Annotated in this window: 47 protein-coding genes, 1 tRNA gene and 2 pseudogenes (2 of these 50 cut by a window edge); 15 read left to right on the forward strand and 35 right to left on the reverse strand. The window is 55.3% G+C overall.

Annotation, left to right across the window (positions count from 1 at the left end):
* On the forward strand, positions 1-657 hold the 3' portion of the coding sequence (locus ACIPF8_RS12075) for a LysR substrate-binding domain-containing protein (RefSeq protein WP_400421187.1). Its footprint begins 225 nt before the window's first position; the window shows 657 of its 882 coding nt (coding positions 226-882); the start codon falls outside the window, past its left edge; its stop codon occupies positions 655-657.
* Positions 658-973: 316 nt separating this feature from the next.
* Positions 974-2,155 carry an alginate lyase family protein gene (locus ACIPF8_RS12080; protein WP_400421188.1) on the forward strand — a complete coding sequence of 394 codons (1,182 nt, stop codon included), beginning with the start codon at positions 974-976 and terminating at the stop codon, positions 2,153-2,155.
* A gap of 86 nt (positions 2,156-2,241) precedes the next feature.
* Here ACIPF8_RS12080 and ACIPF8_RS12085 read toward each other — a convergent pair whose 3' ends face one another.
* The 21 genes from ACIPF8_RS12085 to ACIPF8_RS12185 form a co-directional block, all read right to left on the reverse strand.
* Entirely contained in the window at positions 2,242-3,993 is a 1,752-nt protein-coding gene (locus tag ACIPF8_RS12085) for a DUF885 domain-containing protein (protein WP_400421190.1), read from the reverse strand.
* A gap of 125 nt (positions 3,994-4,118) precedes the next feature.
* Positions 4,119-5,870, reverse strand: a complete 1,752-nt coding sequence (locus ACIPF8_RS12090; RefSeq protein WP_400421192.1) for a GGDEF domain-containing protein — start codon at positions 5,868-5,870, stop codon at positions 4,119-4,121.
* A 174-nt stretch (positions 5,871-6,044) separates the two neighbouring features.
* The gene (locus ACIPF8_RS12095; RefSeq protein WP_400421193.1) at positions 6,045-7,196 is read right to left on the reverse strand and encodes a glycosyltransferase family 4 protein; all 1,152 of its coding nucleotides are present in this window, start codon (positions 7,194-7,196) and stop codon (positions 6,045-6,047) included.
* Positions 7,197-7,317: 121 nt separating this feature from the next.
* Positions 7,318-8,460, reverse strand: coding sequence for a glycosyltransferase family 4 protein (locus ACIPF8_RS12100; RefSeq protein WP_400421195.1), 1,143 nt, complete (start codon positions 8,458-8,460; stop codon positions 7,318-7,320).
* A complete protein-coding gene (locus ACIPF8_RS12105; protein ID WP_400421196.1) occupies positions 8,435-9,895 on the reverse strand; it encodes a glycosyltransferase family 4 protein in 1,461 nt (486 codons plus the stop codon). Before ACIPF8_RS12105 ends, ACIPF8_RS12100 begins: the two co-directional genes overlap by 26 nt.
* Positions 9,892-11,154 carry an ABC transporter ATP-binding protein gene (locus ACIPF8_RS12110; protein WP_400421198.1) on the reverse strand — a complete coding sequence of 421 codons (1,263 nt, stop codon included), beginning with the start codon at positions 11,152-11,154 and terminating at the stop codon, positions 9,892-9,894. Before ACIPF8_RS12110 ends, ACIPF8_RS12105 begins: the two co-directional genes overlap by 4 nt.
* Positions 11,154-11,975 carry an ABC transporter permease gene (locus tag ACIPF8_RS12115; RefSeq protein ID WP_400421200.1) on the reverse strand — a complete coding sequence of 274 codons (822 nt, stop codon included), beginning with the start codon at positions 11,973-11,975 and terminating at the stop codon, positions 11,154-11,156. Before ACIPF8_RS12115 ends, ACIPF8_RS12110 begins: the two co-directional genes overlap by 1 nt.
* Positions 11,975-13,456 carry a mannose-1-phosphate guanylyltransferase/mannose-6-phosphate isomerase gene (locus ACIPF8_RS12120; RefSeq protein ID WP_400421201.1) on the reverse strand — a complete coding sequence of 494 codons (1,482 nt, stop codon included), beginning with the start codon at positions 13,454-13,456 and terminating at the stop codon, positions 11,975-11,977. Before ACIPF8_RS12120 ends, ACIPF8_RS12115 begins: the two co-directional genes overlap by 1 nt.
* 12 nt (positions 13,457-13,468) lie before the next feature.
* Entirely contained in the window at positions 13,469-14,440 is a 972-nt protein-coding gene (locus ACIPF8_RS12125; protein ID WP_400421203.1) for a GDP-mannose 4,6-dehydratase, read from the reverse strand.
* A gap of 53 nt (positions 14,441-14,493) precedes the next feature.
* Positions 14,494-15,426, reverse strand: a complete 933-nt coding sequence (locus ACIPF8_RS12130) for a GDP-mannose 4,6-dehydratase (RefSeq protein WP_400421204.1) — start codon at positions 15,424-15,426, stop codon at positions 14,494-14,496.
* A gap of 67 nt (positions 15,427-15,493) precedes the next feature.
* Entirely contained in the window at positions 15,494-16,351 is an 858-nt protein-coding gene (locus ACIPF8_RS12135) for a class I SAM-dependent methyltransferase (protein WP_400421206.1), read from the reverse strand.
* A 1-nt stretch (position 16,352) separates the two neighbouring features.
* Complete coding sequence (locus tag ACIPF8_RS12140) at positions 16,353-17,543, reverse strand: acyltransferase family protein (RefSeq protein ID WP_400421208.1); 1,191 nt, start codon at positions 17,541-17,543, stop codon at positions 16,353-16,355.
* Positions 17,544-17,587: 44 nt separating this feature from the next.
* Entirely contained in the window at positions 17,588-18,454 is an 867-nt protein-coding gene (locus tag ACIPF8_RS12145) for a class I SAM-dependent methyltransferase (RefSeq protein WP_400421209.1), read from the reverse strand.
* A complete protein-coding gene (locus ACIPF8_RS12150) occupies positions 18,448-19,767 on the reverse strand; it encodes a glycosyltransferase (RefSeq protein WP_400421211.1) in 1,320 nt (439 codons plus the stop codon). The genes ACIPF8_RS12145 and ACIPF8_RS12150 overlap by 7 nt, the downstream gene beginning before the upstream one ends.
* A gap of 17 nt (positions 19,768-19,784) precedes the next feature.
* Positions 19,785-21,356: a glycosyltransferase gene (locus ACIPF8_RS12155; protein ID WP_400421213.1), complete on the reverse strand. Its 1,572-nt coding sequence runs from the start codon at positions 21,354-21,356 to the stop codon at positions 19,785-19,787.
* Positions 21,357-21,812: 456 nt separating this feature from the next.
* Entirely contained in the window at positions 21,813-22,289 is a 477-nt protein-coding gene (locus tag ACIPF8_RS12160) for a transposase (RefSeq protein WP_400421214.1), read from the reverse strand.
* Positions 22,290-22,759: 470 nt separating this feature from the next.
* Positions 22,760-23,665, reverse strand: coding sequence for a metal ABC transporter substrate-binding protein (locus ACIPF8_RS12165; protein WP_400421216.1), 906 nt, complete (start codon positions 23,663-23,665; stop codon positions 22,760-22,762).
* 42 nt (positions 23,666-23,707) lie between these two features.
* A complete protein-coding gene (locus tag ACIPF8_RS12170) occupies positions 23,708-24,598 on the reverse strand; it encodes a metal ABC transporter permease (RefSeq protein ID WP_400421217.1) in 891 nt (296 codons plus the stop codon).
* Positions 24,595-25,338: a metal ABC transporter ATP-binding protein gene (locus tag ACIPF8_RS12175; RefSeq protein ID WP_400421219.1), complete on the reverse strand. Its 744-nt coding sequence runs from the start codon at positions 25,336-25,338 to the stop codon at positions 24,595-24,597. The genes ACIPF8_RS12170 and ACIPF8_RS12175 overlap by 4 nt, the downstream gene beginning before the upstream one ends.
* A complete protein-coding gene (locus tag ACIPF8_RS12180) occupies positions 25,338-25,502 on the reverse strand; it encodes a hypothetical protein (protein WP_400421221.1) in 165 nt (54 codons plus the stop codon). Before ACIPF8_RS12180 ends, ACIPF8_RS12175 begins: the two co-directional genes overlap by 1 nt.
* A gap of 258 nt (positions 25,503-25,760) precedes the next feature.
* Positions 25,761-26,891, reverse strand: a complete 1,131-nt coding sequence (locus ACIPF8_RS12185; RefSeq protein ID WP_400421223.1) for an ABC transporter substrate-binding protein — start codon at positions 26,889-26,891, stop codon at positions 25,761-25,763.
* A 390-nt stretch (positions 26,892-27,281) separates the two neighbouring features.
* Here ACIPF8_RS12185 and ACIPF8_RS12190 point away from each other — a divergent pair, with 390 nt between their 5' ends.
* The 3 genes from ACIPF8_RS12190 to ACIPF8_RS12200 are packed head-to-tail and all read left to right on the forward strand — an operon-like array spanning position 27,282 to position 29,712.
* Positions 27,282-27,521, forward strand: a complete 240-nt coding sequence (locus tag ACIPF8_RS12190; protein WP_400421225.1) for a ferrous iron transport protein A — start codon at positions 27,282-27,284, stop codon at positions 27,519-27,521.
* A gap of 11 nt (positions 27,522-27,532) precedes the next feature.
* On the forward strand, positions 27,533-29,419 hold the full coding sequence (locus ACIPF8_RS12195) for a ferrous iron transporter B (protein ID WP_400421227.1): 1,887 nt from the start codon (positions 27,533-27,535) through the stop codon (positions 29,417-29,419).
* Positions 29,416-29,712 (forward strand): DUF6587 family protein, encoded by a 297-nt coding sequence (locus tag ACIPF8_RS12200; protein ID WP_400421229.1) that lies wholly within the window; start codon positions 29,416-29,418, stop codon positions 29,710-29,712. Before ACIPF8_RS12195 ends, ACIPF8_RS12200 begins: the two co-directional genes overlap by 4 nt.
* 1,025 nt (positions 29,713-30,737) lie before the next feature.
* Here the strand turns inward: ACIPF8_RS12200 and ACIPF8_RS12205 are convergent.
* On the reverse strand, positions 30,738-31,703 hold the full coding sequence (locus tag ACIPF8_RS12205; protein ID WP_400421231.1) for a sugar-binding transcriptional regulator: 966 nt from the start codon (positions 31,701-31,703) through the stop codon (positions 30,738-30,740).
* Between ACIPF8_RS12205 and ACIPF8_RS12210 the strand changes: the two genes are divergently transcribed.
* From ACIPF8_RS12210 to ACIPF8_RS12250, 9 genes are all read left to right on the forward strand, one after another.
* On the forward strand, positions 31,697-31,996 hold the full coding sequence (locus ACIPF8_RS12210) for a hypothetical protein (protein ID WP_400421233.1): 300 nt from the start codon (positions 31,697-31,699) through the stop codon (positions 31,994-31,996). The genes ACIPF8_RS12205 and ACIPF8_RS12210 overlap by 7 nt on opposite strands.
* Before the next feature lie 139 nt (positions 31,997-32,135).
* Positions 32,136-33,410 carry an ABC transporter substrate-binding protein gene (locus tag ACIPF8_RS12215; RefSeq protein ID WP_400421318.1) on the forward strand — a complete coding sequence of 425 codons (1,275 nt, stop codon included), beginning with the start codon at positions 32,136-32,138 and terminating at the stop codon, positions 33,408-33,410.
* A gap of 157 nt (positions 33,411-33,567) precedes the next feature.
* Complete coding sequence (locus ACIPF8_RS12220) at positions 33,568-34,497, forward strand: carbohydrate ABC transporter permease (RefSeq protein WP_400421235.1); 930 nt, start codon at positions 33,568-33,570, stop codon at positions 34,495-34,497.
* The gene (locus ACIPF8_RS12225) at positions 34,494-35,309 is read left to right on the forward strand and encodes a carbohydrate ABC transporter permease (protein ID WP_400421237.1); all 816 of its coding nucleotides are present in this window, start codon (positions 34,494-34,496) and stop codon (positions 35,307-35,309) included. The genes ACIPF8_RS12220 and ACIPF8_RS12225 overlap by 4 nt, the downstream gene beginning before the upstream one ends.
* Before the next feature lie 8 nt (positions 35,310-35,317).
* The gene (locus ACIPF8_RS12230) at positions 35,318-35,998 is read left to right on the forward strand and encodes an HAD-IA family hydrolase (RefSeq protein WP_400421239.1); all 681 of its coding nucleotides are present in this window, start codon (positions 35,318-35,320) and stop codon (positions 35,996-35,998) included.
* A 97-nt stretch (positions 35,999-36,095) separates the two neighbouring features.
* Positions 36,096-37,244: a sn-glycerol-3-phosphate ABC transporter ATP-binding protein UgpC gene (gene ugpC, locus ACIPF8_RS12235; RefSeq protein WP_400421241.1), complete on the forward strand. Its 1,149-nt coding sequence runs from the start codon at positions 36,096-36,098 to the stop codon at positions 37,242-37,244.
* Between the two features lie 47 nt (positions 37,245-37,291).
* Positions 37,292-38,695 carry a D-arabinitol 4-dehydrogenase gene (gene dalD / locus ACIPF8_RS12240; protein ID WP_400421242.1) on the forward strand — a complete coding sequence of 468 codons (1,404 nt, stop codon included), beginning with the start codon at positions 37,292-37,294 and terminating at the stop codon, positions 38,693-38,695.
* A 188-nt stretch (positions 38,696-38,883) separates the two neighbouring features.
* Positions 38,884-40,374 carry a xylulokinase gene (gene xylB / locus ACIPF8_RS12245; protein WP_400421244.1) on the forward strand — a complete coding sequence of 497 codons (1,491 nt, stop codon included), beginning with the start codon at positions 38,884-38,886 and terminating at the stop codon, positions 40,372-40,374.
* Positions 40,375-40,454: 80 nt separating this feature from the next.
* A tRNA-Thr gene (locus ACIPF8_RS12250) sits at positions 40,455-40,530 on the forward strand.
* A 369-nt stretch (positions 40,531-40,899) separates the two neighbouring features.
* On the opposite strand, the gene ACIPF8_RS12255 is transcribed toward ACIPF8_RS12250, so the two are convergent.
* The 9 genes and pseudogenes from ACIPF8_RS12255 to ACIPF8_RS12295 all read right to left on the reverse strand — a co-directional run bounded on the left by ACIPF8_RS12255 (position 40,900) and on the right by ACIPF8_RS12295 (position 53,846).
* Positions 40,900-41,319 carry a pentapeptide repeat-containing protein gene (locus ACIPF8_RS12255; RefSeq protein ID WP_400421246.1) on the reverse strand — a complete coding sequence of 140 codons (420 nt, stop codon included), beginning with the start codon at positions 41,317-41,319 and terminating at the stop codon, positions 40,900-40,902.
* A gap of 187 nt (positions 41,320-41,506) precedes the next feature.
* Complete coding sequence (locus ACIPF8_RS12260) at positions 41,507-42,046, reverse strand: hypothetical protein (protein WP_400421247.1); 540 nt, start codon at positions 42,044-42,046, stop codon at positions 41,507-41,509.
* A 39-nt stretch (positions 42,047-42,085) separates the two neighbouring features.
* A complete protein-coding gene (locus ACIPF8_RS12265; RefSeq protein ID WP_400421249.1) occupies positions 42,086-44,452 on the reverse strand; it encodes an RHS repeat-associated core domain-containing protein in 2,367 nt (788 codons plus the stop codon).
* An 11-nt stretch (positions 44,453-44,463) separates the two neighbouring features.
* Positions 44,464-45,654, reverse strand: coding sequence for an RHS repeat protein (locus tag ACIPF8_RS12270; RefSeq protein WP_400421320.1), 1,191 nt, complete (start codon positions 45,652-45,654; stop codon positions 44,464-44,466).
* A 420-nt stretch (positions 45,655-46,074) separates the two neighbouring features.
* Positions 46,075-46,395, reverse strand: a pseudogene (locus tag ACIPF8_RS12275) (DUF6531 domain-containing protein); the annotation flags it as partial.
* 248 nt (positions 46,396-46,643) lie between these two features.
* The gene (locus ACIPF8_RS12280; protein WP_400421322.1) at positions 46,644-48,113 is read right to left on the reverse strand and encodes an RHS repeat protein; all 1,470 of its coding nucleotides are present in this window, start codon (positions 48,111-48,113) and stop codon (positions 46,644-46,646) included.
* 303 nt (positions 48,114-48,416) lie between these two features.
* Positions 48,417-48,995: pseudogene (locus tag ACIPF8_RS12285) on the reverse strand (DUF6531 domain-containing protein); the annotation flags it as partial.
* Positions 48,996-49,272: 277 nt separating this feature from the next.
* On the reverse strand, positions 49,273-51,525 hold the full coding sequence (locus ACIPF8_RS12290; protein WP_400421251.1) for a DUF6531 domain-containing protein: 2,253 nt from the start codon (positions 51,523-51,525) through the stop codon (positions 49,273-49,275).
* Positions 51,522-53,846, reverse strand: coding sequence for a DUF6531 domain-containing protein (locus ACIPF8_RS12295; protein WP_400421252.1), 2,325 nt, complete (start codon positions 53,844-53,846; stop codon positions 51,522-51,524). Before ACIPF8_RS12295 ends, ACIPF8_RS12290 begins: the two co-directional genes overlap by 4 nt.
* A 399-nt stretch (positions 53,847-54,245) precedes the next feature.
* Here ACIPF8_RS12295 and ACIPF8_RS12300 point away from each other — a divergent pair, with 399 nt between their 5' ends.
* On the forward strand, positions 54,246-54,569 hold the full coding sequence (locus tag ACIPF8_RS12300) for a helix-turn-helix domain-containing protein (protein ID WP_400421254.1): 324 nt from the start codon (positions 54,246-54,248) through the stop codon (positions 54,567-54,569).
* Positions 54,570-54,984: 415 nt separating this feature from the next.
* Here the strand turns inward: ACIPF8_RS12300 and ACIPF8_RS12305 are convergent, their stop codons facing one another.
* From ACIPF8_RS12305 to ACIPF8_RS12320, 4 genes are all read right to left on the reverse strand, one after another.
* Positions 54,985-55,362, reverse strand: coding sequence for a hypothetical protein (locus ACIPF8_RS12305; protein WP_400421255.1), 378 nt, complete (start codon positions 55,360-55,362; stop codon positions 54,985-54,987).
* Positions 55,363-55,573: 211 nt separating this feature from the next.
* Positions 55,574-56,017 carry a hypothetical protein gene (locus tag ACIPF8_RS12310; protein WP_400421257.1) on the reverse strand — a complete coding sequence of 148 codons (444 nt, stop codon included), beginning with the start codon at positions 56,015-56,017 and terminating at the stop codon, positions 55,574-55,576.
* Positions 56,018-56,692: 675 nt separating this feature from the next.
* The gene (locus tag ACIPF8_RS12315) at positions 56,693-57,124 is read right to left on the reverse strand and encodes a hypothetical protein (protein ID WP_400421258.1); all 432 of its coding nucleotides are present in this window, start codon (positions 57,122-57,124) and stop codon (positions 56,693-56,695) included.
* Positions 57,125-57,671, reverse strand: the 3' end of a protein-coding gene (locus ACIPF8_RS12320) for an RHS repeat-associated core domain-containing protein (protein ID WP_400421260.1). Its footprint extends 1,784 nt past the window's final position; 547 of the gene's 2,331 nt are visible here — the last part of the coding sequence; the start codon falls outside the window, past its right edge; it ends in the stop codon at positions 57,125-57,127. It lies immediately after the preceding gene.

Below are 57,671 nucleotides of genomic sequence, written 5' to 3' on the forward strand. Positions count from 1 at the left end.
GCGATGGAAGAAGCAGAAGAAGCCATCCAGGTGCGCCACCAGCGACCATCGGGACGGTTGCGGGTAGATGCGTCGCCGCCGTTCATGCTGCATTGTGTGGTACCGCACATCGCAGAATTCCGCAGCAATTTCCCGGACATCACGCTGGAACTGACCAGCAACGACCAGAATATCGACCTACTGGAACATCGCACCGACATCGCGATCCGTCACGGCGCGCTGCAGGATTCGATGCTGCATGCGCGGCGTTTGGGAGCAAGCCAGCTACATATCGTCGCCAGCCCCGATTACCTGCGCAAACACGGCACGCCGGCCAGCGTGGAAGAACTGGCGCAACATCAACTGCTAGGCTTCACACAGCCGGAGTCGCTGAATATCTGGCCGCTGCGCCAGCAACAGGGTGAGAACCTGACCATCACGCCGACGCTGCTGGCATCCGGCGGCGAAACCCTGCGCCAGCTGGCGCTGCACGGCTTGGGGATCGCCTGCCTGTCGGCTTTCATGGTGCGCCAGGACATCGCCCAAGGAACGCTGATCGACATCCTGGGCAGCCACAACAACGGCTACCGCCAGCAGATTCACGCGGTGTATTACCGGAATACCCAACTGGCGCGGCGCATCAGCTGCTTCCTGGACTTCCTGCAACTGAAGCTCTGACGCGCAAGAACGACTGCGCGCAAAATGCTTCGCATCAGGGACGTGGCCGAGACGAAAACCCGTCCCTGTTGTCACTCTACAAACCGTGCCGATTTGCCGGCACCTTCAATTTGCCAAATCCATCAGGCGATCATCACCGCCATGTCAACGACGCGCCCACCCTCTCCGTTTCAGAAGTCTGGCCCATTTGTGTCGAGGCAAGGAGTGTTCCGACGCTAACCTGAACACTGTTTGCGAGACGACATCAACGATCAATGGCGACGCCGGCAGACAGGACTATTTCGGTCAGCAGGATTTCTTACGCGAAGGTGATGATTTGGCTTCCTCATTAAAAAACATAAGCCGCACCGCGGGTGTAGCGCTGGTGATGGCAATCTGCGCGACATCGGCCCGGGCAGAGCTGTTTGCTCATCCCGGCGCCTTGCATACGCAGGCCGATCTGCAACGCATGAAAGAAAAAGTCGGGGAAAACGCACAGCCTTGGCTCGATAGCTGGAATATCTTGCTCAAGAATCCTCATGCATCGCTAAATTGGAAACCGCGTCCGTTTGCGGTGGTTTATCGTGGCAAAGACGGCGAGAACCCGGAAAACTACAGCGCACTGTTCAACGATGCCGCCGCAGCTTATGCGCTTGCCTTGCGCTGGAAAATCAGCGGCGACGACGCCTATGCCGACAACGCTGTTGCCATCCTGGATGCATGGTCGGCAACACTGACCGGGATCGGCGGCAGCTCGGATAAATTCCTCGCATCAGGAATCTATGGCTATCAGTTGGCCAATGCAGCCGAGATCATGCGTACCTACAAAAAATGGCCGGAGAGCAGTTTCAACCGTTTCAAAACCATGATGCTGGATGTGTTCTATCCGATGAACCACGATTTCCTGGTCAGGCATAACGGCGCGAAAATAGATCACTACTGGGCTAACTGGGATCTGGCCAATATGGACTCGATGATCGCCATCGGCATACTTGCGGATCGGCCGGACATCTATCGGGAAGCCGTCGAGTACTTCAAACATGGCCAGGGCAATGGCGCCATCGATCATCTGGTGTGGAAAATCTATCCGGATGGTTTAGGGCAAACCCAGGAAAGCGGGCGCGACCAGGGTCACAATACGCTCAACGTCTCCCTGCTCGGCGCATTCTGCCAGATGGCCTGGAACCAGCATGACGATCTGTTCGGCTACGAAGACAACCGCGTCCTCAAAGGTATTGAGTACATTGCCAAATACAATCTGGGCTTTGATGTTCCATATACTCGCTACACCAATAGCGACGTGACGCAGGAAAACATCTCAGCTGCCGGGCGAGGCGATCCACGCCCTGCCTGGGAACTGTTTTACAACCATTACGCGGTATTGAAAAAACTCGACGCACCTTACACCAGCCAGTTTGCGGCCAAACTCCGCCCCGAGGGCGGCGGTGGCAACTACGGCCCGAATAGCGGCGGCTTTGACCAACTTGGCTACGGCACCCTGACATATACGCTGCGATAGGAATGCCGCACCAAGTGCTTGAAGAGGATTGATTGAATCAAGGTTTGCGGCGCCGGCACGATATCCATGCCGGCGCCGCAAACCTTTTACTTCGCCTGCGCCTGCTGCGCAATCCAGCCATCGATCTGTGCTTCCAGCATTTCCAGCGGCAAGGCGCCATTGTCGATCACTGCATTGTTGAAATAGCGCAGGTCGAACTTGTCGCCCAATTCGTGCTGCGCCTTTTCACGCAAGGCCTTGATCTTCAACTGGCCGATCTTGTAGCCCAGTGCCTGGCCCGGATCCATGATGTAGCGATCGATCTCGACCTGGTTGTCATGTGGCGGATTGGCGGTATTCACGTTCATGTAGTCGATCGCTTGCTGCCGCGTCCAACCCAACGCATGGATGCCGGTATCGACCACCAGGCGCGCAGCGCGAAACAGTTCATCGTTGAGGTGACCGAACTTCGAATATGGATCGGTATAGAAACCCATTTCGCCGCCCAAACTCTCCGCATACAACGCCCAGCCTTCGCCGAACGCGACGTACCAGCCGAAGCGGCGGAAATTCGGCAAGCCCTTGATTTCCTGCGCACGCGCAGTTTGCAGGTGATGGCCTGGAATCGATTCGTGCAAGGTCAGCGTCTCCATTTCCCACTTTGGACGCGAATCCAGCTTCGACAGGTTGGCGACAAAATAACCGGGCCGCGAACCGTCCGGCGTGCCCGGCTCATAATAGGCGCCCGCCTGGTTTTCCGCTCCCACTTCCGGCACCGGCTTGACATCCACCGGTGCACGCGGGATATCGGCAAAGAAGCGCGGCAGCTGCGCCGCCGATTGCTTGATGATGGCCTTGTAACCGGCCAGCAGGTCTTCCGGCTTGGTGTAGTAGAAGCGCGGATCGGTATTCAGGAAAGTGATGAACTCGGCGAACGTACCCTTGAAGCCGGTCTGCCGCATCACCTGCTGCATCTCGCCCTGGATGCGCGCCACTTCCTGCAAGCCGATCTGATGGATTTCCTGCGGCGTCATGTTGGTGGTGGTGTTTTCGCGTACCTTGTAAGCATAGTACGCCGCGCCGCCCGGCAGGCTGGAAGCAGCGATGCTGTCGCGGCAGGCCGGCAGGTAGCTGGTGCGGATATAGGCTTCCAGTTTGTTGATCGCCGGCGCCACGCTGTGCTGCAGAAGTTGTTTACCTTCACGCGCCAGGCTGGTGCGCTGCGCCGGCGCAATCGTCGCCGGCATGTCGGCGAACGGCGCCGCCAGCGGGCTGCTGTCGATCTTGGCGACAAACTCCTGGAGCTGCCCTGGCACCACGCTCATGGTGACCTTCGGCGCCACCCAACCGGATGCGACGCCCTGCTGCAACTGAGCAATCACACCATCAACATACTTTGGCAGCGCCCGCAGGCGGCCCAGGTAATTGCGATAATCCTTGGCGTTGTTAAACGGCGTTTGCGCCACCAGTTGCGGGAAATCGAACTGGACACCGCTCAGTTGCGAAATCGGCTCCGCGTTGTACGGATAGAATTTCGCGGCCTCGATATTCTTCTTTTTTTCATAGACGAACAGATCATAGGAAAGCAGCTCCTGGCCGCTCAGCTTGCTGCGGTCGATCTGCTTGGCTTGCGCCAGCATCTGCTCCTGATGGGTATTGGCGGTCAGGCTGGCCGCCAGCGACGAATCGGACAAACGGTCGTTGTAGCGATTATCGCCAACAGCGGTAGCAAACTCGGGCGAGTTGCGCATGCTCCACTGCCAGTCGCTGTCGAATAGTGTGTTGAGTTGTTGTTGCGGGGTGGCGGCATGGCTGAACGGCGCCACCAGGAAGGCAAAAAGGAAAAGAATTTTACGCATTACGTCTCCGAAAATTAGCCTGCCATTCTAGCAAACAAAGACGTAATTATTTCCCTCTGGAAAACGTAAAGCCACGATTGCCCACTCGGTCGGCGGGCGCTCATGCAGGTTGGATAGAGATAGTTTTATGCGACGATAAACTCATCAACCTGACACGCCGGCATGACCCTGTTCCGACCAGCATTTTTTGCCGCATAAAGCTGTTGGTCGGCGCGCGCAATCAAGGACTCCAGATTGTCATCGTCTTCAAGGTCTACCACACCGAAGCTGGCGGTAATCTTCAGTACGACGCCGTCATCAAGCTGGAACAGATGCGCGTCAATGGCCGCCCGCAACTTCTCCGCAACCGCAATCCCCTGCGACAAATCGATCTCTGGCAGCAGCAATAAAAACTCTTCGCCACCGTAACGCGACACAAGATCCACTTTACGCCGCTCGTGACGGCACAGCTCCGCCACATTGCACAACACCAGGTCACCGGCCTGATGGCCGTGCACGTCGTTGACTGCCTTGAAATGGTCCACGTCCATCAGGATCGCCACCATTTTCCGCTGATATCGGCGCGCGATGCCGAGCTGCTGTTCACCTTGTGCAAAAAATGCGCGGCGGTTCAGCAGCCCAGTGAGGAAATCAGTGTCGGACGAGGCGCGCAGTCGGATGATCAGCTCTTCCCTTTCTCTTTCGAGTCGGATTTTATCCAGGCTATGCGCCTTGAGCACGCGAACTGCGCGCAGCATATCGCCGATTTCGTCGCCATAACGGTGTTCCGGAATGGCCACAGTGAAGCGTTCGTTGGCGAACGATACGAACAGATCGGTGGCATCCAGGATAGGACGCAGGACGCGCTGCCGGATCAGCCGGATCAGCATCACGAACACACCGACGGCGATGAATCCCAGGCACACGGTCGTCAGCAGAAGATAACCCGCCCGCCGGTTGCGTGATTCCGCTTCTTCGATCAGTTCCGCCACGATCAACTCCCGTAACTGTGGAATCGAAGCCATCATCGGCACGTAACGGCTGGCGACATCGCCCGAACTCAAACCGTAGTTCCCGGAGGTTCGGCCGGCGGCAAAGAGCCCGTTCAGGAAGTCGACGCCGTCGCCGAAATAGTGCGTGCGGATATTGTCCAATGCGACCTTGAACGCCGGATTTATATGATAGCTACGCAATTCCAGGTCGATCACCGAAAACAACTGATCGGCTTTCCCGGTCAAACTGGCAAAGGCGTAGATCTCCTGCGGCGTCAACGGCCGCCTGGCGATCACCGGCGCCGTAAACGTGGAGCCAAGCTGGCCGGCGATATCACGCAACCTGGAGCTCAGCTGGGCACTTTCCACGCCATCGTGAAATTGCGGATCGGCTCGTATCACGCGACTGGACAGGCTGCCGATGGTTGAAGAAAAAATCTCGACCGTGGCCACCATCATTTCAACCGAGACGCTGACGGCATCGGCATCACGCTCCGATTTTTTCTTGGCTGCCAGCAGATCGACTTGCTTGCGCGCCAATGCAAGGTTTAGTTTGGTTGCCTTGATGTTCGCGATGATCGGATCAAACGATGGATCCGATTGCGCACGCATGGCTTGCAACAACGAAGAGAGGGATTGATTGGTAGCGGCACGGGCTTGCTGCAGCTTGATCCGGGCATCGGCGGAGTCATCCAGCCTTTGCCCAAGCAATATATTATTCGGGCCGCGCTCGGCAGACAGTTTCTCCTCCACTTGCAAAGCAAGCGAGAAATTCTTGATTGCCGGGAGACTTTCCTTGCTGCGTTGATACACCGCCCATTCGCTGTCCACGATCTTGCCGATCAAGGTCAGGAACAGCGCCATCAGCAATATGGAAATAAGTCCAAATAAACGATTTAGTGACATACAAAAAATTAAACATGAATGTTACGCATAGTAATTAATAGTTATTAACTGTTAATACTATCAATTCAATAGTTTATTTATATTTGTCACGATCCTATCACAAATCGTTATGGCCAAAAGTCGCGTTGTCGGCTGCGTTATTCAGCGGCGGATTTCAGTGTTCCAGCGCCGGTTTTATTCGGTTCCCAGGCTCACCTGCCGCGTCATCAAGCCATGCATGTCCAGCACATCGCGATAGAGTCTTGCATAGCTCTCGCCCATCACCCTGGCGGTGAACAGCTTCTGATAACGGGCGTGGGCGCGGGTGCCCATGGTGGCCGCCAGTACCGGGTCATCCCACAACTGGCGCATCGCTGCCCTGAACGCATCCGGATCGCTCGGCGGCACCACCAGCCCGGTTTCGCCGTGATTATTGATATAGCTTGTACCGGTGCCGATCTCGCTGGAGATCATCGGCTTGCCGTACATTGCGCCTTCCAGCAACGAAATGCCGAACGCTTCCGAGCGCAGGTGCGACGGGAAAACCAGCGCGTAGCACAGCTGCAGTAACGCCACCTTATCTTCATCGTCAACGATGCCAAGGAAAATCACATTGTTCAGGCCCAGTTCACGTACGCGCTGCCGCAACTCTCTCTCGATCGGCCCAGCTCCGACGATTACAATCGGATAATCTGTACCGCGTGCCGCATCCAGCAGGATATGTAGTCCTTTGTAATAGCGGATCGCCCCGACAAACAAGAAAAAACGTTCACCAATCCGTTTCTTCCACTCTGCTGTTTTAGTCGCAGAGGGGGACGGATAGTTGCTTTTATCGAGACCGATAGGGATAACCTGCGTTTTATCCCTATATTCTGCCAACACCGAGCTGGTTTGCAGATAATTCGGTGAAGTGGCGACGATCGCATCAACGCTGTTCAAGAACCTCCGCATCAAAGGACGATACAGCTGCAACAGAATCTTATAACGCACGATGTCGGAGTGATAGGTAACGACACTCGGCTTGTTCATTCGCGTAACGAAATGCGCGAGGTCCATGAACGGCCACGGAAAATGGTAGTGCACGACATCTGCATCGGTGGCAAGTTCAGAAAAGCGTTTCAGAGCAGCGAGTGAAAATCCGGTGGAGGCAATTTGCAAATCGAGCTTGACGCGATGCACCATGTGGCCCTCGTACAACAACTCGGCCGGTTCAGGAGAGTCGCTGAGCGTCAGCACTTCACTTTCAATGCCGCTTGCGGGTGAACATTTGCACAACTGATAAATGGTTTGCGCTATCCCGCCATACGATTCCGATTGATAAGTTTTGTAAAAATGAAGAACCCGCATTGCTCACTCTTTCATGTCTAATCTGCCTCCAACCCTTATGCATCAAGGGGAGCGAGGCAATTTTTCGTTGTTGCAGACTGCCGGTCTCTGGCGGCAATCAAGATATTACCGGGCTGCCGACTCAACTGCTGGCTGCCTGCCGATAAACCTCAGTAGTAATAGTTGCACATTTGGCCCAGGAAAATTCGAGAGATTGTTCCAAACCCGCCGCGCGATGCTCCGCCCAAGCCTGGTCGTCTTCAATCATGCGCTGCATCTTCTGCGCTAGCCCGATGTCATCCCTAGGATCGACATAGGTAGCGGCAGCCCCCGCCACTTCCGGCAAGCTGGCACTGGAAGAAGCAATTACCGGTGTGCCGCTGGCCATTGCCTCAAGCACCGGTAAGCCAAATCCCTCATACCACGACGGAAATACCAGGAACCTGGCGGCTGCCGTCACACAAGCCAGGTCCTGCTGATCCAGGTAACCAGCCAGGCGTACATGCCCAGCACTGACGGCCTCGGACAGTGCGTCACTGAATTCACCGGCTTGCCAGCCCGGCATGCCGACCACCAGCAGCGGAAAGCGCGCCCTCAGCGCCGCCGGCAAACGGGCATGCGCACGCAGGGTCAGCAATAAATTCTTGCGCGGCTCGAGCGTACCGACCGCCAGGATGAAGCGGCGATACGTCAGGCCCATGGCCTGCAGGCGTGCGGCCAGCTGGTCCGCACTCCTCGGCTGGAAAATCGATGAACAGCCCAACGGCGCCACCACTACCTTGTCATGAGATAAACCGAATTGCTGCCGGACTTCCTTGCCGATGAATTCCGAATCGACCAGGATGCGGCTGGCGCGCGTTAACGCCGACGGCAGGCGCCTTTCGATTTCCCTCAGACGATCCTGCGGTTGCGTTTGCGGATAGTGAATATGCGTCAGGTCATGCAAGGTCATCACCATCGGCCCGTCAAAATCGAGCGGCCACAAGGTGGGTTCGTGATACACGTCGGGACGGATCTTGCGTACACCGCGGTTGAAGCAGCCCTGCTCGACCGCCCTGCGCGCACTATAAGCCCAGGGCAGCACCCGCTTGACCGCTCCCGCCCAGCTCGAATAACCGGGCATTGGCGCAGTCGCCAATGTATCTTGCCAACGCAGACCATAGAAATATTCCAGCCGCAAGCCGGGATCCTGTTGCAACGCCTGCGCCAGCTCAGCGACATAGTTGCCGATGCCGGTGCGCGGCGCCAGTAGCGCCTTGCTATTGAGGGCAACGTTCAGGTTCATCAGCGCCGCTTTGCGAATGCGTTTCTACTTCTTTTTCTGCTTCCTTTTGTGCGTCTTTGTGTGCCTGCTTTTGTACTTCTACATGATGCAGGATACGTTGCACCAACTGACGCGTTGAGTTTTCCCAATTGAGCCATGACCAATCGGCCATATGACGCGCCGCCGGAAAAGCACCGCTCTCTTCGAACTGTCGAACCTGGTTGCTCAGGGACTCAGGCCGCGCCAAATCAAAGTAGCTGATATATTCGCCGCCGATTTCATGGAATACCGGAATATTGCTGGCCATCACCGGCAAACCGCGCTGCATGGCCTCGACCAGCGGCAAACCGAAGCCTTCGACAAACGACGGGAACACTAGGGCTTTTGCGTGGCTGTAGGAATACTCCAGTTCGACGTCGCTGAGATCGTTGAACATGAACAGGCGCCGCTTCAGTTCCGCATGGCTTCGGACACGCTCGATCAACTGTTCATTCTTCCAGCCGATACGCCCGATAAAACACAATACGATATCGCTGCCGTTCGCCCAAAGCTGCTCAAAGGCGTCCAACAGGTAAACATGGTTTTTGCGCGGTTCGATGGTGCTGACCATCAAGTAGACCGAACGGCCAGATGCAAATAATTTCTGCACCGCAGGACGTACCGCTTTGTTCGATTCAACCAAATCCAGCTCGGAACCAAGATGAAAGAAATCAAACCAGCGCCGATCTGCCTTGTCGCTACCCAATCGGCGCTGCACCTCGTCTCGCACCTGATCTCTGATCGTACTCGAAATGGCGATGAAGCCGTTTGCCGTATTGGCAATCCATTCGAACCAGCGGTCAAATACCTGCACCAGCGAGTTGTCGCAAAACTGTGGATGCGTCATCGGAATCAGGTCGTAGATCACCGACACCACCGGCAGTCCTTGCTGCTGCAATTTCTCGACTAGCGGGAAAAAATCGGTATGCCATGATGAATCCAGCAGCACCAGAATATCGCTGCCATGAAACTCCAATTCGGCGGCGCGTGACTGATCTTCGATTTTCTTCAGAAACCATTCAACCAACATCCGTGGCAGTACGAAAGACAGGCTGCACACATGAAACACCAGATTCGTGGCCCTGCGCACAAAGCGATAGGCATTCCACGGCCACAAACGCATAAGGCGCGAATTCAGCCACCAGTAGCGATGTCGTATCTGTATCAATTTATGCGCCACCTTATTCGCCCATTCCTCCAGCGTTCGATGCGCGCGGCCGGGCCAGCCATCCGCATACTTCGGCGTCAGCTGCTTAACCTCAAGTATCTTGCCCTGCTTGAATATGATGGGAATGCAAACAACTTCATCCTGCACGGATGGAAAATGGTTGACGATGTTGCGGACGACACGCTGTATCCCGGTGTTCAGTTCCGGATGATTAAATACAAAGGTGCAGTCGACCAAGAGTCTGGTCATGGCGTCACTCCGTCGATATCAGAATTTACGTGTTGCTGGGAACGCTCGACATCCATCACTGCGTCCAGGAACGCACAACCGACAAAATCGGGATGCCGCGTATTGACCACATGGAAGATCACGCTGTAGTCGCGCCACTCATAGTTGGTGTCGAGGTGGGAATCCAGGCGCGACAGGGAAATCGCCACGGAATAATTGCCCTTGCCCAGGTTCATCGGAAAGCGGCAACGATATACCAGCTCTTCGCCGGGCAGCAAATCGGTCTGCGGTATGCCGAGCCGATGCGTGTTGATGCCGAAGATCGACTGCCCGAGCTTGTCCTTGATCATGTAGCCCAACACAAGACGTTCAACCGGCCGATTGATCTGCACCCGGATTTCCAGCGTCACATGGCTGCCGACCTCGACCACGTCCAGTTTCCTGCCGTCGTCATCCAGCAGCGTGACGTCGGCAATGCTGGCTTCGCCGGTGCCGGAAATGGTGCGCAGGCGGCCATCCGGCAGGCGCTCCTGGCGCACGGTTTGTCGTTCGCGCTCGGCCAGCATGGCGTTGTAATAATCCATGACTTCAACCGGATCGCCCTGCATTTCAAGACGCCCGCGATTGAGCAGGATGGCGCGGTCGCAAATGGTCTGTATCGCATAACGGTCGTGCGAGACGATCAGCAAGGTCGTGCCGGCGCGACGGAATTCCCGGATCCGTTCAAAACTCTTGTGCTGGAAATAGGCGTCGCCGACTGACAAGGCCTCGTCGACAATCAGCACATCTGGCCGGCTCGCCGTCGCCACGCTGAACGCCAGCCGCATCTGCATGCCGCTGGAGTAGGTCCGCACCGGCTGGTCCATGTATTCACCGATTTCGGCAAAAGCTTCGATAGCCGGCATCAGCGCCTCGATCTCGACGCTGCTCAAGCCTTGCAACTGGCCAGCCATGAAGGCGTTCTGGCGCCCGGTGAAATCTGCGTGAAAGCCCATCCCGAGTTCCAGCAGCGCCGCTACCCGGCCCTGGATGTCAATGCTGCCGGCGCTGGCCTGGCTGGTTCCGGCAATCACTTTCAGCAACGTGCTCTTGCCGGCGCCGTTGATGCCGACAATGCCCACCGCTTCACCTGCCGCCAGTTCGAAATCGATATCCTGCAGCACCCAATGCAATTGATGCCGCGGCTTGGCAAACGGCAGCACCCATTCAGCCAGGCGCGACCAGCGGCCGCCGTATGACTTGTAGGCCTTGCCTAAACCTTTTACGTTGACCTTACCCATCAGAGTTCATCCACCATTTCACCTGCATGCCTGCGGAACAGTTGCAGGCCGAACCAGCACAGCGCCAGGCTGATCAGCGTCACCGGCAGCAGGCTGCTCCAATCCGGCCACGTACCACTGACAAAAATACCTTGATAGGCGAGGATCAGCGACGCCATCGGATTCAACTTGAGCAAGGTCTGGATCTTCCCCGGCAGGGTCGAGACCGTGTACACGATCGGCGTGAACCAGAACCAGAATTGCAGCACGATACCGAACAGTTGGCCGATATCGCGAAAGAACACGTTCAGCACACCGAGGATGATGCCGAGCCCGATCGAAAACAATATCTGGATCAGCAGCACCGGCACGATGGCAAAGAACACCCAGCCCGGAAAATTGCCGGACAATATCAGGAAGCAAAGAAACAAGCCGAAGATGATGGCGAAATTCAAGCTCGCGTTGAGCACCGTAATGATCGGCAGGCAGATGCGCGGGAAACTCAATTTCTTGATCAGGTTGCCGTTCTCCAGGAAAACGGTTTGCATGCGCGACACGACTTCGGTAAAGAATCCCCAGGTCAGCAAGCCGGCGCAAAGGTAAATGCCGTAGGCAAACTGGCTGCTGGCGTTAGGCAGGCGGGCGTGCATCAGCTGTGAAAAAATCACTGTATAGACGACAATCATCGCCAGCGGATTCAGCACCATCCAGGCTGCTCCCAGCATCGAGTTGCGATAGCGCGCCTGGAACTCGCGGCGCACGCTGCCGGCGACAAATCCACGGTAACGCCACAACGAGCGAACGGCGTTTTGCAACCCTGTCTGGATACCCGTCTGCTGCATTACTTGCACCTACCGTACTTGTCATCAAAACGCACAATGTCATCTTCACCCAGATAGGCACCACTCTGAACCTCAATCATGACAAGTTCCAGCATCCCGGGATTTTCCAGGCGATGCTTGCTGCCGGCCGGGATATAAGTGGATTCGTTGGTGTTAACGTAGATTTCCCTGTCGCCATTGACCACCTTCGCCATTCCATGCACCACCACCCAATGTTCGCTGCGGTGATGATGCATTTGCAGCGACAGCGATGCGCCCTGCTTGACAACGATACGTTTGATCTTGAAGTTTGGCCCCTGCTCCAGCAGCGTGTAGCTACCCCAAGGACGGAACACTGTGCGGTGCAATTTGTAGGTATCGTGTTCACTGCTCTTGAGTTGCTGTACCACCTTCTTCACGTTCTGCACATGATCCGGATGCGCGATTAGCAATGCATCCGGCGTATCGACCACGATCAGGTTATTGACGCCGACCGTTGCTACCAGTCGCTGCTCCGAGTAAATATAATTATTCCGACTGTCTATTAGCACCGCTTCGCCCAGTACACGGTTGTCCTGAGCATCCGGCTCGACCAGCTGCCGTAGCGCCCCCCAGGAACCGATATCATTCCAGTCAAAGCCGGCCGGGATCACTGCCACCCGGTCAGAGCGTTCCATCACTGCATAATCGATCGAAATGTCCGGCATTGCCATGAAACTCTTGTTATCCAATTCCTGTAACAGTACGCCGGCCGACGGACTGGCGGGGCTGGCCTCAACGCAAGCCGCTGCCAACGCCAAGATATCTGGTGCATGCTTCTCCAATTCACTGAGAAAAGTCGATACCGCGAAACAGAAAATTCCCGCATTCCAAAGATGTTTGCCGCTAGCCACAAAAGCAGCGGCCCTTTCCGCATCAGGCTTTTCAATGAAACGTTTGACTTGAGCCGCGCCTTCGCCATCGATCTCCGTACCGCACTCGATATAACCGTAACCGGTTTCCGGTACCAACGGACGCACGCCGAATGTCACCAAGTAGCCTTGCTTGGCTACCTCGATGGCATGCCTGACCGCTTCTGTAAAACAGTCGACGTCCTTGATCAGGTGATCCGCCGGCATCACCACCATGACGGTGTTATCACCATGCAATGCACGCAGCGACAGCGCAGCCACAGCAATTGCCGGCGCCGTATTGCGGCCTGATGGCTCTAGAATGAAATGCGGCCGATGCTGGCAACTGAGATCGGCCGAAATGAATTCGTCTTTGCTCTGAAAATAGTAATCGCGATTGGTGACACTCAGTATATCGCCGCGAATTCCCAACTGCGCCACTCTCTGATAGGTTTTTTGCAGCAAGCTCTTACCATCAGGCAGTTTGATGAAGGGCTTCGGATGGCCTTCGCGTGAGACTGGCCACAAGCGGGTTCCAGCGCCGCCTGAAAGCACCACCGGAACAACTACTGCAGTCGACGTCAATGGGTGGTCTAGTTCTGGAGTACGCATTTTTTATCTCCCTTATTCTTTACCGACACGACGTATATCCGCATCGACCATTTTCCGGACCAATTCATCAAGGTCGGTCCTTGGGTTCCAACCTAGCTTGGCGTGAGCCTTTGCGGGATTACCAAGCAACACGTCGACTTCGGCCGGCCGGAAGAACTGTTGATCGATCACCAGGTAATCTTCATAGTTCAAATCCAAATAGGAAAAAGCAATGCGACACATGTCGCGCACGCTGGTGGTGACGCCGGTGGCAATCACGTAGTCATCGGCCTTCGCCTGTTGCAGCATCAACCACATGGCTTCAACATAATCACCAGCAAACCCCCAATCCCGCTTGGCATCAATGTTCCCTAGTCGGAGCTCTCGTTGCTTGCCGAGTTTGATGCGAGCAGCAGCATCGGTCACCTTGCGCGTCACGAATTCAATGCCTCGCAGTGGGGATTCATGATTAAACAAGATACCGCTCGACGCGTGCAAACCGAAACTTTCACGGTAATTGACTGTAATCCAATGGCCATACAGTTTGGCCACGCCATATGGGCTACGCGGGTAAAACGGTGTATTTTCGTCCTGGCGCTCTGCCTGAATAAGGCCGAACATCTCACTGGTTGAAGCCTGGTAAAAACGAGCCTCTGGTCTGAATTGACGAATCGCCTCCAGCATGTGAGTCACGCCCAATCCGTCAACCATCCCAGTCACGACGGGTTGATTCCAGGAGGTGCCAACGAAACTTTGTGCTCCCAAATTGTAGACTTCATCCGGACGCGCCTGGCACACGGCGCGGATCGTCGAAGTGGCGTCGGCGAGATCGCCTTCAATGAAATGCAGTTGTTCAACAATGCCAAGTTCACGCAAACGCCACAACGTGTCGCTACTGCGGCGCGCCAGTAAACCATAAACCTTATAGCCTTTATCAAGCAGCAACTTGGCAAGGTAGGCGCCATCCTGTCCGGTCACACCGGTAATCAGTGCAGTTTTTGTCATCGCTATTTATCTCCACCTATTTTATTTCTGATCATTACACGCATATCGGCAACTCACTGCGCAGCATTCTCTGCTGCCACGCGGGCATCCCAGTCGGCCAGGACAGCGAGCAATGTAGGCTGCATTGAGATGCCCGGCTTCCAGCCAGTTGCCAACTCAATCTTCTGGTTGCAGCCCTTCACTCTCCGCAAATCCGACAGGCGCATGCGTGCCGGGTCTTGTTCAATCGTGGCATCTATTTCAGTCAGGTACAGCATGCTGGCAATCATGTCGCGGATCAGATACTCCTTGCCCGAGCAGACGTTATAAACCTCGCCACTTTGCCCTTTCTCCAGCAATGCCAGGTATGCGGAAATGACATCCTCGACATCAAGAAAATCACGACTCACGTCGATATCGCCGACCAGTATGCGGCGCTCCTGCAGACCAAGTTTGATGCGTGCCATTTGACGCGCTACGCTGGAAATCACGAAATCCTCGCGCTGTCCCGGACCAATATGGTTGAATGGTCGCGCCACCATAATGCGCCAAGGCAGGTTACAACTCCATTGATAGCACAGCAATTCAGCCGCCGCCTTGCTGACTGCATAGGGATTCTGCGGGCGCGGCACTTGTAGTTCCGTTATCGGCAACAGCGCCGGGTCCACGCGGCCATAGACATCACCCGAGCTGACGTACAAGAAGCTGCCGTTGAACCCGTTGCGTTGCAACGATTGCAGCAGCTTCAACGTTCCCAGCAGATTGACATCCAGAGTATGTTCCGGGTCGCGAAACGCCTCCGGGATGAAGGTCTGACCGGCGAGATGAATTACCGCATCCGGCTTCGCATTGCTCAGTACACGATCCAGCGAATCGGCATCCAGGAGATCATATTCTCTCTCGGCGCTCACCAGTTCCCAACCATGCTGGGCGACCACATGCGCACGCAGGCGGTCGAATGCACGGCCGACAAATCCAGATTCTCCGGTAATAAATAGTCGTCTCATTTGCTTATCCTTTACCATGATCTTTCCTCCACACGGAAAACCATGGTGACATATCGCTCGTTCTGCATTACTGCTTTCCAGGCTTGCGGGCGATGATGACCTGGCATTTCGGCATCAGGTCATTCATGCTTTTCCTGACCTGATTGCCTTGCGGACTGTCCAGCAAGGCTTCCCAAGTCCGCGTCCAGCTATTCAACAATGGGTGCTGCGGATTCGACAGATCGACCTTGCAAACCCAAAAAAACAGCCACCAGAGCGACCAGTAAAAGCCATACGAACCTTGGCGTTCGATGACCAGGCCGGCATCGGTCACCAGTTTTGCAAATTCATCGCGCTGGATGATCCGCACATGATTCGGTTTCTGGAAATACACCTCCGGCGCCAGGCCCACCTGCAATTGTTCCGCCACCGGATCGGGCACCGTCAACAAATACTGCGCGCCCGGCTTGCCGATGCGCGCCAGCTCGCGCAGGAACTGCGCCGGATCGTCGACATGCTCCATCACTTCCATCGAAATGATCCGGCTTGCAATGCCGTCTTCCAGCAACAAGGGATTGGCGTCACTCACCACGCCCTGCACCAGTCTTGCCGGCGTATCGGCAAGGCGCTGCACGCTTGCGGCAACCTTGGCTGCATCAATATCAGCAACGATCACATGGGCGCCGCGATTGGCGCAGAACAAGGCGCAACCGCCTTCGCCGCAGCCAACGTCAACCACCACATCGTCCACTCCGATTGCGAAACCTTCATATAGTTCGCCGCTCTCGACCCGATACCAACCGTCGAAGCCGGCATCTTTCAGGCCGATATCGAAATGGTTGACTTCCGGCAGAGCCGCAGGCGATGCAAGCGACGACTGCGGCATCACCGTTGCCGGACCGATTGCCGGCCTGCCGCCGAATAATTTGCTGATCAACTTGCGCATGCTAGGGTTTCTCGCTGTCCGTGCTCATTGAAGGACGTCCCTTGAAGCGGGACAGCCACGCCTGGAACCAGCCGGGTTGCAGATTGATTCGATCGGCCAGCCGCTTGCCGCGCGCGCGGAACGGCGTTTCGACGAAGCGATAATTCAATTCGCTGAAAATCAGTACCAGCACGATTGCGGTCAGCGCCAGGCGGCCGTTATAGTTTTTACTAAAAACGGTATTCACCGGCTCGATGCGATACCAGATTTCGCGGCTGGCCAGGTATGCTGGGATATGCGTCAGATACAGCGCATAAGAACGACTGCCTAGCCACAGGAAAACCTTCTTGAGCGGGTTGTCCGGCATCAGGTAATCCTGGTCATAGGATGCAATGAACACCAGCAGTATCGAGATCAACGCCACGGTCCCGACCCAGAAACGCCATTCCGCGAAATGATAGGAGCCGATCGCCCCCAACGCGATCACCAGCGCAGCCAGGACAATCCAGCGCAACCACAGGCGATTTTTCAGGAACGTCGGCTCGAAGCGGCGATAGCTGTCGTGCTGGCTCCATATCGCCAGCAGAACGCCAAGCATCAGCGCATCCGAGCGGGTTCCCATCCAGATCAGGTCATAGTGGCGATGCGCGCACAATTGCACGATCACAGGGACGATCAACACCCAGGGCAGCCAACGGCGAAAGATAAGGATTGCCAACGGCAGCAACAGATAGAACTGTTCTTCCAGCGACAGGCTCCAGTACGGAAAGCTGGCGCCGTATTCAGAGCGCCCGAAGACCGCGATCAGGCGAAAATTCCCGTAATTGAACACACCGGCGAGCGTAGCGTCGAGATTGGTCTGCAACAGGCCGAAAGCGCCGGAGTGATTGAAAGCGACGGTGGCGACCAGGATCAGCGCCAGCCACAGCCACGCAGACGGCCACAGGCGCGAGGCGCGCCGCACCCAGAAACTCAGCAGGGTGGAAAATTGGCGTCCGTCCGCGCGCGCCATGCGCGGAACCAGGTCGCGCGCGATCACGAAACCGGAAATGGCAAAGAACAGGTCAACCCCGGTCCAGCCGCCGAAGTTCGGATAGAGGTAGGTCAGCAGCCGGTTCGGTTCGCCGAACAGGTTGAACTGGGTATGCTCGACCAGCACAAAAAGCACGGCGATGCCGCGCAATAATTGAATATCTGCTATCCGTCGATTCATGTTCGGCCTGATCCCGTTATTGATTCAGCACTGTGCTTCATTGGTCACCCCGGTTTGCGCGCCACGATGATCTGGCTCTTCGGCATGAAGCCATCCAGCTTTTCCTTCACCTTGTCGCCGCCGGGCGTTTGCATCAACTGATGCCAGGTGTTTGCCCATTCGTTCAACAGCGGTGGATACGGCGCCTTGATCTGATCCAGGGTTGCGCCACCTTGTTTCGGCACGCTGGCCCAATACAGGCACATCCACATGCTCCAGTAAAAACCGGAAGACTGGCGGCTTTCGACGACCAATCCGGCATTGGCGATCATCGCTGCAAAGGCGTCGCGCTCAAAAATGTGGATATGGTTCGGCTTCTGGAAATGGGCGGCGGGCGCCAGCTGCTGCTGCACATGTTCGCCGACCGGGTCCGGCACCGTCAGCAGATACAAGGCCCCAGGCCGGCCGACGCGCACCAGCTCGGCCAGCACCTGTGCAGGATCGTCGACATGCTCCAGCATCTCCATCGCGATGATGCGGGTGGCGCGCTGGTCCGGCAGTGGCAGTGGATCGGTATCGCAAACCAGAGCCTGCGCCGCGCGCGCCGGTGTGTTCTTTACTTGCGCCTCCAGCCGGGCGATCTTGCCGGCATCGGAATCGGAAAAAATCACTTCGGCGCCGCAACGCGCTGCAAAGATCGTCGCCGCGCCATCGCCGCAACCGACATCGAGCACCACGTCTTCGCTGGTGATCTTGAAACCGGCAGCCAGTTCGCCGCTGGCGTGATTGAACCAGCCGCTGTGCACCGCATCGATCAAGCCGCAGACGCGCGAATCGACCACACCTTCTTTCGAAATCAACGGAGCCAGTTCCGGCTCGGCTGATACCTTGCCCTTGAACAGGATAGACAGGCTGGACAGAATGTTCAGCATATCGGAGCCGGGTCCTGAGCTATGCCGCTTGCAAGGAGCGCATGCGCCGCCAAAAATTCCCGCAGGCGCTGTCCGATTACGGCTTGCGAACAGTGCTTTTGCAAGCTGCTTACCGCGCTTTCACTCATTTGCTCATAGCGTGCGCGGTCTTGCTTGAATACCCGATAACTCTCCGTGTAGGCATGGCGCAAGCCGTCCCAGTCTATTCGATAACGCAATGTGCGATAAGCCTGGCGCGGGTCATGCGGCCAATGGCTTGGCTCTTCGCTGGAGGCGATGACGAATGCGTTTTCGCTATCGATGTAGTCGGCCATCGCGGTATTGTCTGGCGCAATCGCTGGTTTGCCGCAAGACATGAACTCCATCAGCGGCAGGCACTGCCCTTCGCCGTGCGATGTGTTGACCACGTAGCTGGTGGCCGCCACCAGCTTTTCATATTCGGCATCGGCCAAATAGCCGTGTATCAGCACGATGCGACATTTGTATGGCGTCAGCTTGTACAAATCCTCTAGCAGTGCGTCGATCGCGGTCTTGATGTCGTGATGGGTCAGTTTCAACACCAGCGTTGCATCCTCGGTATCGCGGAACGCCCAGCAGAATGCGCCGATCATGTCGAACCAGTTCTTGCGGCCGTCGTACGGATTGAACACCGAGGTGTACACCACGCCATCGATATGCACCCGGTCCGGCTGTTGCCGCGCCAGTTCAGCCGGCCGGATCAGGTTGGGCTTGGCATCATGCCGGCGGTTCGGGCCGAACAGGCTGAGATCGGTGGTGCGACTGTCGATAATCGTGCCGGCCACTTGCAGCTCCACGCCATCGGAACGTCCTGCCAGCGCCAATCGCTGGCGGATTCCGGCAAAGCGATCCCACACCGGGGCCGGAGCGGAAACGATAGGGAACGACGGCGTCATCGCTGCACGCACCGACGTCACGGTGAATTCGGAATGGGTGATGGCGCAGCCGAGTTTGCCGAACACCATGCGCCAGTCATGGCGCGGCTCGTCCTGCCACATCTCCTGCGGGATGGTATTGAATTCCCAGGCGAACACCGGTATGGTCGGGCACTCCAGGCCAATCGCCGTCTTGTGCGGCGGCGAGAAAGACAGGAACACACAGCTCTCTCCATGGGCCTGCGCATTACGATAAATCGCATCGACTTCACGCGCCGGATCGGTAACCGGCACCACGATGCCCATCCGTTCCAGGATCGGTTTGAATTCTTTCAGCACGAAGTAATAGCTGTACTCCGGCAAACCCAGATTCTTTTCTATCGAACCGGCGTTGGTATCTGAGTAAATGATGATGATCATGTGCGGGTCTATTCAGATCAGGCGGCCGGACCGGTCAAGGGTGTCGATAATGATGCAGAAAACTGCGCAGTACGGGTGCTGACGGAATCAGGATCCCGCAAGCTGGGCTCCGTCTGCTGGAAAAAGTGTTGCAGCTGTTCCTTCACCACGCCAACCGACGCGTACGATTGCATGCGCTGCAGAACGCGGCCGCTCATCTGTTCATATTTTTCCGGCGCGTCCTTGGCCATCTGGTAACTATCCCGATAGGCCTTGCAAATTGAGGCCCAATCGAGGCGGTAACGCAATGTGCGGAACAAGTCGCGCGGATCGTGCGGCCAGACATTGTGTTCCAGTCCCGATTTGACGATGAATGCAACGCTATCGTCGACGTAATCTTCCATGGCGGTATGCTTCGGCGCTATCGCCGGCACACCGCAAGACATGAATTCCATCAGCGGCAGGCACAGCCCCTCGCACAGCGAAGTATTCACGTAATAAGTCGTGGCGCCGATCAATTTTTCGTATGTCGTATCCTCTAGGAAGGCATGCAAGGTGACGACGCGGCATTTGAACGGCGCCAGCTGCGACAGCAAGGTCATCAGGGTCGGCCGATACGAAGATAAATCGCGATCGTTCATCTTCAGCACCAGCGTCGCGTCGTCGACATCGCGGAAGGTCCAGCAAAACGCGGTGACCATGTCGAACCAGTTTTTACGGCCGTCCTTCGGGCTGAACACCGAGGTATACACCACACCATCCAGCTTGACCTGGACCTCCGGCTCTTCAACCACCGCCACTGGCGGCGCCGGTGGTACCGGCGCAGGCGCAGGCCTTGGCCGCACGATTGCATAGCTCTTGCGCGCGGCGGTCGCCGCCGTGTCTGCCAGCCATGCAGGCAACAAGTCACGCAATGCTTCGCGGTACCAGTCCAGCAGATGTCGTTTGGTTACCGAGAGACGGTAGCGCAGATTTTTCGGTGGTGGCTCCGGCGCCACGACGGGAGCTGCTTCCACCACCGGCGCCGGAGGCGCGGTATTGGGGAGCAAGCTGTCCGCGGACAGCCCGAGCACCCTGCTATCGAGTACCGTGCCGCGCAATTGAATCTCTGTGTTGATACCTGGCGATCTGCGCCCTAGCCGTGCGCGGGCTTCGGCAAAGTGTTCCCACAGCGGCGCCGGCGCCGCCAACACCGCAAAATCCGCGCCCATTGCATCCTTGACGGTACGCGCCGTATAGCCCGATAAGGTGATGGTCCGGCCATGGCTGGCGAATACAGTACGCCAATCGTTGCGCAGATCGTCATCCCACTGTTCGTTGGGAATGTTGTTGTACTCCCAGGCGAATACCGACACGGTCGGACACTTCAGATTGACCAAGGTTTTATTCGGCGGGGAAAAGGACAGGAACACGCATTCTTCGCCACGCTGCTGGCACGCTTCAAACAGCGGATCGACTTCCGTCGCTGGATCACGCACCAGCGTCACTGCGCCGAGTTCGGCCAATGCGCTGCGGAATGCTTTCAAGACAAAGTAGTAGCTGTACTCTGGCAAACCAAGGCTTTTATTGATCGTGCTTTCGCCAATATCCGAATACAGAATGAAATTCATCAATATCGTACTTTTAATCGAATGTTAATCGCCCAAACTGTGCTGTCTTGGACTCGTCTCGGGCTCCGTAGTGGGCCATTCATTTTATGTATTGAGGAAATGCGGAAGGACTTGCGAAGCACAGCGCTAAGAAAGTTTCCTATCGTACACAGCCATATAAGTGGCGATAATACCTGATCCGGCACGATGTAGGTGCGACGGGCTTAGGCATTAGAGAGCTGTACCTACTTATAGATGTAGGTGAAATATAGCAAAAAAGATAATTTAAATCATCGAAAATGCAATGGCCATGAATACAGCTGCGAGCGCCCGGCGAGCTGCATAGCCTTAATTTTTCAACAATTGGGCCTCATTGGGCAGACCCAGACGATCTACCTGATCCTGGCGTTGATATCCGGTGTCATGACGACTCCCGACTCCCGACTCCCGCCCGGTCCTTGCCAGGCAAGCAATTGCTCAACCCATTTCTTTCTGAGCATCGTTGCTCACCAGCCAAACCCACGACGACGCATGTTCGTCGCCACTAATCTGCTGCGGGACGACGCGTCGTGAAGAAGCCAGGGCACGGTCATACATTTTGATGTTGGTGCGACGAATTGATCTTTCGGTGTTCTGGCGCGTGTGTTCGTCGCCGAGCTGCGTAATTGCACTAAGGAGCGTGAGCAGTTCCTGGTCGTCGGCAAAGCTGTCGCAAAGACGTCGCCAGACGTCGGCCTTGGTCCAGCGCCGGAAACGCATGTAGCTGGTCCGCCACCTGCCGAACTCCGGCGACAGATTGCTCCACGACCCCGACTTTAACGCCACCCACAGCACGGCCTCCATGAACATGCGGTTGTCGCGGCCCGACATCCCGGAATCACCAGGCCGGCCGACCAGCAAAGGCTCCAGCTTCTCCCATTGCGCGTCTTGAAGAACACCATTGAATTTTTGCATCTATTTACTCTTTGACTGTTGAAAATGAATCAAGCAATCAGATTTGCCGATTTAACAAATCTATTCTTTTGGAGTTTGCTCGGCCAAATCCAATCGATTACTTCATTCGTTATCTATTTACTAATCAGACAAGCTGTTCAAGCAAGTAGGCAAAGAGTAAAAGCAAGCCAGCAATGACACCACAACAAAGAACGATTTTTAACTATCGTTGACACAAATTTACAATGTTTAACTAATAAATGACGTTAGATGGGTACTTATTCGTACTCTCCAGAAACAAAGGACCGATTCCTGCTCGTCGTACCTGGGCATCTATTTACTCGCCCTACGATCCCGACTGTGCTCACATCACGGCGTCAAAACACGAATAAAACCTGTCGATTTACACGACAAAAAGTAACAATTGGTGAAGTTTTCCCCCATGCACAAGCCACACGTTACCCAAAGTAAGAACTGGGCTAAGACACCGCTCAATTCAAGCGCAAACGCCCCAATATCTGCGTCATGTTGTAACGCATCATGCGCAAATACGTCGGCGCGTCACCACTCGGTGGCGACAAGGCATCGGCATACAGTTTGCCGCCGGGAGCAACGCCAACTTCATTGCTGATTTGCTGCAGCAGTTGCGGATTACTCATGTTTTCAAAGAACAGCGCTTTGACATGCTGCTGTTTCATCTGCCGGATCAGCGCCGCGATATCCCGTGCGCTCGGCTCGCTTTCAGTCGATACGCCCTGTGCCGCCAGGAAACGCACACCGTAATGCGCGCCGAAATACTCAAAGGCATCGTGCGAGGTGATCACGGTGCGCTGGGCGCCGGAAATCTGGGCGAACTGCGCCTGCGCCCAATCATCCAGTTGCGCCAGCTGGTGCAGGTATTTGGCGCCGTTCGCCTTGTATATCTCGCTACCAGCCGGATCGACCTTACTCAGGGCGCTGACAATGTTGCGGGTATAAGTCATCACATTGACCGGATCCTGCCATGCGTGCGGATCGGGCCGCAGCGCCGCGTTATTGCCATGTCCCGGACGTTGCCGCGGCTGGATGCCGTCGCTGGCCACTGCGATGACGCCATGGTAGGCGGCGGCATTGGCCAGGCGCTCGATCCAGCCCTCGAAACCAAGGCCGTTGATTACCACCAATTTGGCCTGGGCGATCTTCTTCACATCGCTTGGCGCCGGTTCGAATACATGGGCATCCTGGTCCGGCCCCACCAGCATCGACACTGCCACACGCTCACCGCCGACATTGCTGACAATGTCCGCGAGAATGCTGAAACTGGCGACGACGGGAATCCGCTCAGCCGACATCGCACTGCCGGATATCGCCAACAATGCGGCCAGAAATAGGCCGGCTAATTTTTGCACTGTGTTCACTATGACTCCTTGAAATTGAAATACCGATGAAATGCGTTCAACTCATCCCTGCAAGTGCGGCCGCTTCAGCAACTGTGGCAGCCAGCCGCGCGGAGCAACCAGCAGCGACACCACATAACAGGCCGCGGCGCAAACGATAATGGTCGGACCGGAAGGGGCGCCGGTGTAGTAGGACAGCAGCAAGCCGGCATAACCGGACAGCGCCGCCTGCAGCGCGCTATTGCATAGCTGCGCCGGCAAGGTGTCATGCCAGAGCCGCGCCGATACGGCCGGCAGCATCATCAGGCCGACCGCCATCAGCGTGCCCAGCGTCTGGAACGAGGCAACCAGGTTGAGCACCACCAGCATCAGGAACATTTGCTGGAACAGCGCGGCACGATTACCGCTGGCGGCCAGGAAGGACGGATCGAAACTTTCCAGCAGCAGGCCGCGATAGGTCAATGCGCCCAGCAGCAGGCTGAAGGTGCTGACGCCAGCCACCAGCAGCAAGCCGGCCTGATCGACGCCAAGCACATTGCCGAACAGGATATGCAGCAAATCCAGCTTGGAGCCACTCATCGAAATCAGCATCACGCCCAGCGCCAGTGCGGTCAGATAGGTCGACGCCAGGCTGGCGTCTTCCTTGAGATCGGTATCCCGGCTGATCAGCGCAGCGACTGCAACCACGATCACGCCAGCCAGGAAGCCGCCGATGCTGAGCGCCGGCAGCGACAGGCCAAACAGGATGAAGCCGATCGCCACGCCCGGCAGCACCGCATGGCTGAGTGCGTCGCCGAACAGGCTCATGCGGCGCAAGGTCAGCAACACGCCGAGCGGTGCGCTGCTGAGCGACAGCGCCAGAATCCCGATCAATGCCCGCCGCATGAAAGCGAACTCTTCAAACGGCGCCAGCGCCAGCCGATACACATCATGGATATGCGACAGCGCGTTCATGCCGCCTCCTTGGCCTGGCATGGCGCCGCGTGCGGATCGGGCGCTTCCGGCATGTGCTTGGCCTGATGCAGGTGCGATTCGGTCAGCACTTGCGCAGTATCGCCCCAGGCCACCAGCCGACGCGCCAACAGCAGCGCCTGCGGAAAATGGCGACGCACCTGTTCATGGTCATGCAGCACCGCAATCACGGTACGCTGCTGGGCGTGCCAGGCATGAATGATCGCCAGCAGGTCTTCGGTGGTTTTGGCATCGACCGCATTGAATGGCTCGTCGAGCAGGATCAGCTCGGCATCCTGAACCAGGATGCGCGCAAACAAGACACGCTGGAACTGCCCTGCCGACAGGCTGCCGACCGCGCGCGCTTCGAACCCCTGCAAGCCCACCGCCAGCAACGCATCGCGCGCACGCGCCGCCATCGCCTGGCTGATGCCGCCGAACACGCCCAGTTTTTGCCAGTAACCGAGGAATACGCAATCCAGCACCGAAATCGGGAAACTGCGATCGATCTCGGCCTGCTGCGGCAGATAAGCAATGCGCTTGCGCGCGACATTGATTTCGATTTTCCCGCTGTCGATCCGCACCAATCCCAACAGGCTTTTCAACAAGGTGCTCTTGCCCGCGCCGTTCGAGCCGACCACCGCAGTCAGCGTACCGCGCTCAAAGCGGCCGCTGATGTGATGCAGGGCTGGGTGGCGGCGATAGGCAACCGTCAGGTCATGCAATGCGATAGCCGGATTCATCACACTTCTCCCGTCAAAGCCCAGTACACCCCGAGCCATAGCAACAGGCATAGCGGCAGCACCAGCAACACGCGCCACCAGGCGGAGCGTGCCAGCAGGGGGATTTTTCCTGCTTCCCGGAACGCCGACAGTACGGTGACAGGGAATTTCTTTGCTTGTTTCATAGGGAGCCCTGGCACGGAAAAGATGATGGGATTGGCGGATGCGCTCAAATGCATATTTGCAACACAGTTGCATATTCAGGATTGTAATGCAACTCTGTTGCATATGTACAGCCCGGATGATTATTCGTATTCAGGCGAAGCACCTCAAACATGTGCAGAGATAGCCGATTGATGGCAGCGCAAAAAAAAATCCATGCAAAGCTGCATGGATTTCTTGTTCTCAGAATTACCTGAAACTTACCAGTTATGCCGACTCTATCAATGCAGGAAGCGGCCGTTCTTGGAGATCATGGTCAGATCGACAAATTCCGAGCCGTTGTGATTAGTCGGCGTGAACGTCACGAAATAGCCGCCGACGTCATAGTGGTTCATGGTTTCCAGCGCGCGCACCAGACCATCCCGGGTCAGGCCGCTGCCGGCGCGCTTCAAACCCTCGACAAAAATCTTGGCGGCGATGAAACCTTCCATGCTGACGTAATCCCATTCGCGCTTGCCGTTTTGCAGGTAATACTTGCGGTACTCCTTGACGATGCTGTGGACTTCGTCCCATGGCGCCGGCATCACCTGGGCGATCTGCACCCCGCTGGCGTCCTTGCCCAGCGCGTTGACCAGTTGCTGGCTGCCGACGAAGGAGATGTTCCAGAACGCTGGCGGACTGCCGGCAGCGATCATCGCCTTGATGAAGGCGGCGCTGGAATTGTAGGCGGACACCATGATCACCGTCTGCGGCTTGCTTTGCCGAATCTTGGCGACTGCATCGGCGACATCGACGCTATTGCGCTCAACCGTGCCGAGGCCGACGACCTCGATATTGCGTTTCTTCAAAGCACGCGTCACTCCTTCCAGCCCTGCCTTGCCATAGGCATCGTTCTGATAGAACACGGCAATCCGATTCAACTTCAAGGTCGTAATCTGCTGGACGATCTTCTCGGTTTCGGCAAAGTAGCTGGCGCGGATGTTGAAGATGTTGCGATTGAATGGCTCGCGCAGCGACTGCGCGCCGGTAAATGGCGCGAAGAACGGGATCTTGGCTTTGCTGATTTCCGGGATCGAGGCGTTGGCGGTCGGCGTGCCGACATAACCGAACAACGCCAGTACATCGTCTTGCTCAATAAACTGCTTGGTATTGGCCGCCGCCCGCACCGGTTCATAACCATCATCCAGCGTCTTCAGGACGATCTTGCGGCCGAATACGCCGCCACTGGCGTTGACCTGATCGAAATAAGCCTGGGCGCCGTCGTACATGCCCTTGCCCAATTCCCGGGCCGGCCCGGAAAACGCCGCCGACTGGCCCAGGGTGATAGTGGTTGCCGTGACGCCGCTTTCGGCCTGGCTCAAGGTCACCGTCAACAGCAAGGATGACAAGACAAGTATTTTATGGAGTCGCATGCGTGGTCCAATCATTCGATAGGGTAAGTTGATAACGTTGAAGCCTAAAGCAAGAATCCGGCCGATGTTAGCGCTACCCAGCGCACCCGATAATGCGGCACCCCGATGCGCTGGGGCTGCTTTACGCGACAGTCTGGAGTGAATTCAGGATCAGGCTTGGGGCAGCAGCAAAGCTGCCATGGCGAACGTAGTGCGCCATGTGATTTGTTGCGGTGCAGAAAATTGCGCCAAGTAAAACGCAAAGCGGGTAATGCTGTCAAGCAAGCTGGGGGATTTTTGTGTCCCGTGCTGCCAAATTTGAAACACATTGTTTCATTGTTTTATGCCGCAAACACATACAGACAGCCTTGAATGTATATAATGAGAATCATTATTGATCATGGTTTTTGTATGAGACTTTGCGATTTGCCGCCGTTCACGCCCGCCGTTATCGAACTCGTCGAGGATGTACTCGCCAGCGATCCGATTGCCCAGCGCTTGCGCGAACTCGGCTTTGTCCAGGGTGAAGAGGTCAGTGTCGTGGCGCGCGGCCCCATCTCTGCCGATCCGTTGATGATCCAGGTCGGCTTCACCCGTTTTGCCCTGCGCCGCGCCGAAGCGCAGCGGGTGCATGTCCAAACCGCTTCCTGAAACAAAGAAACATGTCTTCCAGCGCTTCCTCCTCAGCTTCCCCGATTTCCTCGTCAGCCTCGTCCTCAGTTGCTTCATTACGGATCGCCCTCGTCGGCAATCCCAACTGCGGCAAGACCGCATTGTTCAACCAACTGACGGGCAGCCGGCAAAAAGTCGCCAACTACGCCGGCGTTACAGTCGAACGCAAAGAGGGCCGCTTCACCGCTCCTTCCGGCCGCCTGTTCCAGCTGCTCGACCTGCCCGGCGCCTACAGCCTGGAAGCGACCAGCCCCGACGAAATGATCACGCGCAAGGTCTGCCTCGGCCAGATGCCAGGCGAAGCTTTGCCGGACCTGGTGGTATGCGTGGCCGATGCCACCAACCTGCGCCTGCACCTGCGCTTCGTGCTCGAAGTCAAACGTCTGGGACGACCGATGGTGCTGGCGCTGAACATGATGGATGCCGCCCGCAAACGCGGCATCGTGATCGATCGCGAAGAGCTGGAACGCCGGCTCGGCATCCCGGTTATCGAAACCATCGCAGTGCGCAGCGGTGGCGCGCGTGACCTGATCAACCATCTCGACCAGAGCGGCACGCCGACGCCACCCGCCGGAAGCGTCGACGATGATCTGCATGCACAGGTGCGCAGCATGTTGGCGGCGGCAGTCACGATGCCGCGCAACACCTCGATGATCGACGATGCGATCGATCGCTGGGTATTGCATCCGGTGTTCGGTCTGGCATTGCTGGCGGCGATCATGTTCTTCATTTTCCAGGCAGTGTTTTCCTGGGCGCAGCCGCTGATGGATGGCATCCAGGCCGGCGTCGCCGCAGTCGGCGCCTGGGTCGCTGCTGCCATGCCGGAAAGCCTGCTACGCAGCCTGATCAGCGACGGCATCTTCGGCGGACTGGGCACGGTGCTGGTGTTCCTGCCGCAGATCCTGATCCTGTTTTTCTTCATCCTGGTGCTGGAAGAATCCGGCTACCTGCCGCGCGCCGCCTTCCTGCTGGACCGGATGATGTTCAAGGCCGGACTCACCGGCCGCTCCTTCATTCCGCTGCTGTCGAGCTTCGCCTGTGCGATCCCAGGCATCATGGCGACCCGCAGCATCCAGGACCCGCGCGACCGCCTCACCACCATCCTGGTGGCGCCGCTGATGACCTGCTCGGCGCGCCTGCCGGTGTACACGCTGCTGATCTCCGCCTTCATCCCCAACCGCAGCGTCTGGAACTTGTTCAATCTGCAGGGCATCGTGCTGTTCGTGTTGTACGTAGCCGGCATCTTCAGCGCGCTGGCGGTGTCCTGGATCATCAAGCGCATGCGCAAGGACAAGAGCGAACATGCGTTGCTGATGGAACTGCCATCCTATCGTTTGCCAGGCGCCCGCAATATCGCCATCGGATTATGGGAACGCGCGTTGATCTTCCTGCGCCGCGTCACCACCATCATCCTGGCGCTGACCGTGCTGCTGTGGTTCCTCTCCACCTTCCCCGGCCCGCCAGAAGGCGCGACCTTGCCGGCCATCGATTACAGCCTGGCCGGCCGCATCGGCCACTTGCTGGAATATGTATTCGCGCCGATCGGTTTCAACTGGCAGATCTGCATTGCATTGGTGCCAGGCATGGCGGCGCGAGAAGTCGCAGTGTCGGCGCTGGGTACGGTGTACGCGATGTCCGGCAGTGAAGACGCGATTGCCTCGCAACTGGGCCCGATGATTGCGCATCAATGGTCGCTGGCGACTGCACTGGCGCTGCTGGCCTGGTACGTGTTCGCTCCGCAATGCATGTCGACGCTGGCAGTGATGCGGCGCGAAACCAACTCCTGGAAAATCGTCGCCATCGCCACCGCCTACCTGTTCGGCCTGGCCTACCTGGCAGCATTCCTCACCTACCAAATTACGAGGCTCCTGACATGACGCCATTTCTCGTGGTGCAAGACATCGTGATCGGCATAGCCGTAGTCGCCAGCCTCATCTACGCCTGCCGCCGCCTGATGCCGGCCACCAGCCAACGCTGGCAAGCCGCATTGGCAAACTCCCTGAGCACCGCATCGCGCCCGACATTGCTACGCGCACTAGGCAAACGCCTGCAACCGACAAGCGCAGCCGGCGGCTGCGGCAGCGGTTGCAGCTCCTGCTCAACCGGCTGCGGCCCGACCTCGCCAACCACAGAACAACCCCTGCAATTCCGCGAGCGTTCCAGCGAATAAACAGCTTGCGAATGCCAAGGCATTCACTCCGTAGTCCGTTAAATGGGGTCAGAGTAATTTTCGCAAAGAACCGCGAAAAAAAACTCCGACCCCATTTAACTGCGCAGGGTTGATTTTGACGTTGTTGTTGATTTTGACGTTGCTTTTGAATTAGCTTTTGCCGTTGCAGTTGCAGTTGCTTTTGACTTTTCGCATGCTGACGTTGCCAAATGAGACGGGTGACAGTCGGGAATTATGGGACACATGTTTGAGCGTAGCGAGTTTGTGTCCCATCCGACTGGCGCACGGCTCATTTGGGAACCCGCCGTAGGCGGGCAACGGCTGTGCGATCGCCTTTTTGCTCACTTTTTGGCGAAGCAAAAAGTGAGCGGCTGCCGGGCCGCCCCCGGCTAGTGTCCACGGAGTGGTAACCGTTTTAAGTAGCACCGGACGAACACGACTGATGCGCCACCGCACTTACTCCGTAGCCCGTTAAAAGGGGTCAGAGTAATTTTCGCAAAGAACCGCGAAAAAAAACTCCGACCCCATTTAACTGCGTGGGGTTGGTTTTGACGTTGTTATTGGTTTTGACGTTGTTTTTGAATTGGCTTTTGCAGTTGCAGTTGCAGTTGCTTTTGACTTTTCGCATGCTGACGTTGCCAAATGGGACGGGTGACAGTCGGGAATTATGGGACACATGTTTGAGCGAAGCGAGTTTGTGTCCCATCCGACTGGCGCACGGCTCATTTGGGAACCCGCCGTAGGCGGGCAACGGCTGTGCGATCGCCTTTTTGCTTACTTTTTGGCGAAGCAAAAAGTGAGCGGCTGCCGGGCCGCCCCCGGCAAGTATCCACGGAGTAGCAACCGTTTTAAATAGAATCAGACGAACAAGGCTGATACACCACCGCACTCACTCCGTGGCCCGTTAAAAGGGGTCAGAGTAATTTTCGCAAAAAACCGCGAAAAAAAACTCTGACCCCATTTAACTACTGACCCCATTTAACTAGCGCTCCATGTAACGACCACCGTTTTAACTGCGGGACATTTCAAACATCCTGCAACGCAAACCGCGCGCAATACTCATCGGTAATCAACCCCGACCACCACCCACCCCGCAACACCGCCCGAATCGCCTCAGCCTTCTTCACGCCGCCAGCCATCCCGATCACCGGCCTCGCAGGCGGCGACGTCAATGGCAAACTCGTCACCCGATTCTCGATAGGCGACGCAATCAAACGCCCGTCGCCGGCAATCGCATGCCCGATCATCTCACCCACCGCACCATACCCCTGCAACTGCGCAACCTCATCCGCAGTAATGAAACCATCCTCATGCATCGGACAGCCCGGCGCAATCGTCCCGACCCCGATAAAGGTCACATCCGCCTGCAACGCCAAATCCGCCACGATGCGGTACACCCGATGATTGCACCACTGCCGCATATCCTCCGCGCTATCGGCCACCAGCGGCGCCGGCAGGAAAAAGAAACGCGCCTGGATTTTATCGGCAGCAGTCAATGCCACGTCATAACGGTTCGATGAACCATCCGCCGCAATCGCCCCCACCATCGACACAATCCGGTGCTGCGGCCGCTCCATTTCAGTGACAGCCTCCAGCACCGCCTTCAAGGTCCGGCCCGAACCGACATTCACCACCAACGGCGTCTCCTGCTGCAGGTAACGCTCCATCACCTCGGCGCCAACCACCGCCAGCATCTGCTGCACGCCGGCTTCGTCCACTACATTGCCGTCGGAGCCAAGACTCGGCACCACATGGCATTGCTCAAGGCCATAGCGCTCCTGCAACGCAGCCGCCAATTCCAGGCAATTCGACACCGGATGCTCGACGCGTACCTTGACCAGCCCCGACTCGCGCGCATAGGCCACCAGACGCTGCGCCATCTGCCGCGAGATCCCCAAGTGATCGGCGATCTCGTTCTGTGTATTGCCGGCCACGTAATACATCCAAGCCGCCCGGGCGGCGAGGTCCAGCTTTTCATTTCTTGATGCCATCTGATTTCCTTTTTTTGGCGCGGCAGTCAGGCAAACGCATTTGCAACGCAAATCGCCGACAACGCCGCCGCCCTGCTTTTGGCATTCGACCGGGAATTGTCCCAGATAGCGCAACGCCGCAGAACACTTCGAGCTACATATATTCGGTAAAAAATCTTGACACGCCTCGAATCATGGATGATTATTTGCTCAACGAAAAGTCTTTTGCTCAATATTTTCATGATCAACTGGTAGCAATACCGGAATGTGAAACAAAAGACAACGTTATAAAACGTTCCGGGCTGCAAGCCTGAGAAAGTGATAACGCGAAGCCGCGCAAGTCGGCATGGCGAATTAATCATTCCTACAATGGAGACAAACATGAAACGTCGCAACATCGGCAGCAGCTCGTTTTCGACCATCCTCGCCCCGCTCAGCCTGATCCCGCTGGCCATGCTTTGCAGCAGCGCATGGGCCGCACCGGTTACCGTCAACATCGCAACGATCAACAATCCAGACATGATCGAATTGCAAAAACTCTCCACCAATTTCGAAGCCGCCAATCCAGACATCAAGCTGCGCTGGGTCGTGCTGGAAGAAAACGTACTGCGCCAGCGCGTCACGACCGACATCGCCACCGGCAGTGGCCAGTTCGACCTGATGACCATCGGCGCGTATGAAGCGCCGATCTGGGCCAAGAAAGGCTGGCTGGCGCCGATGGAAGGCCTGCCCGCCAGCTACGACGAGGGCGACCTGATCAAGACCGTGCGCGATGGCCTGACCGAAGGCGGCAAGCTGTACGCCCTGCCGTTCTATGCCGAAAGCTCGATGACCTATTACCGCAAGGACCTGTTCGCGGAAAAGGGCTTGAAAATGCCGGATCACCCGACCTACACGGACATCGCCGGCTTCGCTGAAAAACTCACCGACAAGCAGAACGGCATCGCCGGCATCTGCCTGCGCGGCCGCGCCGGCTGGGGTGAGAACATGGCCATCATCGGCACTATCGCCAACACCTTCGGCGGCCGCTGGTTCGATGAAAAATGGCAGCCGCAGTTGAACACGCCAGAGTGGAAAAACGCCGTCACCACCTACGTCGACCTGCTGCGCAAATACGGCCCGCAAGGCGCCACATCAAATGGCTTCAATGAAAACCTGGTGCTGTTCTCCAGCGGCAAATGCGGCATGTGGATAGACGCCACTGTGGCGGCCGGCATGATCTACAGCAGCAAGGAATCGAAAGTGGTCGGCAAGGTAGCGTTTGCGCCGGCGCCGGTCGCTGTCACGCCGAAGGGCGCGCACTGGTTGTGGATCTGGTCGCTGGCGATTCCGAAATCGTCAAAGTCGCAAGACGCCGCCAAGAAATTCGCCGCCTGGGCTACCTCCAAGGAATACATCCAACTGGTCGCCAAGGAAAAAGGCTGGGGCCTGGTGCCGCCAGGAACCCGCATGTCGACCTACGCCTCGCCAGAGTACAAAAAGGCTGCGCCTTACTCCGACTTCGTGCTGAACGCGATCCAGTCGGCCGACACCAAGGATGCGACATTGCAAAAGGTGCCGTACACCGGTATCCAGTTCGCCACGATTCCTGAATTCCAATCGCTCGGCACCGTAGTCGGCCAGGCGATTGCAGGCGCGCTGGCAGGCAAATCAACGGTAGAAGCGGCGCTGCAGACATCGCAGTCGCAGGCTGAACGGATGATGCGTCAAGGACGTTATATCAAATAAAAGTCCGCAAGTAATCCGTAGGGTGGGCACAGCGTGCCCACGCGTGAGCACGACAGCGAAGCAGCCAAATACGCGGTGTGCATCCGCACGTGGGCACGCTGTGTCCGCCCTACCCATCTCGCCAATCGGCGTGAAAAAAGTAACGAGGTAAATCATCATGCTCACTCAAACCGTCCAGGTCGCCGATGCGGTCGCACCGACGCGGCCGAATCCCAGCAAATTCAAAGCGGTACGGCTGCTGCAAACGCCGTCGGTGTCGCTGCTGTTGCTGTGGATGATCGTGCCGCTGGCAATGACACTGTACTTCTCGGTCATTCGCTATAACCTGATGATGCCGGACGAAACCGGTTTTGTCGGCTTAGACAATTACGCATTCCTGCTCAACGATCCGGCGTTCTGGCCGTCGATCCTCAATACGCTGCTGCTGATCGGCTCGGTGCTGGTGATCAGCGTGGTCGGCGGCACCTTGCTGGCGGTGCTGTTCGATCAGCCGTTCTTCGGCCGCGGCATCGCCCGCTTGCTGGTGATCGGCCCCTTCTTCGTGATGCCGACCGTAGCCGCCCTGATTTGGAAAAACATGATCCTGCATCCGGTGTACGGCTTGCTGGCATGGGCCATGCGCCTGGTCGGCCTGGAACCGGTCGACTGGCTGGCTGAATATCCGATGCTGTCGGTGATCATGATCGTCGCCTGGCAATGGATTCCATTTGCCTTCCTGATCCTGCTGACCGCGCTGCAATCGCTGGACACCGAACAGAAAGAAGCGGCGCAACTGGACGGCGCCGGTCCGATCCGCGTGTTCTGGTATGTGGTGCTGCCCCATCTCAAGCGCGCGATCACGGTCGTGATCATGATTGAAACGATTTTCCTGCTGTCGATTTTTGCTGAAATCTTCACCACCACCGCCGGCGGCCCCGGCACGGCGACTACCAACCTGGCTTACCTGGTGTACTCGATCGGCCTGCAGCAATTCGATATAGGCATCGCCTCGGCGGGCGGCATCATCGCTGTGGTCCTGGCAAATATTGTGTCGTTCTTCCTGGTGCGGATGATGGCAAGGAATCTGAAAGGAGCGAACGAAAAATGAGCGCTAAAAATAAAAACCGCCTTTGGCTGGGATTGCTGGCGTGGGCTTGCGCCATCGTCTTGTTCTTTCCGATTTTCTGGGTTGCCATCACCGCCTTCAAGACGGAACATCAAGCCTATGTGCCGACACTGATCTTCTGGCCGACGCTGGAAAGCTTCCATGAAGTGCTGGCGCGCAGCAGTTACATGAACTTCGTCAGCAACTCGCTGATTGTCTCGCTCGGTTCGACCGTGCTGGCGCTGGCGATTGCCGTGCCGGCAGCCTACTCGATGGCCTTCTTCCCAACTGCACGCACTCAGAAGCTGCTGCTGTGGATGCTGTCGACCAAGATGATGCCTGCGGTCGGCGTGCTGATCCCGATCTACCTGTTGGCCAAGAACACCGGCCTGCTCGACACCGTCACCGGGCTGACTATCATCTACACCTTGATCAACCTGCCGATCGCTGTGTGGATGGCATTCACCTACTTCAACGACGTGCCCAAGGAAATCCTCGAAGCGGCGCGCATCGACGGCGCCAACGCCTGGCAGGAAATGCTGTACCTGCTATTGCCGACATCGATGCCAGGGCTGGTCTCGACGGCGCTGCTGCTGATCATCCTGTCGTGGAACGAAGCGTTCTGGAGCATCAACCTGACCAGCGTCAACGGCGCTCCGCTGACGGTGTTCATCGCTTCCTACTCGAATCCGGAAGGATTGTTCTGGGCCAAGTTGTCGGCGGCCTCGCTGCTGGCGATTGCCCCGATCATGGTGCTCGGCTGGCTGGCGCAGAAGCAGCTGGTGCGTGGCCTCACCTTTGGCGCAGTGAAATGAGCCAAGCGATGAACCAAGCTATCAGCCACCTGATCTGCGACTGCGACGGCGTATTGCTGGACAGCGAAAGTATCGCCCTCGGCGTGCTGCATCGCCAGCTGCTGCCCTACCTCGCTGAACGCAATCCACATACGGAACGTGCTTTGCACGGCGCGATTGCCGAACGACTCGGCATGATGACCGACCTGCTGCTGGGCGAGCTTGATGCCCAGTTCAAGTTCGGCTTGCGCAGCACGGATTACGCATCGATCAACCAGATCGTCAGCCGCGCCTGCAGCGATGAAGTCACCGCGGTGCCTGGTGTGCGCGAAGTGCTGGCGGCCATGCCCTTGCCCAAGGCAGTCGCCAGCAACAGCAGCATCGCCCGCATCGACGCCGGCTTGCGCCGTTGCGGCTTGTTCGATCTGTTCGACGGCCACATCCACAGCGGCCACGACATGGGCAAGCCGAAACCGGCGCCCGATGTCTACCTGGCCGCCGCCGCCGGCTTCGATGTCGCGCCAACGCAATGCATCGCCATCGACGACAGCGTCACCGGAGTGCGTTCGGCGGTCGCCGCCGGCATCCGCGTCTTCGGTTTCACCGGCGTCGCCCACGACCGTAACCAGGCAGGCGCGCGCTTGCTGGCGGCCGGCGCCGAACTGGTATTCGACGATATGCAGCAGCTGGCGGATTTGTTGGCGGCCTGAGCAGACCGCGCAATCGTGAACCGGCTTAACTCATTTACAGCATCGCCGACCCGCCCAGCGGCCGGCGATGCAAAATAAAAAACAGAAGGAGATCATCATGGCAGGCGTAAAAATCAGAAATCTCGTCAAGAGCTACGACGACAATGAAGTCATGCGCGACATCAACCTCGACATCGTCGATGGCGAATTCGTCGTCTTCGTCGGCCCCAGCGGCTGCGGCAAATCGACCCTGCTGCGCATGATCGCCGGCCTGGAAGACATCACCAGCGGTGACCTGTTCATCGGCGACACCCGCATGAATGACGTGCCGCCAGCCAAGCGCGGTATTGCGATGGTGTTTCAGTCCTACGCGCTGTATCCGCACATGACGCTGTACGACAACATGGCCTTTGGCTTGAAAATTGCCGGCAAGTCGAAAGCCGAGATCGACGCCGCGGTACAGAAAGCGGCCAAGACCTTGCACATCGATCACCTGCTGGACCGCAAGCCGAAGGCCTTGTCCGGCGGCCAGCGCCAGCGTGTCGCCATCGGCCGCGCCATCACGCGCGAACCGAGCGTGTTCCTGTTCGACGAACCTTTGTCCAACCTGGATTCTGCCTTGCGGGTCAAGATGCGCCTTGAGTTTTCGCGCCTGCACGATCAGCTCAAGACCACCATGATCTACGTCACACACGACCAGATCGAAGCGATGACGCTGGCCGACAAGATCGTCGTGCTGTCCGCTGGCCGCATCGAGCAAATCGGTTCGCCGCAACAGCTCTATCATCATCCGGCCAACCGCTTCGTAGCAGGCTTCATCGGCTCGCCGAAAATGAATTTCATCGATGGCAAGGTAGCCAGCATCGCCGCTGACGGCGTGCTGGTCGAGCTGGCGCATGGCGGCCGACAGCAGGTCGCGGTCGAGGCCGGCAGCCTGAAGATCGGCGATGCGGTCAGCATCGGCATCCGCGCCGAACACCTGTTGCTCGATCAGCACGCACCGATACTCAAGGCCAAGTTCACGGTACTCGAAGCGCTCGGCGATTTCTCCTATCTGTATGCCGATTCGAGTGCCTCCGATGAACCGCTGGTGCTACGCGTACCCGATACGGTCCAGATGGCGCGCGGCAGCGAAATCGGCGTCTCCGCCGATCCGCAACGCTGCCATCTGTTCGACAGCGACGGCCGTGCGCTGCGCCGGCTCGATACCGCCGGCACCGCGCACACCGCCAGCGCTCAGGACGCAGTGCATGCGGCAGTCGCATAGACAAAGTAGACACAGGCGATATCAACATTATTTATTCAGGACACACCATGCAAGTCACTTCCTCCGATACCGCCGCATCCGATAACATCTGGCTGCACATCGGCGCCGGCTCTTTCCACCGTGCGCACCAGGCCGTCTATCTGCATCATCTGGCAGAGACCGGCGCGAGCGGCTGGTCGCTGGCATTGGCCAACATCCGCGATGACATGACACCGCTGCTCGATGCCCTGGAACGCCAGGGTGGCGCGTACACGCTAGAAACGGTGACGCCGGGCGGCGTGCGCAACTACGAGACGATCCGCTCGATCAAGCACATCGTGCCGTGGGATGCATCGCTGCTGGAACTGACCGCGTTTGGCGCCCGTGCCGCCACCAAGGTGATTTCATTCACGGTCACCGAAGGCGGCTACTACCTCGATCATCACCACCGCCTCGACACCGGCAATCCGGATCTGGCCGCCGACCTGCAAGGCGAACTGAACACCATCTACGGCACCATCACTGCCATCCTGCGTGCCCGCGCAGCGACCAACGGCGGCCCGGTGACGCTACTTAACTGCGACAACCTGCGCCACAACGGCGAACGCTTCCACGACGGCCTGCTGCAATTCCTGGCGTTGCGCGGCGAAACCACGCTGCAGCAATGGGTGATCAACAATACCAGCAGCCCCAGCTCGATGGTCGACCGCATCACGCCGCGCCCAACCGACGAAGTACGTGCGCGCGTCGCGCAAGCCTGCGGCAAGGCCGACCCTTGCGCGCTCATGGCGGAGTCGTTCATCCAGTGGGTGATCGAAGACAAGTTCGCCGCTGGTCGTCCGGCACTGGAAAAAGTCGGCGTCGAAATGGTGGACTCGGTGCTGCCGTATGAAGAAGCCAAGATCCGCATCCTCAACGCTACCCACAGCTGCATCGCCTGGGCCGGCACGCTGGTCGGCCTGACCTATATCCACGAAGGCTGCGCCCGCCCCGATATCCGGCAAATGGCGTTCGACTACGTCACGCAAGACGTCATTCCCTGCCTGACGCCGAGTCCACTCAACCTGGAAAATTATCGCGACACGGTGCTGGAGCGTTTTGGCAATCCGAACATCCAGGACAGCAACCAGCGCGTAGCCGCCGACGGCTTCTCGAAAATCCCCGGCTTCATCGTACCGACCCTGCAAGAATGCATCGCCCGCGGCGTCGTACCGCACGCAACGCTGATGCTGCCGGCGCTGTTTTTCCTGTTCCTGCAACGCTGGGCCAACAACGAACTGCCCTACGCTTATCAAGACGGCATCTTCGACGAAGCCGCCACCCGCGCCATGCTCGCATCAGCCGACCCCGTCCGCGCCTATTGCGCCGATCCCGCCTTATGGGGCACACTAGCCGGCACCGTGCAGCTGGAATTGCCGATGCGCGAGGCGTTGATCAAGGCCCAAGAATGGCTGATAAAAGAAGATAACTAAGCAAGACAACTCAGCAAAAAAACAAGTAAAAAAACTAAGACAGCACCGGCGCCTCTAGAAACCGTAGCGAGCGCTCCCAAGGTCTGTTCGAGAAGCGCAGCTGTACTGACGTACAGCGAGCATCGCAGGACAGAGATTGGGAGTGCGCAGTAGGTTTATAGAGGAGCTATTGAAAAAAGGATGGGGTTATGTATCTTGGGATTGACCTCGGCACATCAGAAGTCAAGGTAGTTCTGATCGACCAGGCCGGCAACCTGCTGGCCGACGCCGGCAGCACACTGACCGTATCGCGCCCGCAACCACGCTGGTCGGAACAAGACCCCGACCAATGGTGGCAAGCCACCTGCGAAACCATCGCCAAGCTGCGCGCCAAAGTCCCGCAACAATTTCGCGCAGTGCGCGCCATCGGCCTGTCCGGCCAGATGCACGGCGCAGTGCTGCTTGACGCGCAAGAGCGCGTATTGCGTCCGGCCATCCTGTGGAACGATTTGCGCAGCATCGAAGAGTGCGCAGAGCTGACCGAACGCACGCCGCAACTGCACCAGATCGCCGGCAACCTCGCCATGCCCGGCTTCACCGCGCCCAAGCTGCTGTGGCTGGCGCATCACGAGCCCGACATCTTCGCGGCCATGGCCACCGTGCTGCTGCCGAAAGACTGGCTGCGCCTGAAAATGACCGGCAACAAAGTATCCGAACCCTCCGACGCCGCCGGCACCCTCTGGCTCGATGTCGCCAAGCGCGACTGGTCGGATGAACTGCTGGCCGCCACTACAATGAATCGCTCGCACATGCCGCGCCTGGTCGAAGGTGGTGAATCCTCCGGCATGCTGTTGCCCGAGGTGGCCGACGCCTGGGGCCTGTCGCCCGAAGTGATCGTCGCTGGCGGCGCCGGCGATGGCGCCGCCAGCGCGGTTGGCATCGGCGCGGTCAATCCCGGTGACGGCTTCGTCTCGCTCGGCACTTCCGGCGTCCTGTTCGTCGTCAACGATCGCTTCCGCCCCAACCCCGCGCAAGCGGTGCACGCGTTCTGCCACGCCCTGCCCGGCCGCTGGCATCAGATGAGCGTGATGCTCTCCGCCGCCAGCTGCCTGCGCTGGTTCTGCCGCCTGGTCAGCGTCGACGAAGCGACACTGCTCGGCGAAATCGCCGAGCTCGATGCAACCGCACTCGAAAACGCCCCGCTATTCCTGCCCTACCTGTCCGGCGAACGCACCCCGCACAACGACCCCTACGCCCAAGGCGTCTTCCACGGCCTGTCGCACGCCCACGGCCGCGCCGCGCTCGGCTACGCCGTCATCGAAGGCGTCACCTTCGGCATGGCCGACGGCCTCGCCGCGCTGCACACCGCCGGCACCGAAGTCAAGGAACTGTCGCTGGTAGGCGGCGGCTCCCGCAGCCCCTACTGGGCCCAACTCATCGCCGACGCCCTCAACGTCCGCATGGTCACCCACATCGGCAGCGAAACCGGCGGCGCCCTCGGCGCCGCACGCCTGGCCTGGCTGGCAGCCAACAACCAGCCCAACCAGGAAGCCATCATCTGCGCCAAACCACCGCAACGCGAAGCCTTCACCCCCAACCCACAACGCCACGCTGCACTGCTGCCACGCCTGGCCGCCTACCGAGAAATCTACCGCTGCCGCCCGGAACGCATCGCGGATATCAAGCAGGCAACACATTGAAGTTAAAGTGAATTAATTTTCAGATTGATTGCTGCTAAAATCAGTTTTGTGCTTTTGCATATATTTCTTGCAGGAGCAGTGCCGGTGTAGCTCAGTTGGTAGAGCAATTCATTCGTAATGAAGAGGTCGGGGGTTCGACTCCTCTCTCCGGCACCATGAGACATTTCAGGAAATCGAGATAAGCCGTTGATTGACGTTTCTCAGATTTTTGACGGGATTTGAAACTAGAGACAAGTTATTTCTGATGACCTGACCTAATTGAATTTGACACATCGCACGGAGCAGTTTGCTGAGCGAACCAAGTGGACGTTATCTCCATCACATGTCAATAACGGTTTGCATGGTCAAACTCACAATTCGTCGCGTACAGTCCATTGAGTGACTCGCAAAGTCCGTTATCTCTTGGCTTTCGAGGGCTGGTGACAGCAAAAATTAAACGCAAGTATTTCCTGCCAAAACATCGAACATGCCATTACAAAACCGGAGCGAGAATTTACGGATTGACCTCCGCGCTTCACAAAACGGCTATATCTCTTTCAATCTCAACCCCGCGGACTCGGGTAAAAAATCGTCTGGAAATTTTGTCTGGGGGCTATATAGAGCACCACTGAAAATCGTGTTATTTAATTTGGCATGAGTAAAATCTGCACCACTTAAGTCTATTTCTCCGCCCATATTGTCAACTAGGAATGACGCGCCGGTTAAGTCCGCATACGAAAAATTCACATCCTCGAAACTTCCGCCAAGAAATTTGGCCCCTGACATTAATGCGCTCTTGAATGAAGCTCCCATGGCGAGCACCAGATAGAATTCGCATTTGCCCAAGTCAGCGCTTTCAAATGAAGCACCGAACATTGTTACTCCCTCAAAATACGCATCCAGTAGCTTAACTCCGTCAAGGTCACAGTTTTCGAGACTGCCGCCTTGAAAATATGGAGCACTCATAACCCTCCCATCTGTAGCAAATTTAACCAATAAAAACACGTTTTCCGCATCAGCTAGAAGCAGTCTGGGGGTAGGTTTTGCACTGACGCCGTGTTGTGATGCAATGGCAAAAATCGAGTTCAGATTGTTCTGTCTGAAGACATAAAATATGTCATTGCAAGACCTGACCCCGATGTCCGCGCGCGTGCTATAGATGGTCGTGATCTGTTCGAGCCCGTTTGCGTTCTATCGCCGCTCTTCCAAAATAGAACAGGCTCACAAATAAGCAAGACGAAATGGCAGACAAAATGGAAAAACCCAGCCAGTCAGGGACTACTCCTACAAAGCCACTAGGAAGCAGAAGGTTTCCTGCCGCTCGCGTTAACGCGGATAGTCCAATCCCAATATAAGGCACGAAAGCGGAAACTAAAATTATCGGAAAAATGAGTGGGGAAAACGCGATCACGAAAAGAAATTCTGTATCGACCCGAGCGCCAACGCCGTGAACGCTGCCAGTCATTAGGCTCGCCAAGCCAATAACGACGATATCAATAAGCGCCCAGAGCAGAATTAATTTCCATATTTTTAAATCCGCTGCTGCACAAGCGAGCCATAATGTCCAGACCACAGGCATAAAGAAAAGTAGCCCTAGCAGCAGGATGCCCTTATAACTTACCAAGAAGCAGAATCCTACGAAAGCCAAAATGAACAGAGCTATTGCAACTGTAAATTTGTATATTTTTGACATCACTAAATCCCATTCTAATGACTAACAGATCAGGGGCGGCTATTGGACGTGACAAGATTGTTTGCACATGTTTACGATGCCTTGGTTTTCCGCTTGACATTGAGACGCGCCGTCTCGGAGCCAACTGTACTTTGGAGCGCCATTGGCCTCCATACTGGCGTAAATTTTTCCAACGCAACTGTCCATACACATGTTTTTATCGTCAGGGCCACACTCATTGTCTTGAAAAGTGTCATCGGCGGTGGCAAAGTTCTCTGCGCCGTTGAGAACTACTCCCGGAACGCGGCTAATCACAGCATCAACAGAACTGCTGTTCGGGGCGCGTCCAAATCCCTTACATACTGTCGAACCATCAGAATTTTTGAAACACGAAAATTCATGATGTAAGGCCCCAAGTATTTTGCCCATAGTAGACTTCATTCCGCTTTTACACTGCATAAGTAGTCCTTTTGGGTCAGTGAGACTTACCGGATTTCCTTCGACATAGGAATAGGTATTAATCCCACCAATGAGTCCAATGGGGTCAGACTGCACATACCGTCCCTGCTGTGGATCATAGTCCCGATTGATATTGTAGAAGTTGTTGGTCTCCTTATCGTACACCTGTCCCGGGAAGCGCTGGTTGTAGGTAAAGGTCCCCAATCCACTCGGATTCTCAGTCGGCGGCAGCAGCCCAAACGGATCCGCATTGTCCCAACGCCATACCATCTGGTTATCCGTCGCCTGCGTGATCACCCGTGGCGTGTTGATGTGGTCGGCATAGACGTAATAGACGTTGGTTGCCGTGGTCTGGCTGGCACCGGTCCCCGTGGTTATTTGCGTCAGCACCGCCACCGGCAAGTCACCCAGATACACCGTCTCTTCAAGAGCTTGTTGATTGGCGTCATATTCTCCAATCAGATGCCCTTGTTCGTCATACACATAACTGTTGCTGCCGGTAGCAATGATGCTGGTTGGTCCCTGCTTCTGTACCCGTTGCTCAATACCGTTGTGGCTATAGGCAACCGTATTGCCGCCATTGGTCGCACTGACCATTCTGCCCCGGTCATTGTAGGTATAGCTGATGGTGCCATCACTGGTGAGATTACCCGCCGCATCGTAGGTGTTGCTCTTGGCCGGTACTGGTCCGGTGGTCGCGGTTAGCTGATTGCTGTTTGCTGCGATCGTATTGGTGTAGCTGCCGCTACCGAAGGTGGCCTGGGTACGGTTGCCGTTCTGGTCGTACTGGAAACTCTGCGTGTTGGTACTGCTGCTGCCCGTGACACTATTGATACGATCCAGGTTGTCATAGGCATAGCTTTGATCGAAGTTGGTTGGGGCGTTGCTGCCGGTACCGGATCCGCTGTGGCTACTATTTGTGATGCGGCTAGCGGCATCGTAGCTAACCGTGCGGTTGGTGCCGTTACTGAGGGCATTGCCCAGTGGGTAGCTGGTTACTCGGCCATCCAGATCAATACCCCTGGCATAGGTGTTGGTGCTGGTACTGCTGCTATTGCCCCAGGTCCAGGCATTCACCGGACCGAAGGCTTGATAGCCGATACCGGTCAATAAGGGGATGCTGGTGCCGGTATTGGTGCCGCCACCGGTCGTATTGGTCGGATTCAGGGTGAGGCTATTGACTCGTCCTGCGGCATCGTAGCTGTAGTTGATCCGGTTACCGCTCGGGTAGGTGACGCTGATCAATTTACCAGTGGTGTTGCCGCTGCTGCCGTAGGTATAGCTGAGCGTACTGCTGGCACCCGTACTGCTCAGGGTCTGCACCTTGGTCAGCAGGCGACCAAAGCCATCATAGGCATAGGTGGTCTGGCCGGAACCATCGATCATTCGGGTCAAATGGCCTTTGGCGTTCGGAGCACCGGTCGTGCCGCCGTCGTATTCGAACTGCGTGGCCGTGCCGGTGGGATAGCTTATCTGCGTCAGACGGTTGAGCGCATCGTAGCTATAGGTCGTGGTTTTACCGCGAGCATCGGTGTGCGTCTTGAGGTTGCCGGCAGCATCATAGGTTTTACTGGTACTGCCGGTATCAGGGCTGGTCAGTGCGCTCTGATTACCCAAGCCATCGACGGTATAGCTGGTGACCAGATTACGTGGATCGGTCACGGTACTGAGTTGATCCTGACCGTCGTAGCTGAATTTGACGATGGGAGTGGTGCCGCCTGTGGCTGGGACTGGTTGTACCTGTTGGATCAAGCGGCCTAAAGGGTCGTAGCTTTGGGTGGTGACGTGGCCCAGGGGATCGGTGATCTTGGTCCGATTCCCCATGGCGTCGTATTCATAGCTGGTGGTCGTGTTCTGGACCGCTTGGGCCGCAGCTACAGTGCCATTCACACTGCCCAGCAGCGGGCTGTACGCCAGCGTGAACAGTACCGCACTGACCAAGGTCTTGATGCCTGGTTGTTTCCCCATGAAATGCCCTCTCATTGCACTGCTCCCGTGATTTGTTGTATTCGATTTAAAGCATCTACTACCCGGCTGACCTGACGTGCCAAAGCACCACTCGGATCTTTAACTTGCTCGCTGATCCGATTGCCCATGTTGTCCAAGGTATAGGCGATGCTGTTGCCGAGGCTGTCGGCGATGTTGGTTAAACGATGGGCCGGGTCGTAGGTGTAGTTGATCGTTGACGTATCCGGCAGCGTGGCCTGGATCAACTGGCCGACGCCGTCGTAGCTATAGCTGGTGGTTTGCACTGTGCCGTTGGCTGTAACGGTCTTGCCGGTCAGCCAGCCGCGTGGGCTGTAGGTCAATGCCGTCGTGGTGCCGTTGGTGTCGGTAATCAAACCGACCCGGCCGTTGGCGTCATAGTTCGACAGCGTCGTGACTTGACCAACCGCATTGGTGATTGTGCTCAGGTTGCCCGAGGTGTCGTAGGTATAGGTGGTGGTGTCCGCCACGTCGGTTCTGGGGCCGGTGGCTGTCAGTACCTGGCCGACTGTGTTGTAGGTGTAGCTCCAAGTACGAGGAGAGCCCGTCAGCGTTGGCGACAAACCTTGCGCACCAGTGGTATCGCTGGTGGCCTGCACTGTCTTGCGGAGCAGGTTGCCGGACGCATCATAGGTATAGGTCGTCAACAGCTTTGGTTCGGCAATCGTTAGCGGTAACCGATAAGTCGGGTGCCAGGCGGTGGTGATCGTTCTGGCTTGCGCTGTCCCCGATGCTTCCACCCGGCTCGTTTCCAGGTTACGGGTTAGGTCGTAGCTATAAGTCGTCTTGCTGCCGTTAAAGTCGGTACGCGTTGCGACATTGCCGTTCGCGTCATAAGTGAGATTATTGGCCGCGGCGCTGCATCCGGCACCATCTGGCTGCGATACACCGGTATTACGGATTGTATTCAGAATCGTCTGAAACGTGTAGGTCCGCACGCTACCCAGCGGATCGGTCACCGCACTTTGAGCATTAGGCTGCGTGTACGCCACGCTGTACTTCTCGACACCACCGGCGTGTTCGGTCGAGATCGCTTTACCGCTGCTATCGTAGTTGAAGATGGCAAAGCGATTGCCATTTTCATCAACGATACCAGTCAACGCGTGCGGCAAATTCGCGTCTGCCGTATTGGCCGATTCGTTGTAGACGTAAGTGCGAGTTTTATTGTCGGGATACTCTACCAATGCAAGATTACCGCTGCTGTCGTATCCATAAAGATAAATGCCTCCGGCAGGATCAACTACTTTGACAACTCGGGTCGACGCTTCGTAGCCAAAACTAAGTGTGCGATTATAGTTATCGGTGACGCGAATGACTAAATTGGCGGGTAGCGTTGTCGTCGTGAGATTACCACTAGCACTTAATATGTAACCGCCATTTGGCCCCGAAGTGCCGTCGCTATAGGTCAAATTTTGAGACTGGCCCAATCGATTCTTAATAGAAATTAACTGCCCTGTCTGGTTGTATGTCTCCACGCTGTCATCGGTGGCTTGCGTATAGATCCACCCAGTAAACGTTCCATTGTTATCGGTCGTGCTTACCAGACGATCGTTTATATCTGCGTCGGTATTCCAAGCACCATTGATCTGTGAAAAAGAATAAACTTTTCCGTCGGCACGCAAAATTGAAACGACAGCGGGATTAGTTGAATCAACAGCCACACTTTTGTTGTAATTCCCGACCCACCCTTTGCCAAATTGCGCTGGACGATTCAGTCCGTCGCCGTTATAGGACCGCTGTAGAGATAGCGATCCCGGAGCAGAACTTTGATAGTCCAATTCCACTTGAAATTTATTTCCATTTCCTGCATTTATGGGATTTCCTTGACCGTTGCATCCAGGATTCCCGGAATTTTTTGGATTGCCGGAACATTGACCAAAGACTCGTTGTTGACCTGCTGAACAGGCTGTTGAGCAACTGTTCACCGCCCAAGAAGCGGTGCCAATGCCGAAAGCTGATTTGTAAGTACAAGTTCCATCTGCGGGACTGTAACTCCCTAGATTCGGATAATTTCAATTCGCTATGGCTGACCCCGCATAGCAAGAACTGGAAGGTGTATTCCCACAAAAACCAGAATTATCGATCGATAACTTATAGCCAGCGGATGCTGGCGATGTAAAAAATAAGGTACCTATGACTACCAGAACGGATTGTTTAACGATGAAACGTCCGTTCATTGCACTGCTCCCGTGATTTGTTGTAATCGATTTAAGGCATCTACGACACGACTGGTCTGACGTGCCAAGGCGCCGCTCGGGTCCTTCACTTGCTCACTGATCCGGTTACCCATGTTGTCCAGGGTATAGGCGATATTGTTGCCAAGGCTGTCGGCGATGTTGGTCAGACGATGCGCTGGATCGTAGGTGTAGTTGACGGTCGATGCGTCCGGCAGCACCACTTGCGTCAGTTGACCGACGCCGTCATAGCTATAGCTGGTGGTTTGCACCGTGCCATTGGCTGTGACGGTCTTGCCGGTCAGCCAGCCGCGTGGGCTGTAGGTCAATGCAGTGGTGGTCCCGTTGGTGTCGGTAATCAATCCAACCCGGCCGTTAGCGTCGTAATTCGACAGGGTCGTGACTTGACCGACGGCATTGGTGATCGTGCTCAGGTTGCCGGAGGTGTCGTAGGTATAGGTGGTGGTATCGGCCACATCGGTTCTGGGACCGGTTGCTGTCAGCACCTGACCGACTGTGTTGTAGGTGTAGCTCCAAGTACGAGCAGTACCCACTAGTGTCGGTGACAGGCCTTGCGCACCAGCCGCATCGCTGGTGGCCTGCACTGTCTTGCTCAGCAGGTTGCCGGAGGCATCATAGGTATAGGTCGTCAGCAACTTTGGTTCGGCAATCTGCAATGGCAACCGATATGTCGCATGCCAGGCAGTCGTGATCGTTCTGGCTTGCGCTGTTCCCGATGCTTCCACACGACTCGTTTCTAGATCGCGTATCAGATCGTAGCTATAGGTCGTGACGGCTCCGTTATAGTCAGTGCGGGAGGTAACGTTACCGTTGGCGTCATAGTTCATCAGGAGCGAGCGATTGCAGTTGACGCCGCATACTTCATTAATCGATCCGGCCTTAGCAATACCGTTGATTACCTGTGTCGCATAAGTTCTAGTGGCACCACCGGCATCGGTGGCTATAGTGTTTGCGGCCGTCGGATAAGTGAGGGTGACTTTTTCTACGCCGACAGCGTGTTCGGACGAAATCGCATTACCCTGGCTGTCATATGACCATGTGGCAAAGCGCAAGCCATTCTCATCTATGATGCCGGTCAGTGCATTGAGGTAGGCGGTATTTTCGTATACGTATTGGCGGGTGCGGTTATCTGGATACGTTACCGTCGATAGATTGCCTTTACCGTCATAGGTGTAAGTGTAGCTGCCGCCGTTAGGGTCAGTTATTGCTGACAGGCGTTTTTGCGCGTCGTAGGTTAGCCTGAGTTGCCGACCAAAGGCATCGGTGACACCGATCAGTATGCCTAGTGACGTATGCGGGTCGATAGCGTACTGCAGAGTTTGCGTGAGCCCAGCGTGGTTCGTAATCGACAATAATTTGCCAGTAACATCGTAACGCTCAACTTCGTCGTTTTCGTTAACGTAAGTGAAGCCCAAGGTGTTGCCGCTGCCGTCGACTTGTTGCGTCAAGGCAGTGGCCCGCTGGCCTGGATCGGCCACCCATACACCGTTGCCCCATGTGAAGGTGCGTGTCTTGCTATCAGCTCGGTAGAGTGTGGCAGTGAGTGCGGATCCGGACTGGGTTGTGAGTGTTCTGTCATAGCTCAGTCGCCAACTCAAGTCGATTGATGCATTGGAATACACTACATTGGCAATCGGCGAGAGCGGAACGTTTTTTCCATAACCCGGTTGTGGGGAAAATATACTCCAGGCATTAAAGTTCGGGTTAGGCTGCAATGACTCGGGGGAAAACGCCATTAGCGCGCCAGGTGCTGCACCGGAACTGTTATAGACTCGTTCCAGCACAATCGGAAAGGCACCGCTCCCTACATAATCGCGCTCCACTTGCACTTTATTACCGACTAGCGGATTGATAGGATTACCTTCGCAGCAGTCGGGTTTACCTTTGTTCAAATCTGGATCAGCGACTGTCGGAACGCCACCACAGGAATTTCCAGTTTGGAGCATACCTGGAGGACAAAATAAACCGGATCCTGTATCGAAAAGGGAGAGCGGTCCTCTATAGTAGGTGGAGGGCGGCACTCCCACTATTGCCACCGAACAGATCATATCATTCGGGTATTGGCCGTTCGGTAACGTGCCCAAGAATACGTAGTTGGCTCCAGCGAGAGGATTGGGTATAAAACTAGGCCAAGACAAACATGCAGACGTAGCACTCAGAAAGAGGAAACCTGTTACGTTAATTGTTTTTGGTACGATTATCGCACCTGCCGGTCCCGCGCTAATCATTCCCCACAATGTGATCGGCTGAACCGCAGATGCGGAAGTGCTAGTGAGCAAGAACACAATGACAACGACAAGACGCGAAAACATCGCCCTGATGAAGTTCATAAAATTGACCACTATTCTCTTCAAATGTTGGTCGTTGTCTCTCAATCTCAATTTGAAATGCACTTATCACTCCCCTACCTTATTTAATAAGAAACGTTCTATAACGTTGACGCGTAGCGCTTACAACCAATCTGTTTTTGACCTCAATACATCGCAACGTTAATTCATCATCTTCCCCGGTCGAATCCGACCTGTTTATCCCCTTCATAGCTGTCAATGTGTTATCAAGCCTCTCGAGCAACGCATTGAGATTCTTACTTGAAATTAAACGGCCAGTTCATTGCACCGCTCCCGTGATTTGTTGTATGCGATTTAAGGCATCCACTACGCGACTGGTCTGACGTGCCAAAGCGCCACTCGGATCTTTAACTTGCTCACTGATCCGGTTGCCCATGTTGTCCAGGGTATAGGCGATGCTGTTGCCGAGGCTGTCGGCGATGTTGGTCAGACGATGAGCTGGATCGTAGGTGTAGTTGACGGTCGATGCGTCCGGCAGCACCACTTGCGTCAACTGGCCGACACCGTCATAGCTATAGCTGGTGGATTGCACCGTGCCATTGGCTGTGACGGTCTTGCTGGTCAGCCAGCCGCGCGGACTATAGGTCAATGCCGTGGTGGTGCCGTTGGTGTCGGTGATCAATCCCACGCGACCGTTGGCGTCATAGTTCGACAGAGTCGTGACTTGACCGACCGCATTGGTGATCGTGCCCAGGTTGCCCGAGGTGTCGTAGGTATAGGTGGTGGTGTCCGCCACGTCGGCTCTGGGACCGGTAGCCGTCAATACCTGGCCGACATTGTTGTAGGTGTAGCTCCATGTACGCGCAGTGCCAATCAACGTCGGCGACAGGCCTTGGGCGCCAGTCGCATCGCTGGTGGCTTGCACCGTCTTGTTGAGTAGGTTGCCCGAAGCATCGTAGGCATAGGTCGTAAGTAACTTCGGCTCTGCAATCTTCAACGGCAAACGGTAAGTCGCATGCCAGGCAGTGGTGATCGTTCTCGCTTGCGCCGTCCCCGATGCTTCCACGCGGTTTATTTCCAGATTGCGTGTCAGATCGTAGCTATAGGTAGTGACAGTTCCATTGAAATCTGTGCGCGTTGCGACGTTGCCATTGGCATCGTAGATCAGATTACTGGCCGCCGCGCTACAACCAGCGCCCCCTGGTTGCGATACACCGGTGCCTTTCATCACATCAAGAATAGATTGATAGTTATAGCTACGCGCCGCACCCAACGGATCGGTAATGATCGTGCTGCTCGCAGAGCTGAAATTCAGCTGATATTGATCAACTCCACCAGCATGTTGACTTGAAACCGCTCGACCAACGCTGTCATAGGAATAGGTAGCATAACGAACTGCATTCTCGTCGACCAAGCCGGTTAAAGCGTGAGGAAGAGAGGTGCCGCCGGTATAGGCAGCTTCGTTATAGAGATAGGTTTTTGTTTTATTGTCCGGATAAATGACCGAACTCAGATTGTTACTGCTGTCGTAGCTATACAAGTATTTCTGCCCGGCAGGATCGGTCATTTGATTGATACGACTACTACCGTCATAGGTGAAATTCAATTGACGACCATAAGAATCGGTAACTCGAATGAGCAAACCTTGTGCCGGAGCGATGAACAAAGGAGTTGAAGCATCGCTGTAGGTCATACTTTGGGTGCGACCAGCACGATCAGTCATTGACAGCAAGTTTCCGGTAGCGCCATAGATTTCGATGGAATCGTCGGCAGCGACCATGTATTTCCAACCGTTGGACTTGCCATTTGCATCGGTAAGACCGATCAGTTTGTCGGTGACGTTAGCGCCATCCTGAGAGGTATAGGTCGTTCCATTTGCCAGATAAGAATAACTAGTGCCATCAGCACGAACCACAAGCGCGACGCGACTGTAAGCGTTAAAAATAACGGAACGATCGTAGTGGTGACGCCACGCGCTACCTAAGGTATTTAATACTGCGGAATTTTGACTGTTGTAGTAGCGACTAAAATTTAATGCGCCGGTACCAAGCGCACCGTAATCGGCATCCGACCAGTACTTGTTTCCGGTACCGGCGTGAATTGGATAGGGAGTTTTTAGATTACATGGGGGGCTACTATTGTTTTGCGTCGAGGGACATTGCTGATAAAACTTTAGGTAATTTTTTGGAGTCGATCCATCGGAACAAATGTAATAGGGGCCAACTTGTATCGAAGAATAAAATGGAAGACCATTATTATAATTCGGCATGGTCATCATGCAGCCAATACCGTCAGTACCCATACCTGCAAACTTTACCCCGCTGTTCTGGACCGTATACCTACCATCTGAAAAAATAGCTATGCAAGCGGCGCTGGGAGTAGACCAGTAGTAACCCACCGGATTTACATTAGTTGTGTAGAAAGTCAAAGGTGCTGTCGCAAAAGAATTTGTACAAAACAAAAAAAATCCGCTAACAAATACAGACGCAAGTATTGACAACACTTCGTTCAAAAAAGACTTCCTACATCGCGGATCAAAATCCAATTCATTTGAATTGAAATTCACACTCATTGCACTGCTCCCGTGATTTTTTGTAATCGATTTAAAGCATCTACTACCCGACTGGTCTGACGTGCCAAGGTGCCGCTCAGATCCTTCACTTGCTCACCGATCCGGTTACCCATATTGTCTAGGGTATAGGCGATGCTGTTGCCGAGGCTGTCGGCGATGTTGGTTAAACGATGGGCCGGGTCGTAGGTGTAGCTGACAGTCGACGCATCCGGCAGCGTGGCCTGGATCAGTTGACCGACGCCGTCATAGCTATAGCTAGTGGTTTGCGTCGTGCCATTGGCCGTGACGGTCTTGCCGGTTAGCCAGCCGCGTGAGCTGTAGGTCAATGCGGTGGTGGTGCCGTTGGTGTCGGTAATCAATCCCACCTGGCCGTTAGCGTCGTAGTTCGACAACGTCGTCACTTGACCGACTGCATTGGTGATCGTACTCAGGTTACCGGAGGTATCGTAGGTATAGGTAGTGGTGTCCGCCACATCGATTCTGGGACTGGTAGCCGTCAAGACCTGACCAACAGAGTTGTAGGTGTAGCTCCAAGTACGAGGAGAGCCCGCCAGCGTTGGCGACAAACCTTGCGCACCAGTCGCATCGCTGGTGGCTTGCGCCGTCTTAGTCAACAAGTTGCCGGAGGTGTCGTAAGCATAGGTCGTCAACAGCTGCGGTTCAGCAATCTGCAATGGCAGACGGTAAGTCGCATGCCAGGCAGTGCTAATCGTTCTAGCCAACGATGTACCCGAGGCCTCAACGCGAATGGTTTCCAGGTTGCGCGTCAAATTATAAGTGTAGGTTGTGACGTTACCGTTGAAGTCAACACGCGTTGCGACATTGCCATTTGTGTCGTACGTCACGGCTGACGACGCTGCGCCGCAACCTGCTCCCCCAGGTTGATTCTGACCGGTACTCTTGATCGTATTGAGCAGCGTCTGAAATGTGTAGGTGCGGGCGGTCCCCAAAGGATCGGTAACAGTGCTTTGACTGTTGGCCTGGGTGTATGCAACAGTGTATTTCTCGACGCCGCCAGCGTGTTCCGTTGAAATTCCCCTACCGTTGCCGTCGTAATTGAACGTGGCAAAGCGCACATTGTTTTCATCGATGATGCCGGTCAGTGCAGTGGGTAAATTCGCGCCGGCAGTATAGGCCGGTTCGTTGTAGACGTAGGTACGCGTCCTGCCGTCCTGGTAGGTCACGCTGGCGAGATTGTTATTGGTATCGTAGTTATATTTCACCGTGCCTCCAGTTGGGTCGATCATCTGACTCACCCGGCTGCTGCTGTCATACGTGAAATTGAGTTGACGACCAAATTTGTCTGTCACAGTTAACAGCAGTCCAGCCTGGGGGGCAATCGTTGCGGGTGTACCCGCATCCGAATAACTCAATGTTTGCATCCAGCCATCACGGCTTGTCATGCTGAGTAATTTCCCGCTAACGTCATAGTTCTCGAGCGATTGATCGGCTCCGACCCGATACTGCCAGCCGGTAGCATTGCCAGCAGTGTCGGCTAGAAGTGTCAGACTGTCGGTAATATCGGCATCTGGTCTATACACTCCGTCGATCAAGGTGAAAGTCAGTATTTTGCCGTCGTCACGCTGAACGCCGACATTATATGGATAGGCGATATTGGTCCACACCACGCGCTCATAATTGCTGTCCCAACGAGCACCGTAGCGGCCATTGCGGGTACTGCTACTGTTATAAGTCCGTTGTAACTGAAGGCTAGAAGTTGCCACATTCCTGTAGTCCGATTCCAATTGCCGCTTGTTGCCATTACCGTGATTGATCGGATTGCCATCTTCCAAAGTGCACGGACAGGCATTGCAGGAAGGTCTGCCCACTCCCTTATTTGCTTGGGCCACAGAAGGATTGAAAACGCAACCTGCGGGATTACCTGACTCAGGCTTACAAGAAGGATTTGGCGACTGAAGTACGTCGCACTGACCCGTCACGGAGTTATAAGTTGAGCCTGGAGCGCAGCCGCTACCACGACTATATGCAATATCAAACAACTGATAACCACCCTGTGAAGGTTTACTCCCAGTAACCATGCAATGGTATTGCGTTAAGGAGACAAATTGCACACCAGAATACGTCACACCCTGACTAGGTAACACCGAATGATTAAAGGAATAAGAACACGCTGCATCGGGACTTGAAAGATCCTGAGGAGATGAATTCCAACGCGTATACCAGCCAATATATGCAGATGCGAATTGATGCACGCACATCAAACTCACGAAAATCAAGACACTACCGAGCATTCGCTTGAGTCGGCAAATCATGATTGAAGATATTGCCTGCTTGCGGGATACAGTCCAATTGTTCTTCATGGCCTCAACATGTCCTGTTGCGACCAACAATATTCGCAACACATTCGTATTCTCAGTCCTCGCCACGACATACCTTTTTTGAACATAAAAAGACGTGGCTACCTTTAAGAGATAGCCACGTCGGTGCAATTTTGTTAGTCAACGCCATCTGGGGCGCAAATTTTTATTCACTTAGCTACGTACTCGTCAATCAGCGGCAGTAGATAATAGCCAATATTTCCAAATAGTAACTAATATTATCCTAATATCATTTGTTGCACCATATTAATAATTCACAGCATCAAGTGGCGCCTTGATCGCCCTTCGCGTTTGCATCTGTCCCGGCTGCTATAGACCTAGCTTCGATCGAAATGGAGATCAATTGGCGAAATCCTCAAGGAAGAACGGTTACGATTAGCTATGAATCAGGACGATTTTGCGGCTGTCGGTGGCCTGAAGCGGCGTGCGCAAACGCTGTATGAGCAAAACGAACGCTCGCCGGATGCAGCGTATTTGCGGGCGCTGGCCGCAATAGGAGTGGACGTGCAGTACGTCCTCACGGGAGAACAGGCAGCGCCTACATTAACGCAATTTGAGAAGGATTTATTGGCCGGCTATCGCAATCTGGATCAACGCGGCAAAGCTGGGGTACTGGGGATGATCAACGGCATGAATGCCGAACCCGGTGGCTTGCAACATAACTTCATTAAAGAACCTGTGTCCGGGCGTACAAATTCTCGGTAGGAATACGTATGCCAAGCGCGCGCCTGGCTTGCCTAACGCACGCCAGCATCGATCTAAGCCGCTCTGTGAGCGGCTTTTTTGTATCTGAGATCAATCGCCTATCGCGACAAGAAAATGACACGAGATACCCTACGCGACGCGGTCCCCCACGCCTGCCCACCCCGTTAAATATACTGCTTTTAACGCAGCGCGCTCAAACGCAAGAGTCACACCTCATGCGAGATTCGAGAGGGATTTGACTCCATCAATATGACGCAAAATGACGCACTTTTGGAGTGAGTCCCAGCGACTGGACCAGGCCTGAGGAAGAATTTGATACGCTTGAATTTCATTAGCGAATAGTGAAGGTTTTTTGGTTAACAACTCAGGCGGCGAAATTCACTAGAGTCCGCTTTCGCGGATGCGGATTTTGAGGTTACCTGAAGTGCATTTCAAACACGGTATAGAAAGGGGAGAACGGCGGTACAAAGAGCTTTTGCCCCGTCATTTTTTTCTCAAAACATTTCGCAACATCTGAATCGCCACTTAGCCAGGTGCGCACAATCGTTCCATTATTATCGATCTGCATGACCAAGGAAAACTGTCCCGACTCAGGAGATGACATCGTTACAGAACATTCTGCTATAGCTTTACCGCCTACCACTCCCTGCGTCGAGGTCAGTGCCTGGATTTGGGCATTTGACAGCATTTTTTCATGACGGTCTGCTAGGCCCTTTGCTGTCATATACTCCATGGGAGAGGCATGCAATGCTCCGCAAAAAAATACTCCCATTAATAAATTTATAAATTTCATTATTTGATCACTTAAATATTTTAGAGAATATGTAGTTGCTGCCTTTGTCCAATGAAATCGAATCGTTCACTGCTGATGATGGCGAAGTTTGATTAGAGTCCCCCGCCCCCCACATTCGGCAGAATAGAACCATTTCTTTTCCACTCATTCTTATAGCTACACGGCAGTCCAATAATTTTTGAAAAATCGGATTGCAAAAATAACTATTTCTCTATTTACCTGTTATTTTTTTAATGGCATCCAGATTGAAATTTAGCATCAGGCGAGCAAGTAGATATGCTAATGCCGCTCCAAAAAAATATTGGGAGATGCCAACGCCTAAGAGAGCGCAAGAAAGGAAGCCTCCGGCTAACAATACGTTCCAATCAAGATACAAAGAGCATGTAAGTTCCGAGCTACTATCATGTTCTTTTATAGTTATAAAGCCATGGTGAAACGCTGTTCTACCTAGAAAATTGCGTTGTCTCAATAAAAAAAATCGAGTATTTATTTGATGAAGTTTGTATTTATTGTTATCGCTAATTATGCTTAGTTGGCCTGAGCCATTTATCTTCAAAAGTGGTAGACCATGCGTGAAATAGAACGGTGCCCACAAAAATTGAAGCAATCCTTCAAATAGACTCAACAATATAAAAATAAGAAAGAGAGAGATCATTTTGTTTCACAGTCGCATTTTTCGGTTTTTTGCCATAGCAACTTTGATGCGCCAACAACTGTGCCAATACTTACATCAACTCCTCCTTCTACCCCCATCCACTTGCCGATGCGACTCCCAAGTTGATTCTGTTATACCCATATCCAATTCCAGCAGCAATGCCCGCAGAATAGCGTGCCAATGGCCCTATTGGCGCCATTGGATTGATATAGTTAAAATGATCTGTAAATTGAACAAATCCACCTGCAGCTGTCCCCCCAAATCCTGAGCCGATCCCTGCTCCTTGAACGCGAACAGTAGTTCTTTCACCGTTTATACATTGGGATGTTAGCGTATAGACATCTACCGATGCACCTTTGAATAATGGTGTCGCGATTGTCCACATTTTTCCTTGCCAGGTAATTAGGCCACTTGGGTCAGTGCTGCTAGTAGGATTTCCCCCGACATAGGCATTGGTATTGATGCCACCATCAAGCCCAATCGGATCCGATTACACATACCGTCCCTGCTGCGGATCATAGTCCCGATTGATATTGTAGAAGTTGTTGGTCTCTTTGTCGTACACCTGCCCCCGAAAGCGCTGGTTGTAGGTAAAGGTCCCCCAATCCACTCGGATTCTCAGTCGGCGGCAGCAAGCCAAACGGATCCGCATTGTCCCAACGCCATACCATCTGGTTATCCGTCTTCGGAACCGTAACTCACCAATCTCTCACGTATGGTCGGCCAATTTTCTTCGATCATCTTCCGCATTGATTCATCATTGATATTTTGTTCTTGGAACAAAATATCAATTGACGGCACATGCACTGAGGTTTTTGTACTGATCGACAAATGCATCAGTTGCATTCCTAGATCATATTTTTCAGTTTGCGATTCGTCAACGGGAGTACTGACATCCCAAGTTTTAAATGGCTCCTTGTATAAGGTAGTCATCATTTTCAGAATAGCAGTGCCGACTCGTTTCTCGGCCCCTTCTAATCCGAATGATCTCAACTCCTTCAGATCAACACCTAAAACAAGTCGGGGCTCTACTTCGCTACTCTCGACTTTAGCAAAACAAAGCTCCATCTTTTCATTTAAATAAATTTCTAATCGAGGAACGTTCATTTAATTTCCCTTTCCATCACAAATTCTAAGGTTTTCAGCGTAGCGCTCAGCAGCGCGGCCTTTACAAGCCCCCCAAGTGTTCGGACCAAATATCCTGTGGTACGCATTACATTCCTCTATGTCGCGTTCATACTGTTCAAACGCTTCTTTTTTACATTCCTCTCTCGGCGTATCTGGTGAACAAGCATTTTTAATTTTATCAGCGATTCCATTGAGGGAGTCACGCACCGCTTGAGCTGCATCGCGCACTGCCTTGGGCCAAAAATGCTGAGCTCCTGACGGTTGTTGATCGTAAGGATCAGCTGCGGAAGCTGGAAGCGGTCCAGAATCACACTCAATAACCAGGCCTGTTACGCGACAACCTGAAAGGCCAGACGGATCAACTTTAACTAAAGGATTACCGCCAACATATCCATAGGTATTGATTCCACCACCCAGTCCAATCGAATCCGATTGCACATACCGCCCCTGCTGCGGATCATAGTCCCGGTTGATGTTGTAGAAGTTGTTCGTTTCCTTGTCGTACACCTGCCCCGGGAAGCGCTGG

It is taken from the genome of Collimonas sp. NPDC087041, from assembly GCF_044745265.1.
Taxonomy (GTDB): Bacteria; Pseudomonadota; Gammaproteobacteria; order Burkholderiales; family Burkholderiaceae_D; genus Collimonas.

Coding starts and splice junctions, on each gene's coding strand:
- ACIPF8_RS12085 (WP_400421190.1), bottom strand. CDS start 3,993: ATGCGTAAAATTCTTTTCCTTTTTGCCTTCCTGGTGGCGCCGTTCAGC.
- ACIPF8_RS12090 (WP_400421192.1), bottom strand. CDS start 5,870: ATGTCACTAAATCGTTTATTTGGACTTATTTCCATATTGCTGATGGCG.
- ACIPF8_RS12095 (WP_400421193.1), bottom strand. CDS start 7,196: ATGCGGGTTCTTCATTTTTACAAAACTTATCAATCGGAATCGTATGGC.
- ACIPF8_RS12100 (WP_400421195.1), bottom strand. CDS start 8,460: ATGAACCTGAACGTTGCCCTCAATAGCAAGGCGCTACTGGCGCCGCGC.
- ACIPF8_RS12105 (WP_400421196.1), bottom strand. CDS start 9,895: ATGACCAGACTCTTGGTCGACTGCACCTTTGTATTTAATCATCCGGAA.
- ACIPF8_RS12110 (WP_400421198.1), bottom strand. CDS start 11,154: ATGGGTAAGGTCAACGTAAAAGGTTTAGGCAAGGCCTACAAGTCATAC.
- ACIPF8_RS12115 (WP_400421200.1), bottom strand. CDS start 11,975: ATGCAGCAGACGGGTATCCAGACAGGGTTGCAAAACGCCGTTCGCTCG.
- ACIPF8_RS12120 (WP_400421201.1), bottom strand. CDS start 13,456: ATGCGTACTCCAGAACTAGACCACCCATTGACGTCGACTGCAGTAGTT.
- ACIPF8_RS12125 (WP_400421203.1), bottom strand. CDS start 14,440: ATGACAAAAACTGCACTGATTACCGGTGTGACCGGACAGGATGGCGCC.
- ACIPF8_RS12130 (WP_400421204.1), bottom strand. CDS start 15,426: ATGAGACGACTATTTATTACCGGAGAATCTGGATTTGTCGGCCGTGCA.
- ACIPF8_RS12135 (WP_400421206.1), bottom strand. CDS start 16,351: ATGCGCAAGTTGATCAGCAAATTATTCGGCGGCAGGCCGGCAATCGGT.
- ACIPF8_RS12140 (WP_400421208.1), bottom strand. CDS start 17,543: ATGAATCGACGGATAGCAGATATTCAATTATTGCGCGGCATCGCCGTG.
- ACIPF8_RS12145 (WP_400421209.1), bottom strand. CDS start 18,454: ATGCTGAACATTCTGTCCAGCCTGTCTATCCTGTTCAAGGGCAAGGTA.
- ACIPF8_RS12150 (WP_400421211.1), bottom strand. CDS start 19,767: ATGATCATCATCATTTACTCAGATACCAACGCCGGTTCGATAGAAAAG.
- ACIPF8_RS12155 (WP_400421213.1), bottom strand. CDS start 21,356: ATGAATTTCATTCTGTATTCGGATATTGGCGAAAGCACGATCAATAAA.
- ACIPF8_RS12160 (WP_400421214.1), bottom strand. CDS start 22,289: ATGCAAAAATTCAATGGTGTTCTTCAAGACGCGCAATGGGAGAAGCTG.
- ACIPF8_RS12170 (WP_400421217.1), bottom strand. CDS start 24,598: ATGAACGCGCTGTCGCATATCCATGATGTGTATCGGCTGGCGCTGGCG.
- ACIPF8_RS12175 (WP_400421219.1), bottom strand. CDS start 25,338: ATGAATCCGGCTATCGCATTGCATGACCTGACGGTTGCCTATCGCCGC.
- ACIPF8_RS12180 (WP_400421221.1), bottom strand. CDS start 25,502: ATGAAACAAGCAAAGAAATTCCCTGTCACCGTACTGTCGGCGTTCCGG.
- ACIPF8_RS12185 (WP_400421223.1), bottom strand. CDS start 26,891: ATGCGACTCCATAAAATACTTGTCTTGTCATCCTTGCTGTTGACGGTG.
- ACIPF8_RS12190 (WP_400421225.1), top strand. CDS start 27,282: ATGAGACTTTGCGATTTGCCGCCGTTCACGCCCGCCGTTATCGAACTC.
- ACIPF8_RS12195 (WP_400421227.1), top strand. CDS start 27,533: ATGTCTTCCAGCGCTTCCTCCTCAGCTTCCCCGATTTCCTCGTCAGCC.
- ACIPF8_RS12200 (WP_400421229.1), top strand. CDS start 29,416: ATGACGCCATTTCTCGTGGTGCAAGACATCGTGATCGGCATAGCCGTA.
- ACIPF8_RS12210 (WP_400421233.1), top strand. CDS start 31,697: ATGCCATCTGATTTCCTTTTTTTGGCGCGGCAGTCAGGCAAACGCATT.
- ACIPF8_RS12205 (WP_400421231.1), bottom strand. CDS start 31,703: ATGGCATCAAGAAATGAAAAGCTGGACCTCGCCGCCCGGGCGGCTTGG.
- ACIPF8_RS12215 (WP_400421318.1), top strand. CDS start 32,136: ATGCTTTGCAGCAGCGCATGGGCCGCACCGGTTACCGTCAACATCGCA.
- ACIPF8_RS12220 (WP_400421235.1), top strand. CDS start 33,568: ATGCTCACTCAAACCGTCCAGGTCGCCGATGCGGTCGCACCGACGCGG.
- ACIPF8_RS12225 (WP_400421237.1), top strand. CDS start 34,494: ATGAGCGCTAAAAATAAAAACCGCCTTTGGCTGGGATTGCTGGCGTGG.
- ACIPF8_RS12230 (WP_400421239.1), top strand. CDS start 35,318: ATGAACCAAGCTATCAGCCACCTGATCTGCGACTGCGACGGCGTATTG.
- ugpC (WP_400421241.1), top strand. CDS start 36,096: ATGGCAGGCGTAAAAATCAGAAATCTCGTCAAGAGCTACGACGACAAT.
- dalD (WP_400421242.1), top strand. CDS start 37,292: ATGCAAGTCACTTCCTCCGATACCGCCGCATCCGATAACATCTGGCTG.
- xylB (WP_400421244.1), top strand. CDS start 38,884: ATGTATCTTGGGATTGACCTCGGCACATCAGAAGTCAAGGTAGTTCTG.
- ACIPF8_RS12255 (WP_400421246.1), bottom strand. CDS start 41,319: ATGAGTGCTCCATATTTTCAAGGCGGCAGTCTCGAAAACTGTGACCTT.
- ACIPF8_RS12260 (WP_400421247.1), bottom strand. CDS start 42,046: ATGTCAAAAATATACAAATTTACAGTTGCAATAGCTCTGTTCATTTTG.
- ACIPF8_RS12265 (WP_400421249.1), bottom strand. CDS start 44,452: ATGGGGAAACAACCAGGCATCAAGACCTTGGTCAGTGCGGTACTGTTC.
- ACIPF8_RS12290 (WP_400421251.1), bottom strand. CDS start 51,525: ATGAGTGTGAATTTCAATTCAAATGAATTGGATTTTGATCCGCGATGT.
- ACIPF8_RS12295 (WP_400421252.1), bottom strand. CDS start 53,846: ATGAAGAACAATTGGACTGTATCCCGCAAGCAGGCAATATCTTCAATC.
- ACIPF8_RS12300 (WP_400421254.1), top strand. CDS start 54,246: ATGAATCAGGACGATTTTGCGGCTGTCGGTGGCCTGAAGCGGCGTGCG.
- ACIPF8_RS12305 (WP_400421255.1), bottom strand. CDS start 55,362: ATGAAATTTATAAATTTATTAATGGGAGTATTTTTTTGCGGAGCATTG.
- ACIPF8_RS12310 (WP_400421257.1), bottom strand. CDS start 56,017: ATGATCTCTCTCTTTCTTATTTTTATATTGTTGAGTCTATTTGAAGGA.
- ACIPF8_RS12315 (WP_400421258.1), bottom strand. CDS start 57,124: ATGAACGTTCCTCGATTAGAAATTTATTTAAATGAAAAGATGGAGCTT.